Origin of the sequence: Aerococcus sanguinicola (genome assembly GCF_008726925.1) — a bacterium.
In the GTDB taxonomy this organism is placed as follows: domain Bacteria; phylum Bacillota; class Bacilli; order Lactobacillales; family Aerococcaceae; genus Aerococcus.
The window spans coordinates 57,672-115,342 of sequence record NZ_VYWO01000006.1; the positions used below are offsets into that span (position 1 = coordinate 57,672).

At 49.0% G+C, this 57,671-nt stretch carries 52 protein-coding genes, 1 pseudogene and 1 riboswitch (2 of these 54 cut by a window edge); of the genes and pseudogenes, 14 read left to right on the forward strand and 39 right to left on the reverse strand.

Features of this window, described 5'->3' with window-relative positions; translation table 11 throughout:
• The 7 genes in view from F6I03_RS08400 to F6I03_RS08430 are tightly spaced (at most 22 nt apart) and all read left to right on the forward strand, a layout consistent with a single transcriptional unit that may run on beyond the window.
• Nucleotides 1–316 carry the end of a 5-methyltetrahydropteroyltriglutamate--homocysteine S-methyltransferase gene (locus F6I03_RS08400; protein ID WP_070431632.1) on the forward strand. It extends 842 nt beyond the left edge of the window, so the window shows 316 of its 1,158 coding nt (coding positions 843–1,158); its start codon lies beyond the left edge, outside the window; its stop codon occupies nt 314–316.
• Nucleotides 317–333: 17 nt separating this feature from the next.
• The gene (locus F6I03_RS08405; protein WP_070431633.1) at nt 334–1,218 is read left to right on the forward strand and encodes a transporter substrate-binding domain-containing protein; all 885 of its coding nucleotides are present in this window, start codon (nt 334–336) and stop codon (nt 1,216–1,218) included.
• A 12-nt stretch (nt 1,219–1,230) separates the two neighbouring features.
• A complete protein-coding gene (locus F6I03_RS08410) occupies nt 1,231–1,695 on the forward strand; it encodes a GNAT family N-acetyltransferase (RefSeq protein WP_070431634.1) in 465 nt (154 codons plus the stop codon).
• The gene (locus F6I03_RS08415) at nt 1,688–2,647 is read left to right on the forward strand and encodes a glutathione S-transferase family protein (protein ID WP_070431635.1); all 960 of its coding nucleotides are present in this window, start codon (nt 1,688–1,690) and stop codon (nt 2,645–2,647) included. Before F6I03_RS08410 ends, F6I03_RS08415 begins: the two co-directional genes overlap by 8 nt.
• Nucleotides 2,648–2,658: 11 nt before the next feature.
• Nucleotides 2,659–3,603, forward strand: coding sequence for a glutathione S-transferase C-terminal domain-containing protein (locus F6I03_RS08420; RefSeq protein ID WP_070431636.1), 945 nt, complete (start codon nt 2,659–2,661; stop codon nt 3,601–3,603).
• Nucleotides 3,604–3,625: 22 nt separating this feature from the next.
• Complete coding sequence (locus tag F6I03_RS08425; RefSeq protein ID WP_141737884.1) at nt 3,626–4,354, forward strand: amino acid ABC transporter permease; 729 nt, start codon at nt 3,626–3,628, stop codon at nt 4,352–4,354.
• A gap of 3 nt (nt 4,355–4,357) precedes the next feature.
• Nucleotides 4,358–5,098, forward strand: coding sequence for an amino acid ABC transporter ATP-binding protein (locus F6I03_RS08430; protein WP_070431637.1), 741 nt, complete (start codon nt 4,358–4,360; stop codon nt 5,096–5,098).
• An 83-nt stretch (nt 5,099–5,181) separates the two neighbouring features.
• On the opposite strand, the gene F6I03_RS08435 is transcribed toward F6I03_RS08430, so the two are convergent.
• Both F6I03_RS08435 and F6I03_RS08440 read right to left on the reverse strand, forming a co-directional pair.
• A complete protein-coding gene (locus F6I03_RS08435; protein ID WP_070431638.1) occupies nt 5,182–6,348 on the reverse strand; it encodes a M20 family metallopeptidase in 1,167 nt (388 codons plus the stop codon).
• Nucleotides 6,349–6,363: 15 nt separating this feature from the next.
• Complete coding sequence (locus F6I03_RS08440) at nt 6,364–7,782, reverse strand: YfcC family protein (RefSeq protein ID WP_070626145.1); 1,419 nt, start codon at nt 7,780–7,782, stop codon at nt 6,364–6,366.
• A 639-nt stretch (nt 7,783–8,421) separates the two neighbouring features.
• Nucleotides 8,422–8,510: riboswitch (TPP riboswitch) on the forward strand.
• A gap of 107 nt (nt 8,511–8,617) precedes the next feature.
• Between F6I03_RS08440 and thiM the strand changes: the two genes are divergently transcribed.
• Genes thiM through thiD form a run of 3 tightly spaced genes read left to right on the forward strand, consistent with a single transcriptional unit; the run spans nt 8,618 to nt 10,954 of the window.
• A complete protein-coding gene (gene thiM, locus F6I03_RS08445) occupies nt 8,618–9,451 on the forward strand; it encodes a hydroxyethylthiazole kinase (RefSeq protein ID WP_141737885.1) in 834 nt (277 codons plus the stop codon).
• Complete coding sequence (locus F6I03_RS08450; protein ID WP_070431641.1) at nt 9,451–10,158, forward strand: thiamine phosphate synthase; 708 nt, start codon at nt 9,451–9,453, stop codon at nt 10,156–10,158. The genes thiM and F6I03_RS08450 overlap by 1 nt, the downstream gene beginning before the upstream one ends.
• A gap of 4 nt (nt 10,159–10,162) precedes the next feature.
• A complete protein-coding gene (gene thiD, locus F6I03_RS08455) occupies nt 10,163–10,954 on the forward strand; it encodes a bifunctional hydroxymethylpyrimidine kinase/phosphomethylpyrimidine kinase (RefSeq protein WP_070431642.1) in 792 nt (263 codons plus the stop codon).
• A 75-nt stretch (nt 10,955–11,029) separates the two neighbouring features.
• Here the strand turns inward: thiD and F6I03_RS08460 are convergent, their stop codons facing one another.
• Nucleotides 11,030–13,852 (reverse strand): metallophosphoesterase, encoded by a 2,823-nt coding sequence (locus F6I03_RS08460; RefSeq protein ID WP_070431643.1) that lies wholly within the window; start codon nt 13,850–13,852, stop codon nt 11,030–11,032.
• Nucleotides 13,853–13,996: 144 nt separating this feature from the next.
• Here F6I03_RS08460 and F6I03_RS08465 point away from each other — a divergent pair, with 144 nt between their 5' ends.
• Nucleotides 13,997–15,133, forward strand: coding sequence for a haloacid dehalogenase-like hydrolase (locus tag F6I03_RS08465; RefSeq protein ID WP_150983107.1), 1,137 nt, complete (start codon nt 13,997–13,999; stop codon nt 15,131–15,133).
• Between the two features lie 74 nt (nt 15,134–15,207).
• On the opposite strand, the pseudogene F6I03_RS08470 reads toward F6I03_RS08465, so the two are convergent.
• From F6I03_RS08470 to F6I03_RS08525, 12 genes and pseudogenes are all read right to left on the reverse strand, one after another.
• Nucleotides 15,208–16,597 (reverse strand): annotated as a pseudogene (locus F6I03_RS08470) (MFS transporter).
• A gap of 2 nt (nt 16,598–16,599) precedes the next feature.
• On the reverse strand, nt 16,600–18,072 hold the full coding sequence (locus F6I03_RS08475) for an alpha/beta hydrolase domain-containing protein (protein ID WP_070431646.1): 1,473 nt from the start codon (nt 18,070–18,072) through the stop codon (nt 16,600–16,602).
• On the reverse strand, nt 18,056–18,973 hold the full coding sequence (locus F6I03_RS08480; RefSeq protein ID WP_070431647.1) for a ChbG/HpnK family deacetylase: 918 nt from the start codon (nt 18,971–18,973) through the stop codon (nt 18,056–18,058). The genes F6I03_RS08475 and F6I03_RS08480 overlap by 17 nt, the downstream gene beginning before the upstream one ends.
• 88 nt (nt 18,974–19,061) lie before the next feature.
• The gene (locus tag F6I03_RS08485; protein WP_070431648.1) at nt 19,062–19,796 is read right to left on the reverse strand and encodes a helix-turn-helix transcriptional regulator; all 735 of its coding nucleotides are present in this window, start codon (nt 19,794–19,796) and stop codon (nt 19,062–19,064) included.
• 153 nt (nt 19,797–19,949) lie between these two features.
• On the reverse strand, nt 19,950–20,483 hold the full coding sequence (locus F6I03_RS08490; RefSeq protein WP_070431649.1) for a hypothetical protein: 534 nt from the start codon (nt 20,481–20,483) through the stop codon (nt 19,950–19,952).
• A 195-nt stretch (nt 20,484–20,678) separates the two neighbouring features.
• The gene (locus tag F6I03_RS08495) at nt 20,679–22,007 is read right to left on the reverse strand and encodes a GntP family permease (protein ID WP_070431650.1); all 1,329 of its coding nucleotides are present in this window, start codon (nt 22,005–22,007) and stop codon (nt 20,679–20,681) included.
• Nucleotides 22,008–22,364: 357 nt separating this feature from the next.
• Nucleotides 22,365–24,779, reverse strand: a complete 2,415-nt coding sequence (locus tag F6I03_RS08500; protein ID WP_070431651.1) for a flavocytochrome c — start codon at nt 24,777–24,779, stop codon at nt 22,365–22,367.
• 14 nt (nt 24,780–24,793) lie between these two features.
• Entirely contained in the window at nt 24,794–25,405 is a 612-nt protein-coding gene (locus tag F6I03_RS08505; protein WP_070620494.1) for an NADPH-dependent FMN reductase, read from the reverse strand.
• A gap of 338 nt (nt 25,406–25,743) precedes the next feature.
• Nucleotides 25,744–26,964 carry a dicarboxylate/amino acid:cation symporter gene (locus F6I03_RS08510; RefSeq protein WP_070431653.1) on the reverse strand — a complete coding sequence of 407 codons (1,221 nt, stop codon included), beginning with the start codon at nt 26,962–26,964 and terminating at the stop codon, nt 25,744–25,746.
• A 102-nt stretch (nt 26,965–27,066) separates the two neighbouring features.
• The gene (locus tag F6I03_RS08515) at nt 27,067–28,011 is read right to left on the reverse strand and encodes an L-threonine 3-dehydrogenase (protein WP_070431654.1); all 945 of its coding nucleotides are present in this window, start codon (nt 28,009–28,011) and stop codon (nt 27,067–27,069) included.
• 9 nt (nt 28,012–28,020) lie between these two features.
• Nucleotides 28,021–29,211 carry a glycine C-acetyltransferase gene (locus tag F6I03_RS08520; protein ID WP_070431655.1) on the reverse strand — a complete coding sequence of 397 codons (1,191 nt, stop codon included), beginning with the start codon at nt 29,209–29,211 and terminating at the stop codon, nt 28,021–28,023.
• Nucleotides 29,212–29,606: 395 nt separating this feature from the next.
• The gene (locus F6I03_RS08525) at nt 29,607–30,746 is read right to left on the reverse strand and encodes a glycerate kinase (RefSeq protein ID WP_070431656.1); all 1,140 of its coding nucleotides are present in this window, start codon (nt 30,744–30,746) and stop codon (nt 29,607–29,609) included.
• Nucleotides 30,747–30,839: 93 nt separating this feature from the next.
• Here F6I03_RS08525 and F6I03_RS08530 point away from each other — a divergent pair, with 93 nt between their 5' ends.
• On the forward strand, nt 30,840–32,141 hold the full coding sequence (locus tag F6I03_RS08530) for a GntP family permease (protein ID WP_070431657.1): 1,302 nt from the start codon (nt 30,840–30,842) through the stop codon (nt 32,139–32,141).
• Between the two features lie 81 nt (nt 32,142–32,222).
• On the opposite strand, the gene ftcD is transcribed toward F6I03_RS08530, so the two are convergent.
• The 10 genes from ftcD to F6I03_RS08580 form a co-directional block, all read right to left on the reverse strand.
• Nucleotides 32,223–33,134 carry a glutamate formimidoyltransferase gene (gene ftcD / locus F6I03_RS08535; protein ID WP_070698431.1) on the reverse strand — a complete coding sequence of 304 codons (912 nt, stop codon included), beginning with the start codon at nt 33,132–33,134 and terminating at the stop codon, nt 32,223–32,225.
• Between the two features lie 101 nt (nt 33,135–33,235).
• Nucleotides 33,236–33,652, reverse strand: coding sequence for a hypothetical protein (locus tag F6I03_RS08540; RefSeq protein WP_070431658.1), 417 nt, complete (start codon nt 33,650–33,652; stop codon nt 33,236–33,238).
• Nucleotides 33,649–34,578: a homocysteine S-methyltransferase gene (gene mmuM, locus F6I03_RS08545; protein ID WP_070431659.1), complete on the reverse strand. Its 930-nt coding sequence runs from the start codon at nt 34,576–34,578 to the stop codon at nt 33,649–33,651. The genes F6I03_RS08540 and mmuM overlap by 4 nt, the downstream gene beginning before the upstream one ends.
• Before the next feature lie 13 nt (nt 34,579–34,591).
• Nucleotides 34,592–35,035, reverse strand: a complete 444-nt coding sequence (locus F6I03_RS08550; protein WP_070431660.1) for a hypothetical protein — start codon at nt 35,033–35,035, stop codon at nt 34,592–34,594.
• A 15-nt stretch (nt 35,036–35,050) separates the two neighbouring features.
• Nucleotides 35,051–35,521 carry an OsmC family protein gene (locus F6I03_RS08555; protein WP_070431661.1) on the reverse strand — a complete coding sequence of 157 codons (471 nt, stop codon included), beginning with the start codon at nt 35,519–35,521 and terminating at the stop codon, nt 35,051–35,053.
• The gene (locus F6I03_RS08560) at nt 35,514–36,680 is read right to left on the reverse strand and encodes a cobalamin-independent methionine synthase II family protein (protein WP_070431662.1); all 1,167 of its coding nucleotides are present in this window, start codon (nt 36,678–36,680) and stop codon (nt 35,514–35,516) included. The genes F6I03_RS08555 and F6I03_RS08560 overlap by 8 nt, the downstream gene beginning before the upstream one ends.
• 72 nt (nt 36,681–36,752) lie before the next feature.
• Nucleotides 36,753–37,574: a phosphate/phosphite/phosphonate ABC transporter substrate-binding protein gene (locus tag F6I03_RS08565; protein WP_070431663.1), complete on the reverse strand. Its 822-nt coding sequence runs from the start codon at nt 37,572–37,574 to the stop codon at nt 36,753–36,755.
• 45 nt (nt 37,575–37,619) lie between these two features.
• The gene (locus F6I03_RS08570) at nt 37,620–38,753 is read right to left on the reverse strand and encodes an acyl-CoA dehydrogenase family protein (protein ID WP_070431664.1); all 1,134 of its coding nucleotides are present in this window, start codon (nt 38,751–38,753) and stop codon (nt 37,620–37,622) included.
• A gap of 538 nt (nt 38,754–39,291) precedes the next feature.
• A complete protein-coding gene (locus F6I03_RS08575; RefSeq protein ID WP_070431665.1) occupies nt 39,292–40,383 on the reverse strand; it encodes an anti-sigma factor domain-containing protein in 1,092 nt (363 codons plus the stop codon).
• 5 nt (nt 40,384–40,388) lie between these two features.
• Nucleotides 40,389–41,018, reverse strand: a complete 630-nt coding sequence (locus tag F6I03_RS08580; RefSeq protein ID WP_070431666.1) for a hypothetical protein — start codon at nt 41,016–41,018, stop codon at nt 40,389–40,391.
• 371 nt (nt 41,019–41,389) lie between these two features.
• On the opposite strand from F6I03_RS08580, the gene F6I03_RS09790 reads away from it, so the two are divergent.
• A complete protein-coding gene (locus F6I03_RS09790) occupies nt 41,390–42,736 on the forward strand; it encodes a CAP domain-containing protein (RefSeq protein ID WP_070626149.1) in 1,347 nt (448 codons plus the stop codon).
• Between the two features lie 75 nt (nt 42,737–42,811).
• On the forward strand, nt 42,812–43,621 hold the full coding sequence (locus tag F6I03_RS08590) for a hypothetical protein (protein WP_070431667.1): 810 nt from the start codon (nt 42,812–42,814) through the stop codon (nt 43,619–43,621).
• Between the two features lie 401 nt (nt 43,622–44,022).
• On the opposite strand, the gene F6I03_RS08595 is transcribed toward F6I03_RS08590, so the two are convergent.
• From F6I03_RS08595 to F6I03_RS08660, 14 genes are all read right to left on the reverse strand, one after another.
• Nucleotides 44,023–44,667, reverse strand: coding sequence for a V-type ATP synthase subunit D (locus tag F6I03_RS08595; protein WP_070431668.1), 645 nt, complete (start codon nt 44,665–44,667; stop codon nt 44,023–44,025).
• A gap of 6 nt (nt 44,668–44,673) precedes the next feature.
• Nucleotides 44,674–46,071, reverse strand: a complete 1,398-nt coding sequence (locus tag F6I03_RS08600) for a V-type ATP synthase subunit B (protein ID WP_070431669.1) — start codon at nt 46,069–46,071, stop codon at nt 44,674–44,676.
• Nucleotides 46,071–47,849 (reverse strand): V-type ATP synthase subunit A, encoded by a 1,779-nt coding sequence (locus F6I03_RS08605; protein WP_070431670.1) that lies wholly within the window; start codon nt 47,847–47,849, stop codon nt 46,071–46,073. The genes F6I03_RS08600 and F6I03_RS08605 overlap by 1 nt, the downstream gene beginning before the upstream one ends.
• A 44-nt stretch (nt 47,850–47,893) precedes the next feature.
• Nucleotides 47,894–48,205 (reverse strand): V-type ATP synthase subunit F, encoded by a 312-nt coding sequence (locus F6I03_RS08610; protein ID WP_067974159.1) that lies wholly within the window; start codon nt 48,203–48,205, stop codon nt 47,894–47,896.
• Nucleotides 48,195–49,196 carry a V-type ATPase subunit gene (locus F6I03_RS08615; protein WP_070431671.1) on the reverse strand — a complete coding sequence of 334 codons (1,002 nt, stop codon included), beginning with the start codon at nt 49,194–49,196 and terminating at the stop codon, nt 48,195–48,197. Before F6I03_RS08615 ends, F6I03_RS08610 begins: the two co-directional genes overlap by 11 nt.
• 15 nt (nt 49,197–49,211) lie before the next feature.
• The gene (locus F6I03_RS08620) at nt 49,212–49,793 is read right to left on the reverse strand and encodes a V-type ATP synthase subunit E (RefSeq protein ID WP_070431672.1); all 582 of its coding nucleotides are present in this window, start codon (nt 49,791–49,793) and stop codon (nt 49,212–49,214) included.
• A 213-nt stretch (nt 49,794–50,006) separates the two neighbouring features.
• On the reverse strand, nt 50,007–50,489 hold the full coding sequence (locus F6I03_RS08625) for a V-type ATP synthase subunit K (protein ID WP_070431673.1): 483 nt from the start codon (nt 50,487–50,489) through the stop codon (nt 50,007–50,009).
• A 28-nt stretch (nt 50,490–50,517) separates the two neighbouring features.
• Nucleotides 50,518–52,482 (reverse strand): V-type ATP synthase subunit I, encoded by a 1,965-nt coding sequence (locus tag F6I03_RS08630; protein WP_070431674.1) that lies wholly within the window; start codon nt 52,480–52,482, stop codon nt 50,518–50,520.
• A complete protein-coding gene (locus tag F6I03_RS08635) occupies nt 52,469–52,795 on the reverse strand; it encodes a hypothetical protein (protein ID WP_070431675.1) in 327 nt (108 codons plus the stop codon). The genes F6I03_RS08630 and F6I03_RS08635 overlap by 14 nt, the downstream gene beginning before the upstream one ends.
• A 90-nt stretch (nt 52,796–52,885) precedes the next feature.
• A complete protein-coding gene (gene tadA / locus F6I03_RS08640) occupies nt 52,886–53,386 on the reverse strand; it encodes a tRNA adenosine(34) deaminase TadA (RefSeq protein ID WP_256365980.1) in 501 nt (166 codons plus the stop codon).
• Between the two features lie 361 nt (nt 53,387–53,747).
• Nucleotides 53,748–54,965, reverse strand: coding sequence for a CapA family protein (locus F6I03_RS08645; RefSeq protein WP_150983108.1), 1,218 nt, complete (start codon nt 54,963–54,965; stop codon nt 53,748–53,750).
• A gap of 105 nt (nt 54,966–55,070) precedes the next feature.
• Nucleotides 55,071–56,069 (reverse strand): lactate/malate family dehydrogenase, encoded by a 999-nt coding sequence (locus F6I03_RS08650; RefSeq protein ID WP_070431677.1) that lies wholly within the window; start codon nt 56,067–56,069, stop codon nt 55,071–55,073.
• Nucleotides 56,070–56,402: 333 nt separating this feature from the next.
• Nucleotides 56,403–56,666, reverse strand: coding sequence for a hypothetical protein (locus F6I03_RS08655; RefSeq protein ID WP_070626153.1), 264 nt, complete (start codon nt 56,664–56,666; stop codon nt 56,403–56,405).
• Between the two features lie 461 nt (nt 56,667–57,127).
• Nucleotides 57,128–57,671, reverse strand: partial view of an ATP-dependent Clp protease ATP-binding subunit gene (locus tag F6I03_RS08660; protein WP_070626155.1) — the final stretch only. The gene runs 1,967 nt beyond the window's last position; only the last 544 of its 2,511 coding nucleotides appear in the window; its start codon lies beyond the right edge, outside the window; its stop codon occupies nt 57,128–57,130.

The window sequence follows — 57,671 nt, forward strand, 5'->3', positions numbered from 1 at the left end:
CCGTCAGTTCTTGGAATACGATACGGACCGGGCAGGAGGCTTCGAAGCGCTTCGTGAAGTACCTGACTCCGTTGATGTAGTCCTAGGTCTTATCACCTCCAAAGAAGCTGATCTCGAAGATCCGGATACCATTATCCAGCGCGTCGAGGAAGCTAGTCACTACCACCCCCTCGACAAGCTCTACCTCAGTCCCCAGTGCGGCTTTGCTTCAACGGAAGAAGGCAATCTGCTGACTGAAGCCGACCAGTGGCAGAAACTGGCCCATATCCGCGACATCGCCCGCCGTATTTGGTCCGACGCCGACCATGTCCACTAAGAAAGAAGGAAATTTGAATGAAAAAACTTACTAAACGTCTCAGCCTCAGCCTCCTCAGTCTCTTCTTCCTAGGTGCCTGCGCCCTATCAGATAGTGGGGCCAGCTCGACTGCCTCTTCATCGTCTAGCGACGCCGACTCAGCAACTGTCATCGCTGGGACAGGTGGGACGCCGGCCCCCTATGTCACTGTTGATGACCAGAATAATCTCACGGGTTATGACATTGATGTCATCAAGGAGGTTTTCAAACGCCTGCCTGATCGCGAGCTTAAATTAGAGCTCACCGATATCCCTTCAGTCCTCACCGGTGTTAATACTGGGAACTACGATATTGGAGTAAACAACTTTAGCTACAATGAAGAGCGAGCCCAAAATTACCTCTACTCTTACCCGTACAATAATGCCAACTACTGCTTCATCCACCATAAGGACCAAACCATTGAGAACCTTGATCAAGCTGCCGAAGCTGGCTTAACCTATGTGGGAGACCCTTCCACCAACAACACGGCAGCCGTCAAGAAATACAATGAAGACCACCCTGACAAGGCCATTCAGATCGAATACACAGATGCAGAAATTCCCGTCAAGTACCAACAGATTGAAGCAGATCCGAAGAAATTTGCCATCGATGACTATCCCATCTATAACCTCAACCAAGAGAACTACCACTATGACCAATTAGAAGCCCATCCGATGAGTGAACAGGATAATGATTATCTCACCACCTCTATCCTGGCCTACTTCCTCTTCGCTAAGAATGATAAAGGCCAAGCCCTGCGCGAAGAAGTCAACCAAGTGCTCAAGGAAATGGCTGAGGACGGGACCATTAAGAAATTGACTGAACAACACTTTGGCAAGGACCAAACCCCTGCCAAAGAGCACTATGAAAAGCCCTTGAACTAGGAGGCTGATCCTATGGAAATCCACCGCGTTCAAGGCCTAAGCTGGCAGCTGGCTGGCGTCCACTATGTGCGTATTGCGGCTTCTAACCCGGCCCCTCTCTCTGCTCCCTTGCCGCTCGAATTCGCCGATGACCAAGCGGATAGCCGTTATATCCTGGTCATGGAAGGCGACCAGCCTGTCGCTACTTGCCGGCTCCGCCAGCTTGACCAAGAGACTGGGCAGATTGAACGGGTGGCCACTGTTCCCTGGCAGGAAGGTCGTGGCTATGGCCGGGCAGGGGTACAAGCCGCTGAAGCCTGGTTGACCGAATCCGGTTGCCAGCGTTTCTTAATCAATTCTAGGACAGCTGTCCAGGCCTTCTATGAGAAGCAGGGCTACCAGGCCATCAGCCAAGAAGTCACCGGCCAGCCTCCTTTTGATTGTATTCTACTCGCTAAATCCCTCAAAACAAGTAAAGGAGACGATATTAATGACTAAAGACCATATTGCACGTCGCGAAGATGCCCACGAAATCAGTGAATCCGGAGCCTTTGTTCGCCAGAAGAACCGTTTCGATACGCCATTCGGTGATGGCGAGGGTGAATTACCGGTTGAAGCTGGCCGCTATCGCCTGCTCTGGGCGCCCATCTGTCCCTGGGCCCACCGGTCTGTAATTGCTCGTGAACTCTTGGGCCTCCAAGATGTGATTTCTCTGGGTACCGCTAAACCCGTCCGGACAGATGCCGGCTGGGACTTCTCAGAAGACCCTAACGGCGGTATCCTGCCAGGCTCCGACTACAAGTACCTGCCTGAAATTTATGCGGCAACAGATCCTGACTACCAAGGCCGGGCGACCGTGCCAACTGTTGTCGATACGAAAACGGGCAAGGTCGTCAACAATGACTACTTCAATCTGACCTATTACTGGGAAGAAGAATTCAAGCCCTTCCACAAAGAAGGGGCGCCCGACCTCTTCCCTAAGGCTCTTCAATCAGAGATCCGCGAATTTAACGACATGCTCTTTAATGAGGTCAACAATGCCGTCTACAAGTGCGGCTTCGCCCAAAGTCAAGAAGCCTATGAAGAGAACTATGACTTACTCTTCAACCGCTTAGACCAATTGGAAGAGCGCTTGAGTAAGCAGCGTTACCTCTTTGGAGACCAGATCACCGATAGTGATATTCGCTTCTATGTGACCCTAGCTCGCTTTGATGTGTCCTACTATCCTGAATTCAAGGCCAACCGGAACCGCATCATCGACTTCCCGAACATCTGGAACTATGCCAAGGACCTCTACCAAACGCCAGGCTTTGGTTCAACCACCGATTTCACCCAAATTAAGATGGGCTACTCCCTCGGTAATGTCGGCCATAACCCCTACCATATCCTAGCCAAGGGGCCCGATACCTCTATTTGGAATGAGCCCCATGACCGCGACCGCTTCAATTAAGGAGGTATGAGATGAGTAAACACCCAGTCTTCGCTAAAGAAATCCAATCTGATGGGTCTTTTGTCCAACAAGCCAATGCCCTAGCGACCCCTTTCTCCTATGAGGAAGGCGGTTTGCGACCAGAAGCCAACCGCTATCAACTGGTCTGGATGCCCGCCTGTCCTCACGCCCATAAGGTGGTCATTGCCATCCACTTATTGGGCTTAGACCAAGTCATTCCCATCAGCGCGACAGGCCCCTATCGGACAGACCAGGGCTGGGTCTTCTCTGACTATCCCGGTGGCCGCGACCCGCTGACAGGGGCCCGATCTACCCTAGAGCTCTACCAGCGAAGCCTTCCAGACTATGACCTCCGCCCTACTGTCCCACTCATGGTCGACCTTGCCAGCGGCCAGGCGGTCAACAATGACCATAAGACGTTAAGCCTTCAACTCGAAACGGTCTGGAAAGACTTCCACGCTGAAGGCGCCCCCAATCTCTATCCTGAAGCCTTACGCTCCGAGATCGACCGCCTAAACCGGCTCATCTATGAAGAAATTAATGTTGGCTTCTACAAGGTTGGCTTCGCGGAAAGCCAGTCTGCTTATGAGAAGGCTTATAACAACTTATTTGAAAACTTAGACTTTTTAGAAGATCGGCTGCGTCAGTCCCGCTATCTCTGTGGGGACCAGCTGACGGATGCCGACCTTAGACTCTATCCTTCCCTGGCCCGCTACGATGTGGTCTATTATGATGAGTTCCGCTGCCGTGAGCGCCGACTCAGGGATTATCCCAATCTCTGGCGCTATGCCCGAGACCTCTACCAGATCCCTGCTTTTGGCGAGACGACCGACTTTGACTTCATCAAGGAATCCTACTACCGGTCGCCCCACCTCAAGGCCCTCTTCGGTAACAGCCACAATATCCTGCCTAAGGGGCCCGACCTTGCGCCTTGGCAGCAGGTCCCGATCAACTAATTGCTAACAAAGGAGTGTTATCTTGGAGAAATTATTTGACTTTAATTACATGCTGGAGGCTATCCCCAAGCTACTTGCCCGCCTCCCTGTTACCCTCGAGCTAACTGCTCTAGCCATGGTCCTAGGACTGGTCTTGGGTATCGTCATCGCCCTCATCCGCCTGGAGAAAGTCCCCGTCCTCACCCCCTTGGCCCGGCTCTATGTCTCCTTCGTCCGCGGCACGCCGATTATCGTCCAACTTTATATTTCCTACTTTGGCCTGCCCCTCTTCTTAAAATACTTGAATGCACAATTTGGCTGGCAGCTCAACGTGAACGGAATTCCTGGTTATGTCTTTGCCATCTTAGCCATGGGGATCAACCAGTCGGCCTACTTATCCGAGATCTTCCGGGGTGCCTTCTTGTCGGTTGATAAGGGGCAAATCGAAGCCGCTTATTCTGTTGGGATGACCAAGGGCCAGTGCTTCAGACGGATCCTCTTCCCCGAAGCCCTAACCATCGCCATCCCGGGCCTAGGCAACTCCCTGATTTCTCTTGTTAAGGGAACCTCTCTAGCCTTCGTCACCAGTGTCGTCGAAATGACGGCCCAGGGTAAGATCATCGGCGGCCAGACCTACCGCTATTTCGAAGTCTATATTGCCCTCGCCCTTATCTATTGGCTAGTGACCATTCTCCTCGAATTCATCTTCTATTTGATTGAAAAACACCTCGAACTGCCTGACCAAGCACCCCAAGTAAAGGAGGGAGTTTAGGCCATGATCCATGTTAATGAATTGAGTAAATCTTTTGCGGATAAGACGGTTTTGGATAACTTATCCTTCGATATCCAAAAAGGCGAAGTGGTCGGGATTATCGGGCCATCCGGCACCGGAAAGTCCACCCTCCTCCGCTGCCTCAACCGTTTAGAAAGACCTGACCAGGGAGAGATTAAGTTTGATGACAAGGCTTATTCTCTCACCAGCCAACAGACGGATGAAATCACTGACATGCGCCGGCATACGGCCATGGTCTTCCAGCAATTCAACCTCTTTAAGCGGAAGACAGCCATTGAGAACGTGGCTGAGGCCCTTGTAACGGTCCAAGGTCTAGCTAGCGACCAGGCCCAAGCCAAGGCCAAGACAGAACTCCACCGGGTCGGCCTAGCAGGCTATGAGAACCACTACCCCCACCAACTCTCCGGTGGCCAGCAACAAAGGGTGGCGATCGCCCGAGCCATTGCGCTTGAGCCCCAACTCCTCCTCCTCGACGAACCCACCTCCGCCCTAGACCCTGAACTAGTGGGCGAGGTACTCAGTGTCATTAAGGAAATCGCCCAAGCTGGCTACACCATGCTCCTCGTCTCCCACGAAATGGCCTTCGTTCGTGAAGTCGCTGACCGGGTCTTCTTCCTCGACCAAGGACAAATTCTCGAAGCTGGTCCTGCTGACCAGGTCTTCGACCATCCCAAGAGCGACCGGGCCAAGCAATTCTTCTCCAAAGTCAAGGAAAGATACTAGCCATAAAATACCCCACAAGCAATAAGCAGGCAGCTGTTCCCTCCTAAGAATAGGAAGTTCAGCTGCCTGCTTATTTTAATGATTTATTCTGCTTTAAAATCTTTTTGAATCGCTTTTAGAAGTTCGGGATCCGTCAGCACATCATAACCAGTCCGTGCCAGGATTTCAATCGTCGCCATCATGGCCTGGTAGCCTGCCTCGGTCTTGGTGCAGTCGCGGAATTCTGGGGTATGTCCAGAAATCTTTTGGCCGTCTGTGATGCTGTAATAAGGATTGGTGGCGGGGACCACATGGCTAACATTGCCCATGTCCAAGGACCCGACGACTTCATTGGGGTCGGGATCGACCATGTCAATGCCTACCGCTTTGGCGTTGGCGTTGTAGGCATCATCTAGGGGGCGGTTAGTGACCATGTCGTCATAGGTCTTCTCATAGTTGCGGTATTTCATCGTGCAGCCAGCTGCTTGGGCGGCGCTCTCTGCCATCCGGATCATCATTTCGCGCAGGACTTGGACGTAGGCCTTGTCGCGCGCCCGAACGTAGAAGTGGGCCCGGGTGTAGTCCGGGATGACATTGGCGACCTCGCCCCCATCCTTAATGACCCCGTGGATGCGGGCAGTGGGTAGGATCTGCTGGCGTTGGGCATTGACCAGGTTGAAGAGGTTAATGACCGCATCCAGGGCATTGATCCCCTGCCAAGGGGCTGCCGCAGCGTGGGCATTCTTGCCAAAGAATTCAAATTCCAGAGCCTGCATGGCCAAGGAAGGCGCACTCTTGGTATTGGCGTCTGAGGGATGGGTACAGAGGGCCACGTCGATATCATCGAAGGTATCTGCAGCCGCCATGTCGACCTTGACGCCATTGGTTTCCTCAGCAGGCGTCCCTAAGACCACCAGGCGTCCACCAGTTTCTCCTAGGACTTTGGACAAAACGATGGCTGCCCCGGTATCCACGGTCCCCAGCATGTTGTGGCCACAGCCATGACCAATCTCAGGGAGGGCATCATATTCCGATAGGTAGGCCACGGTAGGTCCCGGCTTAGCGGAATCATAAGTCGCCCGAAAGGCGGTTTCGAAGCCTAGGTAAGGTTTTTCAACCTGGAAGCCATGTTTTTCCAGAAGATCCACATGGGCCTGAGAGGACTGGTCTTCTTCAAGGCCGAGCTCTGGGTGGTCATAGATATAATCACTCAAGGCTTGGAATTCTTCTCTTAAGTCTTTACAAATCGTCGTTAATTGTTCTTTTCCCATAAGTCAACCTTCTTTCTAGAATGGGCCGTAACCCATCACGTGCGCGCCAACAACAAAGACAAGACCAATCAAGAGCCAAATCAGCATCAGGGGCATGGCGAATTTGACCCACTTGCTATAAGGGACCTTGGCAATCGCCAGCTGGGCCATGAGGATGCCGGACATGGGCATGATGGAATCCAAGAAGCCGTTGCCTAGTTGATAGCAGAGGACAGCGGTCTGCAGGGTCACGCCCAGGGCATCTGCCAGAGGAACGATAATGGGCATGGTGACAGCTGCCTGGCCACTCCCCGATGAAATAAAGAAATTGATAATGATCTGAACCACGTAAATCCCTACTGCGCTCAGAACGCTCGGGAGGTTGGCGATAGCGTCTGACATGGCATGGATGAGGGTATCAATAATCATCCCGTCTTCCAGGATGACAATTAAACTCTGGGCTAGGCCTACAATCAAGGCTGCATAGACCATATCCTTGGCCCCTTCAATGAAGCCATCAGCGATTTGCCCCGCCTTCAAACCGCCCACCATGCCAGCTAAGATCCCGGCACCGATGAAAACCGCACCAATCTCTGTAATATACCAACCATAACCGATGACGCCGACCGCAATGACCACAAAACTCATGACAAAGATGGCTGCAATGACTTGTTGGCGGCGGCTAAAGGTCAAGGCCTCCGTCTTTTTTCCCTCAGCGGCTTCTTCGGCCTTGGCTGCCTGCTCCTCTTCATAGACAAGGGACTGGGTCGGATCTGCCTTGACCTTCTTGGCATAACGCATCAAGTAGATAGTTGTCGCTAGCCAAACGACCCCAAAGAGGACCAGACGCAAGCCAATGCCAGAGAAGAGGGGCAGGTCAGCAATGGACTGGGCCACGCCGACTGAAAAGGGATTCATAAAGCCTGACGTGAAGCCTAGACCGGCCCCTAGACCGATCATCCCCACGCCGACCAGGGCATCATAGCCCATGCCTCGCGCCAGGGTCACGCCCAAAGCAATGAAGAGAATGGTCTCTTCGCTCAGGCCAATCGTTGACCCTGCAATCCCCATGATCAAGAGAACAGAAGGAATCACCAGGGTCTCCTTGCCACGCAGGGCATGGACCAAACGACTCAGGGCCGCTTCAATGGCCCCTGTCTGGTTCATCACCCCAAAGGCTCCCCCTACGATAAAGAGGAAGTAGGAAATATGCTGGCTCCGTTCAAAACCCGCCGGCAGGGACTTCAAAATATCAAAGATACCCTGGGGCTGCTGGGCCACATATTTAAAGGAGTTCGGATCAATCACCTCCCGACCATCCACCATGGTTCGGGCAAACTCCCCCGCCGGCACAATCCAGGACATAAGGGCTGCAATTACAATAAAAGCAAACAACAACACATAGGTATGTGGGACCCGAAGCTCCCGCATATCCGACCACAATCTACTCACCATTCTCGCTCATTTCTATTTAGTGTATCCTGTCGTCACTGCCGGTCTTAAAACAAAAATGAAAGCGTTACCATAAAACACGCTAATCCAAGGCAGTGCACAACACAATCAGTTCAGATTCTACCATAAGTAGAGGGTGTGAACAAGAGCGCTTAGGCTTGAATGATTGGAGGCTCATCAAAAAAGGCTGACGCCAGTCAGACGTTTTGGTGAGCTGAAATCACTTCAAGTCTGCTCTTGTGAACCCGACTAAAGGGTGTGAACAAGAGTGTTTAGCTTTGGATGCTTGGAGTAAGTCAGAATAAGAGCAAGCCACGCTTGCGCGTTTCTGACTTGCGAAAGCACTCCAAAGCTGCTCTTGTGAACCCGACTAATCAGGGTGTAAAGGCTAGCGGGAGAAATAGTCCTCTGGAGGCAAAAACCAGAGAAGACTGAAAGTCTTCGGCGGATTTTGCTGAAGAGGAGCTATTTCTGCTAGCCTGAACCCGACTATAGGGTGTGAACAAGAGCGCTTAGCTTTGGATGCTTGGAGACCAAACGGAAAAAAAGCGGCTAATTGCCTTCGCCAGCACCCCAATGCAAATAGCAGGGCCAGCATCTGCCTTGACAAAAGACAAGCGATGTTTTAGAGTGGCTGTATACAAAGATAAATTGAGGTGCCAATTGGCTGAGATTAGACTCATTGAACCTGTCAAGGTAATGCTTGCGTAGGGAATATATTTTTTAGTGTGGCTGATTGGCAATCTCTGGTATAGGAGATTGTCTTTTTTGTTATATTATGCGCTATATATGCTGACATGGCTCAAAGGACACCGTCTCCACATAGGAGGAATAAATTATGGAAAAACACTTACATGATTCGATCTGTCAGACGGTCCAGGCCGTTAAGGAGGACCAACCCCTAGTGCCTTCCATCACCAATACCGTCACCATTAACCTGGTAGCGAATACCCAATTAGCCGCTGGTGGTTCGGCCGCTATGGTCTACCTGCCAGACGAGGGAGAAGCCATGGCCCAGGCGGGGGAAGCGCTCTATATCAACATGGGGACCATCTTCCCTATCTATGAAGAGACCCTGCCACGAACAGTTGCCAAGCTCAATGCGACCCAGACTCCCTGGGTCTTAGATCCGGTGGCAGTCGGCATGGGCACCAGCCGCAGCCAGCTCCTCCTCAAGATGCGGGAAGCCAAGCCTGCCGTTATCAAGGGCAATGCCAGTGAGATTATCGCCATGGCCCAGCTCTGGGAGCTCTTAGAAACAGACCAAGTGGTTGCCAGCAAGGGCGTCGATAGCCTCCATACCACCCAGGAAGCTCGCCAAGCTGCCCTCTCGCTCGCCCGTCATACCGGTGGCGCAGTGGTTGTCTCTGGGGAGACCGACCTTGTAACCGATGGGACACGACTAATTACGTCCACAGGTGGCTCCCAGCTCATGACCCATATCACCGGCGCAGGCTGTGCCTTGGGTGGGCTCATTGCCGTCTATGCCACCAAGGCTGACCCCCTAACCGCTGCCCTAACCGGTGTCAATGCCTTCAATTACGCCGGCTCAAAGGCAGAAAAGCAGGCGCAAGGCCCCGCCTCCTTCCAGGTCCACTTACTGGACGAACTCTACCAGGCCAGCCCAGACGACATCGCGGGCCTAGCCATCCAGATTGAGAAGGTTGACTAATGTCTACAGCACGCCAAAACTTTGACCTGTCAGCCTACCTGGTCATTGGACCAGAGAATACCCCCGATAGGTCCCCGCTTGAAGTTATCCGCCTAGCCCTTGAGGCAGGCTTCACCTTCATCCAGATCCGCTCTAAAATCCTCGACGCTAAAGATTGGATCGACCTGACCATCCAAGCCGCTGACCTCATCAAAAAAATGGGCCTGCAAGACAAGGTCTCCCTGGTCGTCAATGACCGCCTAGATGTGGCTCTAGCTGCCCGGGAAGCCGGGGCTAAGGTGGACGGCCTCCATGTCGGTCAGACCGACCTGCCCGTCGCCCTCTGCCGCAAGTATCTAGGTCCAGATGCCATCATCGGCCTATCTGCAACAGCCCTTGAGCTCATCGACTATGTTCAAAAAGAAGATGTGACCGCTATCGATTACTTCGGTGCTGGCCCCTTGCATGCTTCTACATCCAAACCTGAAGCGGGCCACTTCAACGGTGGTCAGTTGGTCACCCGGACCTATGCTGAACTCGAACGGCTAGCCCAGGTCAGCCCCATCCCCGTCACCATAGGAGGTGGGGTCACTTTAGAAGACCTGCCCCAACTGGCCCAAACCGGCGTTGATTCTTTCTTCGTCATTTCAGCTGTTACAGGTGCAGACGATCCCGGCCAAGCCGCTCAAGACCTCGTCTCCTGCTGGAAAGCCCATCGAAAGGAGTAGTTCTATGAAAACTGCCTTAAGCATCGCCGGCTCCGATTCTTCAGGAGGAGCCGGTATCCAAGCCGACCTCAAGACTTTTCAAGCGACGGGCACTTTTGGCATGTCAGCCATCACCGCGATCACAGCCCAGAATACCCTGGGTGTCCAAGAGAGTGCCATCGTCTCTCCCGAGCTCCTGGAAGCCCAGATTCGTAGTGTCTGTGAAGATATCCGACCCGATGCAGTCAAAATTGGCATGGTGGGGAATGCCGTATCCATCCGCTGCATCGCCCGCCTCATCCAAGCTTATCACTTGGAGAATGTCGTCCTCGATCCCGTCATGGTCGCCACGAGTGGGGCCAGACTCCTCGCCTCAGACCAAGTCCAAAGCCTGCAAGCAGACCTCATTCCCCTGGCTCGGCTCATCACCCCCAACCTGTCAGAAGCTAGCGTCCTCTATGGCCAAACAATCGAAACGGAAGCAGAGATGGCAGAAGCTGGTCAGGCACTGGCAGACCACTACCAAGTCGCCGTCCTCATCAAGGGGGGCCATCTCAGAGGCCAAGCGCGGGATGTCCTCGCTTTACCAGAAGGCAGAATCGAATGGTTTGATGCCAGCCGCATCGACAACCCCAACACCCACGGCACCGGCTGCACCCTATCGAGCGCCATCGCCTCCTACCTGGCCCAGGGCTACCCCCTCGAGGAAGCCATCCAAGCCGGCAAGACCTATTTAACAGGAGCCATTGCTGCTGGCCTGGACTTGGGCCAAGGGCATGGGCCCTTAGACCATGGCTATGGCTTGCATCGTGGGTAAAAGCAATCGCTCAAAAAAGAAGAAGCCCAGTGACTTTCCCGGTCACTGGGCTTTGTTTGGCTTTCGATTAACGATCTATTTCATTTTCCGTTCCTTCTTATTGAGGCTAAAGACCGTTCCTACACCAATTAGGGCAAGCGCTAATAAGCCTGAAGACTGCATCCCTGTTTGTGGAAGCTGACTTCCTTTAAAAGCTTTCGCTTGGCTATGGGCTGCAACAGCTTCAGACGGCTTCCCTTCTGAAACTCTGCTTACTGACCCTGATTTGACGGCTTGACTACTTGTCACTGGATCAGCTAGCTGCGCACTTGCCTGTGCAGGCTTCACGGTCGCTTGTACACTTTCTGTTCCACTTTGTTCTCCAGCTGGAGTCCCTGTTTGATGGCTTCCTTGCTCTGGAGTCACTTCCTCACTTTTTTCTTTTTGATCAACCGTCGTTGGAAGTATCTTTCCTTTTTGATGCTGACTTGGTTCTTCCTGTGTCTCCTGGCCAGGTTTCGTTTGGCCTTGGTCCTTGCCTGGTTGAATCGGATCGACTAAAGGTTCCTCTGCTAAAAGCTTCCCTTCATGGTCGAAGTACATCACGGTCACATCATCATATACCCGACGTTCCGTGCGGACTAGGTCGTAATTATCATCTAGAATAGGGAAGACATAGACAGGTTGGAAGATCATCTTGGCCCCATAAGGCATCTTCTCAATATCCATCTGCAAGTGACCATAGTGCAAGCCACCATCAATGAGGTGCTTCACACCTTGGTCATTAGTTTGCCAGAATTCTGGTTCATTGGCTGTTGCACTCCAAACTGAATGCGTATTATACTTCAGCGGAACATAATTGCCAGCTTCATTCTTAACCATCTTTTCACCGCGTAAACCATCCGCAGCGACCCCTACATCAAAGACTTGGAAACCTAGGCCATCTTGGTCACTATCGATCCAACTCCGTTCGAACATCTCATCGTGGCCAGCAATCACTGCAGCAACCCCATAAGCTTCAAACAAGGGGGAGTAGACCCGCATCGCAACCCCTGACTGGTTGTCTGCATATTCATGGTTTGGTGGGGTCCCGTGAACGCCTGCTGAATAAGGGGCATGGTGGAATTGAACTAAGATGATCTGGCCCTTACTGCGCGCATCATTCAACTGATCAACCACCCAATTCCACTGTTCCGTTCCTGGATTGAAGGTTGGAATATCGCTATCTTCTGGCTTAGCCCCAGGATAAAGCTGGGTAAAGCCCTTCTGATAGTCTTCTAAAGTAAAGCTACCTTGGGTATCTGTTGTCATATAAGGATCTTCTTGCTTAACCCACAAGTCAGGATTAAGCATGCGGTCGCTTTCACTATATTTCTTGCCCGTCGTATAGGCGCCTGCCTTCTCATCAGGAATCCCCTTTGTGGAATCGAGGGTTAATAAGGTCACTGGCCCAATATCTGTCCGGTAGTAAGAATCTTTATACTGGGGATTATTAGGGTCTCCAGGCGTCGTGAAGTAATCATGGTACTTGTTACGTGAAATGACAGCTGGTCTAGGATCTTCAGGCGTCCCATAGCCCCCATTAATCGCTGCATAGGTCTCCCAGTTACCTAAGGCCGTCAATAGAGGGGTTGAACTCGCAATATCCGTAAATTCCCCCGCAAAATGACGGAAGAATTCATCCCAGGCCGGTTGATAACCCGCTCCCTGGGTCAAGTCCCCAGCAATCAACAAGGCATCCGGTTGGGCCGCTTCAATATGCTTGAGGTTTTCATTGAGGGCTGTCTGCTGGCTGAGAGGGTAACGGACTAGGAATTGCCCGTTTCTCTTCTGTTGACCAAATTTTTGGTGGAAGGCAGATCCTTCACCTGGTCTCTCTTCAGAACCTGGGGCGTATGGTGTGATCGTGTGTAATTCCCACTCACGGTTTTCCAATTCTCCTAGGGGTTCTGTCTCTGTGTCAGAGAAGGCAATTAAGCGCAACTTATCCCAATTATTAGCGTCTGGGAAGGTTTTAAAAGACTGACGATAAGTGGAATCTCCCGATTTAACCACATAATCATAGCGGGTATTTGCTTGTAAATTATCGAACGCCACGTGGTTTAAATAGTTGGTATTCGAATTTAACCAAGACCCCTGAGGCAGGCTAAGCGTTTGCCCATTGCCTGGTTTAAAGCTGAGCTCTTGTTGAATTTCTTTAGCTGTATATTCAGCTAAGTCTAAATAAGTGACAGCAGCTTCCTTCTGGTCAACCAGTTTCCCATCGAGATATAATGCCGCATGTCCTGCTTGGGGAAATTCAGAAACCCAGTTCAAGCCGATGCTGTGACTTGAAGGTGATTGTAAGTAAGGTAAGACACGGAAATCTTGACTCGGTTCTGGCAAGGAAGCATAAAGTTCTTGCTCTTTAGCCGCAAGCTCTTCAGCTGTATAAGGTTTTTCTTGTAATTTAATACTAGCTGGATTAACTTTAACCGGTTGATCGGACTGGTTAAAGAGAAACAGATGGGTGTCGTTGGATGAATCCTTGGCGACTGATTCGCCTTGAACAAGTCCTTTATTTTCTGACTTAGGTGTCCCCTCTGCTGACCAGATTAGGTGGTTAGGATCTCCTGCATGCCCTACCCCAAATTTGACTTGGGCTGTCGCTGGCTGAGGAGCTTCAACTTGAGCTTCTGCTTCATAGCGATTGCCTGCTTGCACGCGGAAGTCATTCTTCCTATGATCATAGTAGGCTCCAGGTGCAAGCTCTGTGTAAGTCGTCTCTTCAACTGGACTTTCAGTCGATGAACTTGGATTCGTTTGACCATCTAACTCGGTATTCACTTCATTTGTACTCGCTTCAGCTGCTTTCACTTCTGTTGCAGCCAGGGAGACCAGTAAGGCCACACTCGCTGTAAGCATTAATTGTTTCTTCATCCATCTTCCTCCATGTATTCTTTTATTTATAATATACCAAAATTAAATTAACCCCTCGTAAATTTAATGTAAATTAATGGTAAATTCTGACTTCTCTCCCTCCCCCATCTGCTACAATACATAAAACGACGAAAGGAGCTTCCTATGTCAATCGACTTCCCTCAAGGACGCTTTGAAGCTGGACTTCACCAAAGGCTTCAAACCCTCTTACACGACTACAGCCAGGCCGATCACTATGCGGTCTTTGACTTTGACAATACCTCTGTCTTTAATGATATTGAGGATACCCTGATGATGGCTATGCTGGACCAATTCACTTACTTATTGTCTCCGGATGACTTCTACCAAACAATTAGCTCCGGACCCTTTGACTACCAAGAAACTTTCTTCAATCGTTCCGAGCTCAGTCTCGCCCACTTGGTCCAAGACCTGGCTAGCCTCTACCGCGAGCTTTACCATCAAAACGACCCAAAGAGCCAGCCGGCCTATCCAAGTTTTGCGGCTAAACTCCGACTCTTCTATAACCTGATCAATACCCACTTCGATAAAGTGGCGGGGCAGACCTGGCCCTCCTATCTCTTCAAGGGCTTCAGTCCAGCTGAATTCTGTCAGATTGGTCAGGATGCTCTCCAAGCCAATATGGATGCGCCCTTCGACCAAGTCCTCCTCCACTCGTCTGACCAGCGACCCGGCTTAACAGGTCCTGTCCAAGCGACCTTTGAATCGGGTCTAGCCTTCCCTGAAGACTTGCGCCAGCTCTTCGCTTGCTTGACCAAGCAGGGCATCCGTCCTTATATTGTCTCAGCCAGTCCTCGTCTTCTCGTGCAAGTGGCGGTTGAACTCGGCGATTATGCGATTGCGCCAGAGGATATTTTTGGCATGGAGATTGCCTGCGATGACCAGGGGCGACTGACAGACCAGGTCTTGGCTAAGAGTTATGTGACTAAGGGCCAGGGCAAGGTAGACTGCATCCAGAAGCTCATCCAGCCCCGCCACGGGGGCAAAGACCCTCTCATGGTCTTCGGGGATTCCATGGGAGACTATGCCCTGCTGACGGCTTTCAAAGGAACGCAAGCCCGGGGCCTCTTCAACCGCTACCAAAATAACGCGACCCAAGACCTGGTCCATGCTGCCCAAGAGCCGGATTCCAGCTACTTTGTCCAAGGGCGGGATGAGAATACCGGTCAACTCCGCCCTTCCCAACTCACCCTCCCCCTGGGCAGCCAGCAAGCCATCCTCTACGCCTCTGACTTCAAAGGCCAAGCTTCCCTCGCGGAATAATCAAACATACCAAGCAAAAAGGACCCAGCCAGAAATTTTCTGACGAGGTCCTTTTTTATTGATATTAGGAAATTTTACCGGTCACGATGTTCGGCTTGGAGTTCTTGGTAGATCGCGTCTGTTCGTTCCTTATTGAGGTTGAAAATAAGACCGATTCCGATCAATTCAAGGACTGTTGTGACAACTGGAACTGCCGTATACAATAAGCGAATATGCTCTGAAACTTCAGCCGTTTGTGCCGCAACACCGGAGACAAAGCCAATCCCTGCTAAAGCGTAGCTAGCCAAGGTCGAGGCTAAGGTTGATCCAATCTTACGCGAGAAGGTATAGATAGAATAGAGGGAACCATCACTGCGGTAGCCAAATTTAAATTGATGGTAGTCCAGGCAGTCTGAAACCAAGGCCCAGATCAGCATAGTAAAGCAAGTTTGGCCAATATTAGCGATGATAAATAGGGCGGCAAAGAGATAGGGGTTAGCAATAGGGACTAACATCAAGAAGAGAGAGGATGAAGTTAGCCGCTACAGCAAAGAGAATGGTCTTCTGCTTACCTAGGGCGTTGGCCATCCGAGGAACAGTTGGTAAGGCTACGAGCAGAACAAATAAAGAAGCAAAGTTCACATAGGCCAGGATATCGGGGCGGTTATAGTATTCCTTGAACATGATCTGCCCGAGCTGGCTGTTCCCTGTAATGTAGATTAAGGAGCCGACTGTGGCCACCATCACGCCGATAAGGGGGCGGTTGCGGAAGGCATCCTTGATAACCATCCCATAGTTAAAGTTTTCTTCTTTTTTCGGTGCTTCTGCAATCCGTTCGTGGGTCATATGCATCAAGGCGGTGTAACCCAGCAAGGAAAGAATAGCAAAGATCACTGCAATGATGAAGAAGGCCTTAGGAATCGGTGCATTATTCGCATCCCAAGCAAAGAGAGGGACAATCGACAAGGCCCCGAAGCCCACTACGGTCCCACCAATGGAACGTGCCCTGGATAGTTTGGTCCGTTCTTCTGGTTTATCCGTAATGACATTGGCCATGGCCCCAAAAGGCATGGAAGTTCCCGTATAGGAGACGCCGTAGAGGATATAGGCTAGGCTGACCCAGACGTGCATGGCAGTATCCCCAAAGCTCGACACATCTGTAAAGCAGAGGATATTAGCTAGGGCAAGCGGCCACATAGCAATCTTAATATACGGCTTGAATTTGTCTCCTTTCTTCCCTAAACGCCAACGGTCAGGGAAAGAGCCAATAATGGGGTCATTAATGGCATCAAAGAGCCGGGCAAAGAGGAAGAGGTTCCCCATGAAGATAGGGCTCACTCCTAGAACATAGGTACAAAAGGTAAGGTAAAAGGCATCAATAAATAAGTTCACGAAAGAACCTGCCATATCCCCAAAGATATAGCCTAGTTCATCCCGCCAGGAAAAAGGCGGTTTATTCGTCTTTTTGATTGTGTTCTCGGCCATGTCTAATCATCCTTCCATAATTTTTGGGCCATTTCTTGGGCCCAGCTGAGCATGCGTTCACCATCAGCCTGCGTTAAGTACTTAGCTTCGAGGGCTTTGTCAACCGCTTGATTAAACTGCTTCAAATAATCCGCTGCGTCCCGGTAGCGTTCAGCTAATTCTTCTGCTGTGAAGTAAGCCATCGACCCATTCACATTACCAACATTTTGGTCAATCTGAGAGGCATCCGCTTGTGCATTAGCGTGGTAGTGGGCAATAGGGACTTCCACATAAGGACTTCTCAAGCCGCCTTCAGCATTCCCATAAGCATCACGGCAAACTTGTCCCTTCTCATCGCGGGCAATCCGTTGACTGTCCGGTGCTGCTTGTCCCTCAACCGCCCAGTCGTGGAGCCATTCCATACACGTATTGACATAGTAGGCCAATTGAAGGTCATTGACCGTATAATTGTATTCGCCATCTAGGATCTTAGGTGGATTTTTGGTCTTAGCAATCTCTCGGTTATCTGGAATCAGGGGTGAAGCGGGATCCGTATGGGGAGAGCCAGCTAATTCGTAATGGCGGCTCATTGGATTCACTGTCTCTGTCTTAACTGTCGAAGGCTTCATCGGGCCGAAGAGGTTGATATCACCTTCTGAAGACAGGTAGATTACAGGAACTTGACTTGGTTTGAAATGCTGCTGACGGACAGCAAACATCTGCTCTTCGTCATCCTGTTGGTCTAAAGTCCGCATTACACCATAGCCCACCACACTGAGATAGCCATCAAAGAGCGGCTGGTCAAAGCCTTGGCTGATCAAATCTTCAAAGTAATAGAGATAGGTGTTTAAATACATGGCAGACTGGGATTGGCCAGTCAAGTAGAGCTCATCAACTGCCAAGTCGTCCAGGAAGGGGGCCTGGCCCGTTCGGATAGCCCAGGCTAATTGGCTTAACATGTCCCAAATGAGACCCTCTTCAGTCCCAGGGATGGACATCTGATGGTTAACCGTGGCTGGCTGAGCTGCCGCTTGGCTAGCCGCCCAATTAATCTTGGCATAGCGCTCATAGTCAAAATTCTTTAGGGAAAGGGCATTGATGGGCTTGGAGCTAATCCCGATATAGATATGGCCATTCTCCAAGATATGTTGATAACTTCGTCGCCAAATGTCTTCGATGTCATAGCCATTGGATGCATTATAGATATCCAGGTAAATTCTGCCCGAAAATTGACTGGCCTGGGCTGGCTTGCGCACAAGGATGCGGGTACAGTAAGGCAAGGCGTCTTCCTTGAGGCTTAACCCCTCCCCCAAGTCTTGGTAGACATTAGCTTGCCCTGACTGCAAGTATTCTTCTTCAACATAGCCATAGTCTGACAGGTCTAAGGGTTCCCGGGCATAGGCCATGGAAGAGAAGGGGTGGCTTTCCTCTGTGACGGCTAACGGCCCCTCAAATTCAAGCGGTCGCTGGACGGCTGCTTTAATCTTTGCTTGCATGGTCTTCTTCTCCTTTCACAGCTTCTAGAATTTCGCGGTAAGAGACGAGGCGGATGCCTTCATCTGCCATAAATTGTTTCATTTCGGGACGGCTAAAGACTAGGTAGTCCCCGATCCGACCGCCTTCATAGCGGTTGAGCGCACGGGCTTCCGGCGTATCGCGCATAGGATGGAAGGCAAAGTGGGTCAATTGACCAGGTTCAATGGCTTTTAGGATCTTTTGAGCTAGCTTGAAGCGCTCATCTGGATCATAAGTATGTTCGACTGGCATACCCGAGATGGCGTCCATTAGAGGGAAGCCTTCTGCTTGCCAGGTCTTGAGCTTATTTTCTGGGTAATTAGCCGGGCCGATCATTTCTTCTAGGATGGGATTGTCCTCCCGGTGCCGGCAAATAACAGGCAAGATGCCGTGACGGCCATAGACTTCCTGGTAGGCGTCAATGTATTTCTTATTCCACAGGGTCCCCGTATGGGTATCCACATGGGAGATGGTCAAGCCCATAGCCTGGGCTAAGCCTATTTGGGCTTCGATTTCCTGGGCGATGGCCCCTGGATCTGCGGTTTCTTGGACCTTGTGCTTGCCTTGGACGAAGTAACCCAGATCATCGACAAAGCCCGACGCAGGGTCTGAAGTCGATAAGGGCCGCCACTTGTAGCCACTGTATTCGGCATTAAAGGCCAGGTGGAGACCGAGGTCCCATTCAGGGTGTTGGCTGGCTCGCTGAACGACTTCGGGGAACCAGGAACAGGGCACCATAGCTGAACCTGATGAGATGGTCCCCAAGTCCATTAAGTCTTCATAAGCATCAATTGACGCTTGGGTAATCCCCACATCATCCGCATGGACCACCACCACCCTTTCGTCTGAACTGTAGCCTAATTGTTCAATGATTGGATTCATCTTGACCGCTCCTTCTTAAAACGCTTACATTTCTTATCAAAGTCAGTTTATCATGGTTGAGAAGGCTTTCACATGGTTAGCTGTGACATTATTGTGGACTTTTGTGACATTCTTCTCGGTACTTAGTCGGTGCACAGCCCACTTTTTCTTTGAAGATCCGGCTAAAATATTGGCCATTCTGGTAGCCAATCAAGGTCGCGACTTCTGCGATGGATAGCTTGGAGAAGCGCAGGAGCTGCTTGGCTTCATTCAAGCGTTTGTCCTGGAGGTATTGGGAGGGAGACTGGCCCATCTCCTCTTGGAAGGACCGTGACAAGTATTCCCGGCTGCTATAGAGGTGCTGGGCCAGGCCCTGGATGCTGATTGCTTGGCTGTAATAACGGTCGATGAAGTTAACCGCCGCTTCTACGAGTGGCGACAGTTCCCTGCCCTTCACACGCCGCAAGTCTGACCGCGCATACTCCATGGCCATCTCATCGTGCAAGCGGATAAGGTCTTCTTCCTCACTGGCTTTCTCAATGATGACGGCGAACTTCTCGGTCAGGTGGTGGGATAGGGCCGCATCGAGGCCTGCCCGCTCGGCTTCAAGGGCCATCATGGAATTGTGGGAGAGCATAAGATTCTTGAGCGAGCGCAAAGAAGACCCCTGGACGCGGTCTAAGAGGCCTAAGCGCCGGTTATAGAAGAGCGGCCGCATCTCCTTGAGTAGGTCGGCCAGCTTGTCTTGGTCCGCTTGGTGGATAGCTTCAAAGAAGACTTCCCTTAGCCGATGGGTCTTGCGGATGAAGGCATCTTGGGCCAGTAATTCTTGGTCTTTTGACATAGTAAAACCCCCTTCACTCGCCCAGTATAAAGCAAAAATGTCACAAAATGAACGCTTAAGTCCTCGAATGACCGAGTCGCTAGTTTTTCAGCTATCGAAGTTGAGCCTAAAAAAACTGCTCCAAGGCGAGGTCTTGGAACAGTTCATTTAGGGCTAAACACGGTCTCCTAAAGAGGAAGCTAGGAATAAGAGGCAGGCAGTCACCAGGGACCACAAGCCGGGTTGGAGCCGGCTAACCGCACCGACCTTGGGAAGCTCAGCCTGGGAGGTCGTCGGCCTTTGCTCTGCTTGACTGGAAGGGCCAGGAGCTGGGGAGCCTTCTTCCTTTGGCAGGCCTTGGTCAGCAGGCCGGGACCAGATCTCCGACCGTCTGAGGCCAAGCGGCGCCTTGTTAGGTTGGGCCAATTCTAAGTCATCCGCCGGTCCTCCTGATTCAATTGCTTGATTGTCGTCCTGGGAGGAAGCCTGTCCCTGGTCTGAAGAAGGCTCTTCTTCGCTCTTCTCCTCCTCTTGCGGGACAAAGCCTGCCTCTTCTTCCATAGAGGGCCGATCGATATCGAGGCTAGGGAAGTCTTCCGGCCGTCCCTGGCTTTCAGAAATTTCATCTGTTTCTGCTGCAAAGCTGGGGACAAGAGTCGTCCAAGCAGCCAATACGAGGGTCAATAGGGCACGTTTTATCGCTGACATCCTGTCACTCCCTTTCTTGTCCCTACTATAGCAAATGCACTTTAACAGGAGGTAAAGGACAGTTGACAGTTTCATTAATAAAAGGCTTTCTTTGTTACTCGCCTGTCATCTATGAGACATGGCTGTTAAATAAAAAGCAGAAATTTTCGCTATTTAAGGAAAATTTCTGCTTTTAGATATCTAGTTAATTTGCGATTAGTAGAGAACTCCGGCAAGGATCAGGGTAACGATCAAGGCGAGGAGGAAACCCCCGTTGCTGACGATGAAGGCTTGTTTGAAGCCGTGCTTGAAGTCCAAGCCTGAGATACTATTGAAGGCAATGACCGCACCAGATTGGGGAACGACGGTCAGAACGCCCCCGCCGATAACAACTACCCGGTGGATAACAGCCGCTGGAATCCCCATCTCTAAGTAAGGTTGGGCGAATTGAGAAACTACCGTACCGATCGCACCAGAAGCTGCCATTACCCCAGAGAGTAAGGCGGTAATCACACCTAGGGTTACGAGAGCAGGTCCAGGCATATTGACGAGCGCCTCTTGGACCACCGCAAAAGTTGGTGCACTGGTTAAGACCGCCCCGAAGGCAACTGCTGAAGCCGCCCCAAAGGAAGAACCGACTGCCCCAGATGCCCCCTTGTTCAGGACATCTTTTTGGTCCGGCAGATAGTTGCGGAAGAGGAAGGCACAGCAGAGGATAGCTACCGTTAAGGCAATCAGGATAATATTGGCTAGCTTACTGAAGACCAGGATGAGGATAATCAAGAGTAATAGAGGCAAGATACTCACCATAAAGCCTGGTTTCTCTTGGTCACTTGCTTGGAGCTGGTCTTCTTGGGGAACAGGCTTACCGTCAAGATAGGTGTAGAAGTTTTCCCCCTTCTTCATGCTTTTATCCAGTTCATACTTCATATACCAGAGGCCAAAAATCAGAATGGTAATGGTTGCCGCAATCCCTAAGAGAGGGGCTGCTGTCAAGGTCGTTCCTAACTCTGTGGTTGGGATTGCATTCTGAACGGAGGGTGTCCCTGGAATCATAGACATGGTGTAGGTCCCTGCTCCTAGGAAGAGTGGAATCGAGACCAATTCCCAGTTAATATCGAGTTCCTTAAAGATAGGTCGCGCCAGAGGAATGAGGGTAAAGAAAACCACAAAGATTGAAATCCCTCCGAAAGTGAGAACACTACCGATTACTGTTAAAGCAATTAAGACGCGGAAGGGACTATCCGTCCCAATCTTCTCTAAGAGGACTTCCGCAATCCGCTGGGTTGCCCCTGACCGGTCCATATATTGACCGAGCATAGCTCCCAGTAAAAAGATGGCAAAGTTTTTGATTAAGAAGCCGGCCAGGCCTGCCATATAGGAATTCTCCGCTCCGGTTAGGGCTTCAAAGAAGTTCATCTGATTGCAGACAATCACGATGATAGCTGCTAGGGGTGCAGCGACAACAATATTGAGTCCCTTAAAGGAGAGGTAAATGATCGCCATAATGGCCAGGGCTAGGCCCAAAATACCAACGATTTCCATTATTCATCTTCCTTCTATTCTTTAGAATGTCATTAGTGCTAAATAAATACCAGCAGACCGGGATATCCCGGTCGCTGCTGGATAAATTTGAGGGTGAGAGAGGTCTCAGACCCTTTTAGTTGGGCTCGACTTGGCAGGCTTGGAGTGATTTCACAAGTCCGAAACGAGCGAATGCTTCGCTCTTATTCTGACTTGCTCCAATCATCCAAGCCTAAGCGCCAAGTCTCACACCCTTTATAGTTGGGTTCGCAGTTGCAGGCTTGAAGTGACTTCACCCAATCGGAACGATCGGCTTGCAGCCGCTCTTTTCCGTTTGGGCTCCAGTCATTCAAGCCTAAACGCAACTGCTCACACCCTTTAGTCTGCTGCGTTTTCTCCGGCGAGTTTGCCGAAGACGAAGATGTCGGCTAATGCGTTACCGCCTAGGCGGTTACCGGCATGGACGCCGCCTGCGACTTCTCCTGCGGCATAGAGGCCTTGGATGGCTTGGCCTTCTGTGTTGAGGACGCGTGTTTGCGCGTCGATCTTGAGCCCGCCCATGGTGTGGTGAGTTGCGGGGCTTCTTGGGGTGGCATAGAATGGTGGCACAATGACTTTGTGGTTGAAGGCACCTTTTTGGAATTCTTCATCATAGCCTTGGTCCACATAGGAGTTGTAGTCTTCAATGGTCTTCACGAAGACTTCAGGATCGATGTCGAGTTGCTTAGCCAAGTCTTCCAGGGTATCTGCCTTGAAGCAAGCCCCTTTCTTAACGTCATTGGCTAATTGTTCATCGGTTGAGTTGAAACGTGTCTTGGCAATCTCTGCGTCTGAGATATTATAGATCACGCCACCTTGGTCAAAGAGGGCCTTGGCGAGGACATCACGTGAGGCGTATTCATCAACGAAACGCTTCCCTTCTTTGTTCACGAAGATGAAGTCTGAAGGTGGGCAGTCAATCCCGCTGAAGATATTCCCGGTGATTGGGTCAGCTGATGGCATTAATTGGACAAAGCCCATGCCGACAACATCTGCTCCCACACCTTGTCCCATTTCAATCCCATCACCAGTGAGGGCTGGGGAGTTAGTCGTTGGGATGCTTTCTGGGAGGTTGCCCCAATAGTTATCGTATTTCTTGATCATTTCGATATTGGCACCAAAACCACCTGTCGCAATCACGATCCCCTTGTTGACATGGATGGTTACTTTTTGGTCATAACGGCCTGTCGCTTGGATACCAACAATCTTGCCATCTTCGACAATCAATTGGTCGGCCTTGGTGTCGGTCATGATCTCGCCACCATGTTCTTCAATATAGGTCGTTAGGGGGTCGATGTAGCCGAAGCCTTCAGATGCCTGAGGCTCCCGAGCCCGACGCCAGAGTGCGCCAACAGGTTCAGCAACCATGTGTTCATCGAAAGAAACGCCTTTTTCTTTGAGCCAATCGATAGTTGGCAGGGCATTCTTAGTCAGATAGTGGATCAATTCAATATCAGAATGGATTTCATTCCCGTCTAGGTCCATCCGTTTCCCACCGATATAAGTTTGGATAGTATGGAGGTGGATGGAGTCAAAGAGATAGCTCTTGCCTTCATCAAGGTCCTTGAAGTATTGGTCAAGCTCTTCCTTGAGGGCTCGGAAGTCTTCCCGGTATTCTTCTGCAATCTCTTCTTCAGGCGTGTTATAGATCTTCTCTAGGGTCGCGCGTTCACCGTGGATGGCCTTGAATTGGTGTTGCCATTCAGGGTCTGCCGCATTAATTTGCCCCCCTGTCCGAACGGTATTCCCACCGATCACCGGGAATTTCTCAAGAACTAAGGCAGAGGCCCCCTTGTCTAAGGCAGCTACTGCTGCTGCTAGGCCGGCACCACCCGAACCGATAACAGCCACGTCGACAGTCTTTTCGATAGGATCGAGTTGCATGCTTTCGCTCACTTTAGGGCGTTTTTTCAAGATTTCTGGGTCAGAGCCAGCTTGGTAAACCGCATCAGCTACCCCATCAACCACGCCATTAGAGGTCACTGAGGCCCCGGATACGACGTCCACATTCAAGGTTTGCCCATCGATAATTTCTTCTGGTAGACGGGTGAAGACCAGGTCGGCGATCCCTTCTGTTTCACCTTCTGTGTCAATATCGATAGCTTCAATCCGGTCCTCTGAGAAGGTCACCACCATAGGCAAGTCCCCATTGTGACCGACTGCTGAGACATGGTAGTCCCCTGGCTTGAAGTTCACTTCTTCAGGTTGGTTTAAAATTTCAGCCACTTCAGTGAAACGTTTGAACTTGCGGAAGCAAGAAGACAAGAATTGAACCGTACGTTTGTCTTTTAACTTCCCGTCTTCATCGAAGGCTTCGTGGGCCCGCCCCAGTAAGAATTCATTCCCTGGCATAACAATCGCATTTACCCCAGGTGCATCTAAGATCTGGCGGAGGTGCAATTGTGAACGCGAAGACCCTTGCACGCTGTAGGAAGCCCCGACGATCATAACAGGCTTGCCATCTAAGGGGTGGATCTTATAGGACAACCATTCAATCACGCTCTTCAAGGCTGAAGGGATAGAGTGGTTGTGCTCAGGGGTGGCGATAATCACCCCGTCTGCCGCTTCAATCTTCTCTTTGAGTTCTTGGATAGGCGCGGCATCGGTCTGGTCCTTGGTCTCATTAAACATTGGCACCCGGTCGATATCCAAGACCTCGATCGTATCTTCTTCATAGTAGTCGGCCATGAATTCGAGCAACATCCGGTTATAGGAGAACTCGGCATTGGTCCCGACAATTCCAACAAATTTCATTGCTTATCTCCTCCCTAGTCTACAATATCTTTCCAAGAAAAGCTTTCTTTCTTAGCCCGACGTGTCTTCTGTTCACTCGTTAACTTCTGGGTAATATCCACAAAGTGTAGGAATTCTTCGAAGACATCTTCTAATTCTGTCACTTTGTCTTCATAGACTAGCTTTCCTTCACTGTCAAAAGCATCCCCAGAACGTCCCAGCAAGAATTCTGAACTAGGCATCACGCGCGCCTGGATTTCTGGCGCATCCAAGATTTGGCGTAGGTGGGCTTGGGCCCGGGAAGAACCAAGCGAGCCGAGTGAAGCGCCGGTAATCATAACAGGCTTGTCAATTAAGGGTTGGACGCTGTAAGAGAACCACTCTAAGACACTCTTCAAGGCTGCGGTAATTGAGTGGTCATACTCAGGCGTTGAAATAATCACCCCGTCTGCTGCCTCAATCTTATCCGCTAAGTCTTGGATAGGGGCAGGCGCCGTCTTATCCTTAGGCTCGTTAAAGGCAGGACAGTCGGCAATTTCTAGAACCTCAATTTCAGCTTGGTCACTGAAATGCTTGGCCATAAACTGTAACAACTTTCGATTTGTGGACCGGTCGGAATTGGTCCCTACAATCGCTGCAAGCTTCATTCGAATAACCTCCATTTTTAGTCATAGATTCTTCTAGAGACTACCATTAATAAGATCCTATGTGAAAAATTAAGCAATGATCCAAGCCGGACTTTTCTCTTCATTTTCTCATTCCTCAAGCGTGAAAGGCCTAGCAATTCTCACTTCCCCATCAAGTTTTCTATAAATTTCACTTTTTACTAAGCAAAAAGTTTGTGAAAAGGCTATTATATCAACTCTTCATTTCTGAGCGCTCCATGATAAAATTTTTATTTACTCGAAAAGGCTTCTAGTCTTTAATATACAACATTTGTATCTAAAAAGAGGCTAGAAGCAAAACTTCTAACCTCGACTATTTATCACTCTTCAACACTAGAAGGTGGTGATTTAATTTTTTGACTGTGCATCCGATCAACAATTACTGCAATCGCATTATCCCCCGACACATTAGCAGCTGTACCAAAGCTATCTTGTGTGATATAGAGTGAAATCATCAATTGCTGCATGGTATCTGAGACGATGCCAACCATTGGAAGGAAGGGCAGGGCTGACATAATGGCGCCACCTGGTGCTCCAGGTGCTGCAACCATAGCTACTCCTAACATCATGATGAAGCCAAGCATCATAGTAAATGGATGTGGCATATCATACATTAGCAGGAGCGTCATCGAGCAACAAGTAATTGTAATCATTGATCCTGCTAAATGAATCGTCGCACATAGCGGAACAACAAAGTTCCGGATATCTTCAGATACTCCATTGTTTTTCGCTGCCTCTACATTAACAGGAATCGTAGCAGCAGACGACTGGGTCCCGACAGCTGTTACATAGCCGGGTATCTGATTTTTAATAAGGGTAATTGGATTTTTCCCAGCATATAGACCAGCAACTACAAACATCGCGCTCACATACAGTAAATGGAGAACTAAGACGACGATAAAGACCTTCCAGAAGACATTGAGGATGGTAAAGACAGAGCCTGTATAGGATAAGTTAGCGAAATTGCCGAAGATATAAAGCGGCAATAAGGGAATAATCAACTTAGCTAAAACCTGCATGATGATGTCACCAAAGTCACTGAAGCCTTCATAAAGTACCTGTCCCCGTCCTTTAGACTTTAGCCAAGAAATTCCTAATCCCATCATAAAGGCAAAGATAATAGCGCCCGTCACATCAAAAAACGGCTCTAAAGGTATCTCAAAAATCGGGGTCAGCCCCTCACCGGCCTCCGTTAATTTTTCGACTAGATCTGATGTAATAAAATAAGGGAATATTGTAATCGAAACTAGATAAGCTAAACTCCCCGCTATAAGCGTTGAGCCATAAGAAATCAATGCCGTCAAGCCTAATAGTTTTCCTGCCCCTTCACTTAAATCGGCAATTCCTTTAATCACTAAACCCAAAATCATAAAAGGAATAATGAAATTTAAAAAACTTGAGAAGATGGCTGAAAAAGTCACAAAAGCACGTAAGGCCCATTCTGGCACAAAATTTAGTTGACCGAAAATTACCCCCAATACGATAGCAATCAACAGTTTGGGAACGAGTCCTAATTTTCTTTTTTTGTTTTGTTCAGTCATAAGTCTTCCTCCAACCTTATAGAAAGCGTTTACATTACTTTTGATAAATCAAGGGAATGGGCAAAGGCTCATCCCCTCATCACTACTTCCCACTCTAGACGACTACTCAACTGATAATTTTTCCAACATATCTTTGGTCATTGCTGCTAAATCATAGTCTGGGCTAAAGTCCCATTCTTCCTGAGCAGCGCTCACATCTAAAGCGTTGGGCCAACTTTCAGCAATGCCTTGTCGAACGGGATCGACCTGATAATCTATCTTGAAGTCAGGAATATGTTTTCTAATTTCTGCTGCAATTTCCTCTGGTTCAAAGCTCATCGCACTGACATTAAAGGCATTGCGATGAACTAAGTTTTCAGCTGGTGCTTCCATTAATTTAATAATACAGTTAATGGCATCAGGCATGTACATCATATCCATATAGGTGCCTTTATCGATAAAGCTAGTATAAGACTTATTCTTAAGTGCTTCATAGAAAATTTCTACTGCATAGTCTGTGGTTCCTCCGCCTGGTAGGGCCTCATAGCTAATTAAACCGGGGAAACGTACCCCTCGTGTATCAACACCAAATTTAGTGAAATAATAATCACAAAGAATTTCCCCGCTCACCTTTGTCACGCCATACATCGTTGTTGGCCTTTGCAAAGTATCCTGAGGGGTTTGGTCCTTAGGTGTTTCTGGTCCAAAAGAACCAATGGAGCTTGGAGTAAAGAAGTGTAGGTCATATTGCCGAGCCACTTCTAAAGCATTGACTAGACCTCCCATATTTAAATCCCAGGCTAAGTTTGGCTTTTCTTCTGCGACTGCAGATAGCAGTGCTGCTAAATGAATCAGGCTATCAATCTCATATTTTTCAACTAAAGCACTCATCGCTTCACGGTCCATGACATCGAGTTCTTCAAACTGTCCCTCTTGGCAAACTGGAGACTGGTCATCACGACGAATATCGCTCGCTAACACATTATCTGTCCCATAGACTTCACGTAGTCTTAGCGTGAGGGCTGTTCCAATTTGACCCAAGGCACCTGTAATCAATATTCTCTTCATAGTAACCTCCTAAATGACACCAAGTTCTTTACCAACTTTTTCGTAAATACTTAAGACTTGATCGAGTTCTTCTTTCGTATGGGCGGCGGTTGGCATATTACGCACCCGCCCCGTCCCCCGTGGAACTGTTGGGAAGACGATGGATTTGGCATAAACGCCTTCTTCGATTAAGGCCGAGGAGAACTTCTGCGTGAGTTTCTCTTCCCCAATAATACATGGTGTGATTGGGGTCTCTGAATGACCAATATCGAAACCTAAATCCTTCAAGCCTTGTTTGAGGTAATTGCCGTTATCCCAAAGTTTATTTACGGCTTCATTAGACTCTGTCATGATATCAAAAGCTTTGATGCAGGCATTTGCCGCAGAAGGGGTAAGTGAAGTCGAGAAGAGGAAAGGCCGTGCCCTAACCTTAAGCCAATCAATAAGGTCTTTAGTTCCCGCAACATAGCCCCCAACAACACCAATGGCCTTGGACAAGGTCCCAATTTGAAAGTCAATTCGATCTTCTAAACCAAACTGTTTCACCGTCCCATGACCGTCGCCTGTCACACCTGAACCATGAGCATCATCGACATAGGTAATTAGATCGAACTCTTCAGCGATCTCTATACTTTCATCTAACTTCGCAATATCGCCATCCATGGAGAAAACACCGTCAGTGATGTACATAATCTTATCGTATTGTCCACTGTCTACAGCTTCTTTAGCCTTGGTCCGTAAGTCTTCCATATCTTGGTGTTTCACACGGATAATTTTGGCTCCAGATAAACGACAGCCATCAATGATTGACGCGTGGTTCAATTCATCAGACAATATGGCATCTTTCTTGCCCATAACAGCAGAAATTGCTCCCATATTACAATTAAAGCCCGACTGGAAGGCAATTGCTGCTTCAGTTCCTTTAAAGGAAGCGATTCTTTCCTCTAATTGGTTATGGATGGTCTGGGTACCATTAATTGTTCGAACGGCACCAGCCCCCACGCCATATTGCTTGGTCGCCTCAATAGCTGCTGCTTTTAAGCGGTCATCATTGGCGAAACCAAGATAATTATTCGAAGACATATTAATCAAAGTCTTCCCATTAATCTGAATCTCAGCACCATTGGGACCTTGGACTGTATCAATTTCGTTATATAGACCCTTTTCCCTTAAGTCTTGCAAATTCTCTTCGAGAAAATTTTCTAATACTTTACTTGTCATCTGATAACCAACCTTTCTATAAAAGCGCTTACATTTATCTTTTCGACACCAGTATACCAATTTTTATATAATATTCAATCTTATTCATAGCTATAACCAATAAATTATATTGCCTTATTCCTCTATGTGAATGAGATAACAAGTTTTATTTATCATAATTGTAAGCGTTTTCTATATTGACTTGTATTTATTTATGTGAAAATAATAAAAAGGTGCCAGCGCTAGCTTACTTTGAGAAAACTTTAACAAAACAAAAATTGTATTTCCACAAAATAGCAGCGCTGCACACTGATATAAAGAAAGTGACCAGACCATGACAGAACTATCAGGTGGCTTTGATTCTTTTTGGTTCCTTTATCGCCTTGATTAATCCTAAAATTTAAAATCGACTCGCACTAAGCCGTCACAAGCAAACGCATAATGTTCTCACAGCTCATTTCAAGATTTTTAGCGGTTTCAGCCAGGGCGGTCTCCAGAGATGTCGGTTCTCGCCCAATAGCAAAGAGGGCCTGGACGCCTTCGTCATAGAGGGCCTGAGCTCCGGGTCCTAATCGGCCAGCTAGGGCAATCACAGGGATTCCCGCTGCGCGTCCAATTCGGGCCACGCCCTGGGGTGTCTTGCCAAAAACGCTCTGACCATCTAGAGATCCTTCCCCCGTCAAAATATAGTCCGCATCTTGGCAATGCTGGGCGAGCTGGCTCTCGGCAATGACCAGGTCAATGCCGGGTTGGAGCTGGGCTCCGAGGAAGGCCATTAAGCCGGCCCCCAAGCCTCCAGCCGCGCCGCCTCCTGGGTAGTGGGCCAGGTCCCAATCGAGGGCGAGACCCCGCATGGCACAGGTAGCGACTTGGTTCAGATTACGGTCAAGGGCCTCCACCATGGCAGGATCTGCTCCCTTCTGCGGGCCAAAAATGGCCGCTGCCCCCTGGTCCCCTACTAAGGGATTGGTCACATCGGAAGCGACCAGAATCTCTGTCTGCTTGAGCCGGGGGTCTAGCTGGCTGAGGTCAATCTGAGCGAGGTCAGCTAAGGCCCCACCGCCCCATCCAAGCGACTGCCCCTGGTCATCGAGGAAGCGGGCACCCAGGGCCATGGCCATCCCCACGCCACCATCATTGGTCGCACTGCCGCCAATTCCTAGGATGACTTTGCGACAGCCTGCATCCAGGGCTGCTTGGATCAATTCACCAGTGCCATAGGTCGTGGTGTCCCAGGGATTACGCTCAGCCCGGTCTAGCAATTCCAGACCTGAAGCGGCGGCCATTTCAATCACAGCGGTCTCACCATCCGCCAGGCGCCCCCAGCTTGCCTGAAGCTTTTGCCTAGCCAGTGGGCCGGTTACCCAGGACTTCTCCAAGCTCCCTTCGCGAGCGGCTAAGAGGGCCTGGACGGTCCCTTCGCCCCCATCCGCCATGGGCAGGGAGAGAATCTCTGCTTGAGGACAGACCCGGCGGATGCCAGCCGCCATCGCCCGGCAGACTTCTTGGGCGGTTAAGGCCTCCTTAAAAGAATCGGGTGCAAGAACAATTTTCATATGATTACCTCCTCTAGTCAGTCTATGGTATCCTAATTATAAAAGCCCTTACACTATATTTCGAGTCCTAAGACCTAGAACGGAGGCTTCCCCATGTTTATCTCTAGCTTCGGCGCCCTAGCTGCCCTCTTCATTGCCCTTCTGCTCATCCTCAAAAAACTTCCCGCCCCCTATGCCCTCATGGTCGGGGCCTTAATTGGTGCCCTCTTAGGAGGTGCTAGTCTCAGCCAGGCCATAACGACTATGGTCGATGGAGCAGCCTCTATGATGAGCGCCATCCTCCGCATCCTGGCCTCTGGTGTCCTGGTAGGCTGCCTCGTTCAAACTGGAGCGGCCCGTCGGATTGCCCAGGCCATCGTCCAAGGGCTCGGTCAAAAGCGTGCTCTAGCTGCCCTGATCCTCGCTAGCCTCTTAATTTGTAGCATCGGCGTCTTTATTGACATCACCATAATTACTGTGGCCCCCATTGCCTTAGCCATCTGCCAACAGAGCCAGACCAGCAAGCAAGCCGCTCTCCTGGCCATGATTGGTGGGGCCAAGGCTGGAAATTTGATCTCACCGAACCCCAATACCCTAGCCGTTGCGTCTAGCTTCGGCCTGGAGCTCAGCCAGCTCATCCTCCAAAATCTCATCCCTGCCCTAGTGGCTGGTCTCGTGACCCTCCTCCTAGCCCAAAGCCTCAACCGCAAGCTAGAAAAAGCAAACCTTCCGACTGAGCAAGTTGCTCAATCAGAAAGCTCGACTAGCCAGACCGATCAATTATTAGAAGAAGCCCAGACAGACCAGGGACCGAGCTTACTAGCTGCCCTCCTCGGTCCTCTCACAGTGGTGGTCTTACTGGCCCTCCGCCCCCTAGTGGGCTTCAGTATTGATCCGATCCTGGCCCTGCCTCTGGGTGGGCTAGTCACTTTACTCGCCTGCCGAGAAGGTCAGCAGCTTATCTCCTACTGCCAATTTGGCCTGGACCAGGTCAAAGAAGTATGCCTGCTCTTGATTGGGACAGGGACAGTCGCCGGAATTATCAGCGCTTCCCAGCTCCAAGCTGATCTCAGCCAGCTCCTCCAATTCCTCCAACTCCCTCCCTTTCTTCTCGCCCCCTTATCTGGTCTCTTCATGGGAGCAGCCACAGCCTCAACCACGGCAGGGGCTAGCATCGCCAGTCAGAGCTTTGCCCCTAGTCTGATAGCCGCCCAAGTCCCTCCTCTACCAGCTGGTGGCATGCTCCACGCTGGGGCTACTGTCCTGGACTCTCTCCCCCACGGTTCCTTCTTCCATGCGACAGCCGGGAGCGTCCATTTGAACTTCCGCCAACGGATGGCCCTTATCCGCTATGAAGCCACTATCGGAGCCAGTGCCACATTGCTTGCTGTCCTAGCCTATCTCATAACCGCCTAAAAATAAAAAGCTATCCCGACTTTCTCCTCAGCTAAGCAAGTGCTCCTGAGCTTTCCAGAAAGAAAGGGATAGCTTTTTAAGTTAATTGATTAAGCCTTGTCTAAGTTTCTCCTCAAGAACCTGGTCCTTAGGGTCGAAGTCAGCTAATTGTAGGTAATAACTAGCCGCATCATAGAGGGCTTGGGCAGGGGCTAAGCCAATCAGCTCGGTCTCCAAGACAGGAACCCCATAGCGGGCCGCTTCCATGCGAACCATCTCTAAGATCCTGTAGAGGGGCAGACTATCCAGGTCTAGGATATTCATTGAGACTTGGACCAAATCACGGTCAGCCAAGCGCATCCCCAGTGCCTGGCAAGCAGGTAAGCCCCCACTCGATCCGCGCACTTTCTTAGCAATCGCCTGAGCGATCTCTAAGCGCTGGGTCGCCAGATTCACATTGAAAGCGACCATGGCTGGCCGCGCACCTACAGCTGCCATTCCAGCGCTCGGATGGGGAGCTTGGGGCCCATAATCCACCGGCCAGTCTGGCCCAGCTAATTTCTCCTCTAGCCCCTCATATTCCCCCCGGCGTATATCCGCTACACGGCGATGGGACGGTCGGCTGGCTGCCTCGCCATAGAGCATAACTGGCAGGTCAAAATCTCCTGCCAAGCGCTCAGCCAAGACTCTTGCCGTTCGACAAGCCAGGTCCATCTGCCCTTGACTAAGGGGAACAAAGGGACAGACATCCAAGGCCCCCATGCGCGGATGTTCCCCTTGGTGCTGGTTCATGTCAATCGCCTCAATAGCTAGGCCTGTCATGGCGAGCAGAGCCTTAATTAGCGATGCCGGCTCGCCTAAGAGAGAAAAGACTGACCGGTTATGGTCCACATCCGCTGAATAATCGAGCAAGGTCACGCCCGGCACCGACCGTCCAGCCTGGGCCAGGGCTTCTACAAGTTCTTGATCGCGCCCTTCAGAAAAATTTGGAACAGCTTCTAAGACATACACCATCATTGCCACCCTTTCTTGTGATTTCCCTCACTCTAACATAAATGAATGGAAAAAGTTACTTTTTAGCTAATTAGACCGCTAACTGTTGATAGTACGCCTAGCTATTCTGACATGGTCCGAGTTAATTTTAACGTATAAACATCCGCAAAATTAAAGGTAACAATAAAGAGCATACAGAAACTGACATTGAACATCGCATCAAATAATAAACGTTGCCAATTTCCCGTTGGATTCTGGAGGAGAAGGTCACACATGACTTGAAAGCCTATTACCACAAAACTCCCAAGCCCTAAATAGAGAATCCCTGCCTTTTTGCGAACGATGGCCTTACTCTTGACCATTATATAGATATCCGTTAGCACAATAAAAAGTGAGGTCATTACAGGAAAGAAGTAACCCATCCAAGTTGCCTTCAGAACATTTATTTGATGGAGATAGCTAAGAGCACACGCCAGCGCAGCCAGTATAAAGAGCACGGAAGTGATGGCTAAGGCTCGCTTTAAATCATTCGTCTTCACTTGGCGCCCTCCCCATGGAAGATTTCAGCCAGTCGCTTAATGTCTGAGGCATCGCTCCCACAGCAGCCGCCAATTAATCGGCAGCCTAAGTGACGCCAAGTTTCAGCTTCCTTAGTGAAAAGCTCTTTAAAATCAACCATGTCTCCTGTGAATTCTTTCTTCACGGGATCATAAGCCCCGAAACCATTCGGGTAAGCTAGCAGCGCTTTGGTTGCCTTTTGACCGACTTTTTCGAGGAAGGGACGGATCACTTGGGGTTTCACACAATTCGCCCCATAGGCAAGGATTTGGGGGTGGGCTTCCAATCTTGCTTGCAGGTCAGCATAGGGGTGCCCGTCACCTAGGTGGTCTGGATCGGACAAGGTGCTCGAAAAGTATGCCTTCATGTTCGGATATTCTTTCAATAAGTCGAGTAAGACGAAGGATTCCCGATAATTTGGAATCGTCTCAATCGCTAGGAGGTCAACTTCCTCTTCAGCGAATATATCAAAGCGTTCTTTATGGTGGGCATAATATTCTTCATCCGCTTGGTCATAGGCTCCTGTATATTCCGATAGATTCGAATACTGGACGCCATAGCAGGAAACACCTCCGGCAATAAATTTCTCCTGGTCAGCAGAGGAGTCTTGGCGGGCTTCTCTGGCTAAGCGACAAGCTAAACGGAGATAATCCTTACTTTCTTCGACAGTAAAGCCCATATTTTTAAAGATCCATGATGAGCAGAAATAAGTATCCGTTACAACCAGATTCGCCCCCGCATCAAAAAACTTACGGTGTGCCCTGCGCACCAAATCAGGGGCAGCCACTAAGCCAATCGCATTCCATATCGGATTGGACATGGTCAGGCCTTCCTCTTCTAGGGCTGTCGACATCCCGCCATCCAAAATCACGACATCTTCTTGGTCTAAAAATTCTTCAAAGTTCATTGGCTAATCCTCCTCAATAACGATCACGGATTTGGGCAAAGAGATCGATTAAATATAGCCCAGATATTTTAAAAGCGACGATAAACAAGGCGCAGAAGCTCAGATTGTACATGGCATCAAAGAAAATAAAATGCCCAACCGAAATGGTCAGCGTCAGCATCATGTCATAGAAGACTTGGAAACTTAGCACAAATAAGCCTGAAATGACCAGATAGAGCAAACCGGCTGATCGCACCTTGATATGGTTCATGTGGATCATAATTTGATAGTCTGTCCATAAGACAAAAGCTGTCATCACTAAAGCGAGTAAATTAAACAACCATAGATTAGCTAAGGCAGCCTCTGCTCCCCGAAAGAAGATAATGATAAAGGTCAGTAAACTCAACACATAGGGGAAGCTCGTTTGGATTAGAGCCGGTCTTAGCCAGCTATGATCGAAATCATGCGTTCGCTTCATCGGGTACCTCCTTTCTTATAGGACCCATTCCACGTCTAAATGAATGGGACTGGCTTGGTCGACTAAACGGTAGATGGGATTATAGGCTTGAGCTTGACGGATTTTTTGATTAATGACTTCAGGCTCGCCATCGGCATAATAGAAAAGTTTGATGGTAATAGCGGTTAAATCACTTGGCTCTTGGTAGCCCCGTACAGGAATTAGCCTTAAGGGATTGGTCAATTGCGCGTGGACCAAGCCTTCAATTTCATCCAATTCAATGCCGTCTGCTTTCAATTCACGAATTGTCGTTAGAATCACGGATGACAACAAACTCGATAAGAAATAAGAGACGCTTGAAAAACCTTCGAATTCATTATCGAAAGAAACAATTTGTTCGGCTTCTAAGGCCTTGCGATCCGTATATAACTTGACTTCCTTCAAGTCAGGGCAGGTGCCGCGCATACTTAATTCAAAAATTCTTGATTCATCCACTCTTTTAGCCATCGTACTCAGCTCGCAATTCATCTCTTACTTCTTTAAGCCGAGCCAGTTTGGCTTCAATATGACTGAAATCATTGACCGGCTTCTTAGCAAAGGTCGCAAAGCCACAGTCTGGATTGAGCGCAATCTGGTCTGCCGCCAGGTATTGTCTGACTTCAGCAACTCTTTGTTTGATCGCTTCCTTATCCTCCAAGACATCTTGGCGCGGATTCATGACGCCTAGGCCTAGGGTCGCCTCTTGGAAAATAGCGGGGTCGGCAAACAATGAGTCAATCTGACCCGCCCGATCAGTCGAATACTCCAGATAATAAATATCAGCCTGGACGGTCTTAAATAAATCTAAGAGCGGTGTATAAGATCCTGAAAGCAGGATACTCTCATCCCGGCTCCAATTCCCTCGGCAAACATGGAGGCCGATGCGGGATTGCTTGCGATCCACCGTTTCAAAGACACGACTTAAGAGCATCTTAGCGAATGCCAACTCCTCTGTTGGATCCTTCTTCTCCGATAATGAGGCACACATAAAGGTTCGCGTATGGCCAGGAGAGAAAACGACTTCTGTCAAGACGGGTTCATCGAATTGAATCACATCAACCCCCATCTTCTGGAGCTCAGCAATCTCTTCTGCGAAGACTTGGATGACATCTTCTGCTAAATCTTCCTTACTGGCGTAAGAACGGTCGGACAGCCCCTTCAACCACATCGACCGTGTCACCAGATAAGGACCTGGCAGGGTAATCTTCTTCTTACGGTCAGTTAAGCGATGGAGTGCCTCCAATTCTGGGCCAACGAGGCTACGTTTGCGTTGGACCTTGCCGACGCAAATGGCATTCTTAATGCTATTACTTGGAACATCCAAGACTTCTAGCATGTCTTCATAAGCCTTCTTATCCTCAATATAGGGGAGCATATCACTCATAGAGAGCATCTCAACGCCAACTAAGGCATCCGCAATAAAGGACACGTAATTGTCGCGTCCGAGTTCTCCGCTAGTGATATAGTCCACATCATAGGCTTCTTGTAAGGCAACAACTTTTGCTGTCTCCTGCTGAATTAACTCTTGGTAGTCTGCTTGTGACATCCTATCCTTGGCCAAATCCCGCCAAGCTTTTAGGATTTCCTTAGAGCGGGGCATCGACCCCATTAAAGAAATGTCGTACATCCACGCACCCTTCCTTTCTAATAAAAAAGGCTCAGGCCCTACTGCCTAAGCCTCTTTACATCTGCTTACCTTTTACTTATCAAAGAAGTTCATATAATCAACAGCCTGACGAATTTCTTCAAAATTATTGGTACGGCCTGGTAGCCATTCTTTGAGCCCTTCTAAGTCAAGGATTTCCTTATCTCTTTCCTTGCTATAGTCCATCGTTGCCAGAACATCAGAGAAGGCTTTGAGGTCTTCATCAGCTACATCTTGGTGGGCTGTAAAAATACAGTGGTCAAAAGAATTGGTCTTCCCTACCACTTCAAGTTGGCTACCATCCACTGTGCCATCCTTAACCCAAGCTTCGAAGTTAGGTTCAATGGCGAAGCCTGCAATATTTTCTCCAGCTTCCACCGATTTAATAGCGTCTAATTCGCCGCCTGTATGGTCGCCATCAAGGCCTACGCCAATATCATAGCGGACTTCTTCATAGTCCTGACCAAATTCCAAGCCGTTCTCTCTTAGGTATTGGATCGGAATTAAACGGGCTTGGGGGGAGTCAATCGCACCGAAGGCTACTTTTTTCCCTTTTAAGTCAGCAGGTGATTGGATGCCAGAGCCCTTCTTAGTCACTAATACCGTATGAAGATCGCGGTCTGTATCCCGCATGAGGCCATACTTGACCTGCCCGTCTGTCCGCAATTCCGCTTCCCGGTTGGCCAGAGGTGAATTCCAAGCTACATCAATTTCCTTATTCACTAAGGCATCAATTTGGTGACGGTAATCATCATAGAAAACCGGCTCAATCAATATCCCTTGGTCCTTATCTTCAATAAACTGGCGAATCATGTCCCAAATCACTGTAATCTTAGGATCATAAATTACGGCACCTACTTTTAATGTTTTTGTCATGTTATCTCCCTCCATATACTTAACGTTATATCATGTGTTCTAGCTTTAAGGAATATCTTGCCCCGTTAAGACGCTACCAATCCATTGGTGAAGGATATCCACACTTGGCGCCATCACTTGGCCGGCTAAGGCATCTGCTAAGTAGCGTGAGAAATTACGGAATTGGCTATAGGCACGGCCGCCACCAATTAGCATCCCTAAGCGTCCAGATTCAATCACGTTTTCGATTGCAATCACCCGAGCGGAAAGAATCTTAGCTAGAGCATCCTCATCCCCGTTGCGGGCTGCCAGTCCGGCCATTTGGCAAGCACTCACCCCTGCATTGGCATAGTTGTAAATCCGAGAAATATGCCGCTTAATGGTATCAACTTCAGATAAGTGAGAGCCATCAGGGAAGGTCCGATCCGTCGCATGCATGATGGCTTCATTAGAGATTGCCACATTCAAACCAGAATACACGGCAGCTAGCCCTTCAATAAACAAAGGTGCTACTAAGGTTAGAATCTGTTCCATCCCAGAACCTTCTTCACCTGTTCGATAATCGTCGCTTAGACGCACATTATCATAGTTCATTGGGCAGGACACGTTGGCTTTCAAACCAATACCATTCCAATAATCCATCTTGAAAGAAACCCCATCTGCGTCAAGAGGCACAATAAAGTTATCGGTATCTGCTTTACCTTCACCGGTCTTAGCGATCACCATATAGTAAGAAGCATAGGTAGCTGAAGTGACCATACTCTTACCACCATTGATCACCCAGTCTTCACCATCTTTTTGGGCACGCGTCTTGTCAGGGTAATAGAAATTAACCCCCGAACCCGATTCCGAATAGGCTAGGGCGAGAACTTTCCCTTCTTCTAATACTTCTTTGACAATTTTTTCCTTCATGCTATCCTTGGCCGCATTTAATACAATATTCAAGGCCACATTATGCATCATGTAAGTCAAGCCAATCGTTGCCGACTCTGTCGAAAATGCTCGAATAATTTCAGCATGGTCATAGATATCGCCACCCCAGCCTCCAAGTTCTTCGGGGATGATAAGCTTCAAGTAGCCGGCTTCAATCAAGTGGTCATAGACCTGGCTTGGGAATTCTCTTTTGCCTTCAATTTCATCGGCGTATGGTGCAATATGTTCTTCTGCAAATGCGAGTGCTTTCTTGTAATAATCTGTCATCATTTTGCCTTCTTTCTATTCATCGATTTCTTACATCGTTTACAGTTAGAGAAGAAGACTGAGTGGATTAGCTTGCTTGTCTGGACACGCCAAAAAAGCCCATCCTTGAGATGCGCCTGAGTGCCCTTGTCTCTTATTTAATTCTCCTGAGCTTTAGTCAATGGCTGACTATCCTCTGTCGCGCAGCGCTGTAGCTAGCCACTGGTTAAAACCCAGGAAAGCTTAAATAAGCCTTGCTTGAACCAAGCAATGACTTGATACACTCAGCGCTTCAATTGTCCATCTTGTAATCGCATGTAAACTACCATCCTTCCAACTTTATGAGACATCTAAAATCCTCTGAATCCCCCCTTTATCCCTATTGTTAGCGCTATTATAACACTCGTCACTCCTTTGTTCAATTTTACACAGGCTCCCAAAAAACAAAAGCTTATGATAGGAGCTTTCTTCACTCTAGCCCTTGCATAAAGCAAACAAATATTGTTCACATAATAAAAGCTCCCTGGCAGAAGGGAGCTTCTATCATGCATGGATTCACTTAATCATCATCGTCGTCCCAGTCGTCGTCATCCCAATCGTCATCGTCCCAGTCGTCATCATCATAATAAGGCTGGGGGGCTGGCGCAGGTGCCCGGTAAGAAGGCGCTGGGGCAGGTTGAGGCGCGGGCCTCGATGGAGCCGGAGCCGCTGGTTGTTGGGGCTGGTTAGCAGGTTGCCTTGGACTCGCTTCTGGCTGAGAAGATGGAGCGGAATTGCCGGATTGGTCTTCCTTAGCGTCCGAGGCTTGCTTGGCCTCTTCTTCTTTCTTTTGCTTCTCTTCTTTCTTCTTTTCCTCCTCTTCCTTGCGTTTGGCTTCTTCCTCTTTTTGCCGCTGGTCTTCATTGACAACATGGACATAATCACCATGTCCCTTCAAGCGGTCTTTCTTCTCTTGGTCTGACAGGTCGCGGCTTTCTTCGCGGCTCCAAATATCCAAGTCATAGTGGTCAATCAGATAGTCAGCCAAGGACTTGCCCTGGTCTTTGGCAGCTTGGTACTCACTATTCTCACCTTGGAGGAAGATGACGTCCCCATCATAACCGGATGCTTCATAGTAGTCACGAATTTGTTGGCGCACTTTGTCAGCCTGGTCTTCGGCTAGGCCTGTACTGGCGACCACCACATTCTGGTCATCCCCTAGACTTACTTCCTCTAGAATCGCCTTGATCTCTTCGTTTAGAGGCTGGCCGATATACTTGGCAGCGGCCTGGTCTTTACCCGAAGCATCTGCCAGGGATTGGATGGTCCCCTTGCTGTCTACTTCCACCTGGATACTTGGATTTCGGCCTAAACTGACGACTTCATCTTCCTGGTACCAGTTACTAGCTACTGTCGCCACGCCGACCACTAAGAGGGCCATGGCTGCCACTAGTACACCTGTTAACCAAGAGACTTGCTTGCGCTTACGCTTGGCCTTCAGCGGGACAGGCGCCGGCTTGGCTGCTTTTTGATAGCGGTCTTCCTCTGTAATATAGACCTGCTGGCCTACTGCCAGGCCATCTTTCAACCGGATACGGAGAACTTCCCCGGACCGTGACATGGCCAGGGCATAGTCGCTCCCCACTTCCAAAATAACAACTTCTTCAAACATTCCGCTCACCCCCTAATCCAATCCAAGATCGTGCGGTATTCCTTCACAAATACAACAATTACCGAAATAATAAAGGTCTTCGACCCCTTAATCACCTTCTCTGTCACATCAAAGGCCTGGCTCATCTTCCGAATGGGCAGGCGTTTCTTCGTGAAGAGGTGGTCGGTAATGCCCCGCCGCTTGCTGGAAGCTTCCGAAATATCAATGGCCCGTTCCCGCGTATCCTGGTGCTTGGGTGATTCGTCGGCTAATTTTTCTAAAGTAATTTCAAAATCAGCCAGGGCTTCCTTCCAAGCCTCGATCTCTAGCTTCATATCAGTTTGGGAGACCGGGCGTTCATCCTCCGGGTCAAAGCCCAATTCCTGCAAGTCATCCAGGGAAACTTCGGCTTGGCCCTTGTTTTCTCCCTGAAGATGGGTCAACACCCGACTCTTGATAACTAACTTGCAGAAAGCCAAAAAATGCCCCCGGTCTTCATCATAGCGGGAGATGGCCTCATCAAAAGCCATCAAGGCCACACTCAACGCATCATCATTGCCTACTTCAACATAACGTCCTGTTAATTCAGATACCGTCTTAATAATAAAACCAAAATGTTCTTGAATGAGCGCATTTCGTTCCTCTCGCGTCTCCATCACTTATCCCCTCATTCCTCCATAATCAGAGCCTCCGCCCTTAAGATAATATACAAATGCCCAAGAAAATTTAGGGCCTATTTTGTCCCACTATAGCAAAAAACTTCCCAATAAGCGATTGATAAGGCATTCTGCCATCTTATTTTGAACACCACTATTTTTTTAAAAAAAGGCCCTAAATTTTTGACCTGCCTCGTATTATATAGCAAGAAGGCCGAACTAAGTGCTCAATCCCGCTAAAAATCAAGTAAAAGAAAAATCTTTTTTAAAAAGGGCCCTAAATTTTGGGCCTAGCTTGTATTGTATAGCGAGAGGGCCAGAAGAAGCCTTCACACCAACTAAGAAATGAAACAAAGAAAGGAAATGATCACATGAAATTGGATAAAAAATTACTTATTGCCTTAGGACTTATTGGAGCAGGGAGCCTGGGAGTCAGCGAAACCGTCCAAGCGGATGACTTCGATGATGATTTCGATGATTACGAAGCTTATGAAAGCGACGATGATTGGGACGATTACGACGCCTATGACGACGATGATGACGACTATGACGATGACTGGGACGATTACGACAGCTATGATGACGATTATGACGACTACGATGATGACTGGGACGACGATGACGATGTTTATAGTGAAGCTTCTAACGCTTATGACGTCAATTTCGTCGCTTATGACAACGCTAGCGCTTCCGATGACGTTTATGATGAGGATTGGGACGATGATGCCTATGCAGCTAATGACGAAAGCTACGCCATCCCTGCTGACTGGGAGGACGATGATTTCAACGACTTGGATGACGACCAAGACGACGATGACGACGATTTTGACGACTTGGACGACGATCAAGACGACGATGATGACGATTTCGACGACTTAGATGACGATCAGGACGACGATGATGACGACGATTTCGACGACTTGGACGATGATCAAGACGATGATGACGACGATTTTGACGACTTGGATGACGATCAAGACGATAATGACGACGATCAGGACGACGATGATGACGATTTTGACGACTTAGATGACGACCAAGACGATGATGACGACGATTTCGACGACTTGGACGACGATCAAGACGACCAATTGAAGTCTAGTCGCCCTATTCCCGTTGAAAAGCCGATCGCTCTTCCAAGCGACCAAACAGTAGATCCCACTCAATTAAAGGCCAAGGAATCCTTGATTCCAACTGCTGAAGCTGCAAGCCAAAAAACAGACGCCAAGCGTCCAGAAGCCAAGCAAGAACAGCCAGGCAAGCCAAGTGCTGATGGGGTTACCCTAGCTAACCAAAGCACCACATCTTTAAGCCAGGCGATCAGCAAGCATTTCCATGACTTGGTCAACCAGGAACGGGCTCAACAAGGTCTCGCCCCTCTAGCTTACCAGGATAGTTATCAATTAGCGGCCGATACCCGGACCCAAGAGATTATTGATAGCTTCTCCCACACCCGTCCAAATGGCCAAGCCTTCTATACGGCCAATGGTTTTGAAGCGACTGGTGGCTATGTCGGCGAGAATATCCAACAGACTTATGCCAGCCCAGGCACTTCACCCGAAGCCATTGCCCAAGAACTCTTTAACAATTGGAAGAACAGCCCCGGCCACTATGCTAATATGATCGATGCGAATTACAAGGGCCAGTCACTCGGCTTAGAATTCATTGATAATGGGGACCATACCCTCATCTATTCTGCACAAATTCTCGGCCAATAATCCTTAGCGGCTGCTTTCTGGCGGGCTTTCATTTATAATAAGGCTAAGACTAGCGATAAAGGGAGGCCAGCGAGTGTGACTCAAACTAATCAGAAGAGCCAGGCTGCTAAGATTGACAAGGTAAAAAAACGAGCGCTAGAAGCCATGCGCCAGCCTTTTCATCAGAAGTCAGCCGAAGAAATTAAAGTGGAGATGCGACGCCAAGCCCACTATGGACTAGAAGTCTATGTCAGCCAATGGGGCGACACCCTGTCCCAACTGGCCCTGGCTTCTGGCCGGGATGTCGTCGACCTCGTCCACGATAATAACCTATCCTACCAAGACCGTCTGGACACAGCCAGCCTGGTTAAGGGGATTTTGGATGACCTGTCTGATGACAAGCCATCGGCCAAAAGCCAGGCTAGCGAGGGAGACCAGGTGGAGGCGAACGACCAAACTAAGTCTGACCCTAAACAAGAGACAGGTCTCCCAAGTATCCGCCTGAGCCCAGAACCAGCCCAGGGCATCGCGCCTGGTAGAAATGAGGACAAGACAAGCATGTTAACTCCATTATTCGACTTAATTAACCAAGAGCGGCAACGTTTAGGCCTCCATACCTTAAAAGAAACAAATGACCAGGGCGGCTTTATCCGGGCCCTGAATGACCAAGCCCTCCTCTACAGCTATCAAAATGCTGACCAAGACTTACTGACAGAAATCAAGCTTCAACTAGCGGATGGGGAAAGGGAGGATGACCAAATGGCAGAATCAGCCTGGTCTACCCTCAAAGACCAGCCCCTACTCTACCAACAAGTTACCCAAGCCCTCTACCGCAGCCACTATGCCAGCCTCCAAGCTAACCGCGATGGCTACGAACTGGTCTATGGCTTAAAAACATCTGAATAAAAAGGAAAGCACAGCTGATCGAAAGTTCAGCTGTGTTTTTTTGTTGAGATTGATCGAAGAGGTCTAGATTCATGTGTGTTGGAGATTGGTGGACGGCAGCAACTTGCGGATGGAGAGGGTGCTTTGCAAGTTGCAGGATATCAACTTGCAAACAGACCGGAGATTCACAAGTAGCTCAACGCCAACTCGCAAAGGAACCGGGAATTCGCAAGTTACGCATGGCCAAATCGCAAAGAAGGCCTCCATTCGCAAGTTAACTCGAAGCTACTTGCTAACGAAGGCTTCCTCTGCAAGTTCACTAATCACCGCTTAAATTCAATAGCGAAACGTCTGCTCACTAGCATCATCCCCAAATTTAAAATAAAAACCACCTGCCTCTTTCGCAGGTGGTTTTAACATGACTAGGCCTTCTCGCCCATATCTTTAACTTTGATCATCCGGGTCTTGGTTGACCGTTCGTCTTCTTCGAGCTTGGCTTCGATGTAGTCGATGGTTTCCTGGGTGTCAGGAATCATCCGGTACTCGAGGGCGTTTACCCGACGACGGGTACTTTCGATTTCATCTGCCATGAGCTGGCAGGTTTTTTCGATTTCACTGAGTTCGAGTAGGCGCGGCATCACTTGAGTCATGGTTTCAATAGCTTCGTCCAATTCGCTTGAGGTATTCAAGTAACCATAGGCAAATTTTTCATTTTCACTTTCTTGCTCTTCGGAATAGTGGAACTGCATCTTAGGGACGTCAACGCTCATGATGTTTTCCTTGTGCATTTCCAAAGAGACTTCTTTGGTTGGAATTGCGACGAGTTCATCGATGAAGGCTTGGTTCATCAATGACGACGCAAGGACAAAATTTTGAAGGGCGCCGGAGAGTTGGGCTTCAACTTCCTCGCGCAATTCGTTATTTTGGCGGATTAAATCGATAAATTGACGCATAAGTTCGTCTTGCTTATCTTTGAGTAATTTATGTCCGCGTGTCGCTACGTCTAAACTTTTCTTCAGGTTGCGCAATTCCATCCGCGTCGGTTTGACATTTAACGCGTTGGCCATTTAGCATCACGCTCCTTCAGATTCAGTTTCAGCGTCTTCTGGATAGTATTTCTCAATCAGTTTGTCGTTGATCCGAGTCAATTCAGATTTCGGCAAGATCGCGAGGAGTTCCCAAGCTAGGTCGAGGGTTTCGAAGATGTCACGGTTGGTGTTGAAACCTTGGTTAACATATTCTTCTTCGAAGCGTTCGGTAAACTTGAGGTAGAGCTTGTCGGTGTCAGAAAGAGCAGAGTCCCCGAGTACAACCGCCAATTCCTTAGCTTCCTTACCCTTGGCATAAGCTGAGAATAACTGGTTCATGGTGTTAGCGTGGTCTTCACGTGTCTTACCTTCCCCAGTCCCCTTGTCTTTCAGACGGGAGAGGGATGGCAGAACGTTAATTGGTGGGCGAACCCCATTGTTGTAGAGTTCGTGGTCTAAGATAATCTGACCTTCTGTGATATACCCCGTCAAGTCAGGAATTGGGTGGGTAATATCATCTTCTGGCATGGTCAAGATTGGAATCTGAGTCACTGAACCCTTAGCGCCACGGATTCGTCCGGCACGCTCATAAAGGGTTGATAGGTTGGTATAGAGATAACCTGGATAACCCCGACGACCAGGAACTTCACGACGGGCAGCGGATACTTCACGCAGGGCCTCGCAGTAGTTGGTCATGTCGGTCATGATAACCAGGACGTGCATGTCCTTCTCATAAGCCAGGTATTCCGCAGCGGTTAAGGCAATCTTAGGGGTTGCCAAACGTTCGATGGCGGGGTCATTGGCTAAGTTGATGAACATGACAGAACGGTCAATCGCTCCGGTTTCACGGAAGGAGTTTTCGAAGAATTTCGCTTCCTCGAAGGTAACCCCCATCGCAGCGAAAACTACCGCAAACTGTTCATTGTCATTTAGCACGCTGGCTTGACGAGCAATCTGAGCCGCTAATTCTTGGTGGGGGAGACCAGAACCTGAGAAGATCGGCAACTTTTGCCCACGGACCAAGGTATTCATGTGGTCAATGGTCGAGATACCCGTTTGGATAAATTCATCCGGATAGTCACGGGCCATTGGGTTAATGGCTGTCCCGTTAATATCACGCATTTCATCCGGGATAATCGCAGGACCTCCATCATTGATATTGCCCAGACCGTCAAAGGCCCGACCAATCATGTCTTCGGATACGCCGAATTCAAGTGGGCGCCCCTTGAAGCGAACCTTGGTATCGCGTAAGTTAACGCCAGCACCGCCCCCATAAATTTGGACAACGGCACGGTCTTCTTGGATTTCTAGGACTTGGCCTACCCGGCTTTCGCCAGTCTGCATTTGGATTTCAACCAATTCATCGTAGCCGACTCCCTCAACATCATCAACAATCATCAGAGGGCCGTAGACATCTGTTACGGATTTATATTCTTTTAACATTATTCAGCCCCTCCCTTTTGTACAAGATCACGCATGGCAGGATTAATCTCGTCCTTCAATTGGTCTAATTGATCGAGGTCATCTTCATGGGTATATTTCATCCGTGAGATGCGCTCGCGAATGTTTTGCGTCCCCTTCATGATTTCGTCATAGTAAGCACCGAGCTCCATTGCTTCACGCGCTTCCTGTTCGAAGGTTAAGATAATGTCTAACATCTTGAATTGCTTGTCAAAAGATGTCGTCGCATCGACATCATCGAAGGAGTTCTGTTGCAAGTAAGCTTCACGAATCATAGCTGCTACAGCTAAGGTTAAGCGGTCACGTTCAGACAAGGAGTCAATCCCGACTAAACGAACAATTTCTTGCAAGCCGTCTTCTTCTTGAAGTGTCGACATGGCGCTGCTGACCATTTTTTGCCAATTGGTGTCTGTGGCTTCTGAGATTCCTTGGGTCACATCGTCAAGATAGAGTGAGTAGGACTCTAACCAGTTAATGGCTGGGAAGTGGCGTTGTTGGGACAAGCTAGAATCCAGACCCCAGTATACCTTCACGACGCGGAGGGTATTTTGGGTAACTGGTTCAGAGGTATCCCCGCCTGGAGGTGAAACCGCACCAATCGCTGTAACGGCACCGGTCCGGCCTTCGCTCCCTTGAACTTCAACAATACCGGCACGTTCATAGTATTCGGCAATCCGTGAACCCAAGTAGGCAGGATAACCTTCGTCCCCTGGCATTTCTTCCAGACGACCAGACATTTCACGGAGCGCTTCGGCCCAACGTGAGGTAGAGTCTGCCATGATAGCGACTGAGTAGCCCATGTCGCGGAAGTATTCCGCAATGGTAATCCCGGTATAGATTGAGGCTTCACGCGCCGCAACCGGCATATTGGAGGTATTGGCAATCAATACGGTCCGCTCCATGATGGACTTGCCCGTATTCGGGTCGATCAATTCTGGGAATTCGTTAACAACGTCCGTCATCTCATTCCCACGTTCCCCACAGCCCACATAAACCACAACATCCGCATCTGCGAATTTAGCGATTTGGTGTTGGAGAACTGTCTTACCTGCACCGAATGGCCCTGGGATAGCAGCGGCACCCCCCTTGGTGATCGGGAAGAAGGTATCAACTACCCGCTGGCCGGTGGTCATAATACTATCTGGTAATAATTTCTTCTTGAATGGGCGTCCAATACGAACAGGCCATCTTTGAGAGAGGCCATAGCCCTTCTCTTCACCGTGTTCATCGCGGATGACATAGACCGTATCATCTAAGTCATAGTCGCCAGAAGCAATCTTAGCAATCGTTCCTTTGACCCCATTTTGAACCATGATCCGGTGTTCAATGACTTCACCTTCTTGGACGGTCCCGACGATGTCACCAGCTTCAACGCTGTCACCTTCTTGGACAGTGGCTTCGAAATGCCATTTCTTCTCACGGTCAAGTGGGTCAACATGGGCCCCGCGTACCAAGTAATTGGAGCCTGTTTCTTCCATAAAGTCTTCGAGTGGGCGTTGGATCCCATCGAACATACGTGTCAAAAGTCCTGGACCGAGTTCTACTGATAAGAGCTCCCCGGTTGGGCGCACTTCTTCTCCTGGGGTTAGCCCAGAAGTTTCTTCATAAACCTGGATAGACGCTACATCACCGTGCATTTCGATGATTTCGCCCATGAGGTTCAAGTCGCCGACGTAGCAGATTTCCTGAACGGCAGCGTCTTCCATACCGGAAGCTTTAATCAGTGGACCAGAAACTTCTACTATTTTCCCTGATTTCAAATCTTTTCCTCCCTCTAATGGTTGTTTCACTGAGATGGCTGGACTTAGAGGATATTCTGTCCGACAGCCTTCTCAACATTATCTTGGACACGCTTCTTCCCAATGCCGAGACTTCCCTTGTGAGAAGGGATTAAAATCACAGCAGGTACGACTTGGGTGTCGTAGTGGGAGATGGTGTCTGGTATCTGTTCAGCGATCGTTTCGGTAAGATAGATGATACCGTATTCGTTCTTTGCTAATTCATCGACTTGCTTACGGGCTTCCTGGCCGTCATTAACGGGGAAGGCGTCGAAGCCGATTAATTGAAAAGGAATCACGACATCTTTTTCACCGACGACTGCAATTTTATGAGCCATAGATAGGTCGCATCCTTTCCTTGATTGCTTGTTCGTCTAAGTCATTGGCCTTGCCGACTAAGATCAAGCGGATATTGGTAATTTCATTCTCTTTGAAATACAAGTAAGCTAGGGCTGGTAGGGGGCCGAATGCCTCCAATTGGGCCAGCTTCATTTCTTCTGCTTCCGTTTCTTCAATCCGACCTTCTAATTCCACCACATTGGTAGTGCCATCTTCATGCAAGGCATTGCCGAGGTTGCCCCCGTAAATTAGGGACTTGTAGGCCTGGGAAATCGCCGCATGGTTGTGAGAAACGGCATAGTCGATAATTTCATCGCTATCTAGGGTTCCCTTGTCACTCAATACGGCCCGCATAAAGCCCTTAGACCGGCCTTGTTGGATCGCACGGATGAGCATGGACAGGTTGGCAAAGTCAATCGTCATATCGGCCACCCGGTCCACACCTGGATCATCGATTTCATCCGCTAATTCCCGCATATTATCGAGATAGGCAGAGTCTAAGATGATCGAGATGGCATCGTAAGAATGGTAGTTCTCAAAATTCTCGCGCACATCGCGGATGCCTTGGATCATGGATTGGTCGAAACCTTCACCATCTCCGGTACGCACGGCCCGGCGCAAGCTTTCAATGCTGTGGCGGCCGATGGGCAGGTAGATATCCGAGAAGTCACGCTCTGCATACCACTCCTTGAAGAGCACCTTCAAATTATGGTATTCGTAACGCAAGGCGTAGAAGTCAACTACCCGTGGATCTGGTGTACTTGCATAGAGGTCATTATAGGCCCGACGCAAGTCCGCCATCAGGAAAGCATCGAAATCTCTTGTCTCTTCAATGTCTTCTGGCAAGTGGTAGTCTGTCTTCCGTAAGACATTGAGGGCCTCACTTAAAGAAGTTGCCTGTAACATGGCGTTGTAGTCCGACGCTTGCAAAAGACTGGTCTCTTGGACGCGGACGGAAACATTCAACCCAGCATATGCTGTATTTTCCATTTCGACAACTCCTTTCTAATTAAATGCGCGTTTGGAAATTTCGGCAGAAAGAGCTTCCTCTTGTTCCTCAATGATTTGGTCAAAAGTAAAGTTGTAATCCATCCCCTCTTGGGAGAGAATGAAGCCGCCTTGACCGCGCAAGCTTTGGTCAGCGCCTTGCAATTGTGGGAATTCACTCTGCAATGCGGCTAAACCTTGCTCGGTCAATTGTTTTTCTGATTGGGATCCAAGCTGTAAAACAGTGGCTTGGTCTGAATTTAATTGTGATAGAGCACCTTTGACAAATTCGATAAACTCATTCTCTGGAAGTTCAGTCAGTCTTGTCACAGCTTCTGTATAAACGTCCTGGATTAAGTCTTGCTTCTTAGCTAAGACTTGGTTACGCATTTGGTTATTATAACCTTGCTTCTTCCGGTCCAGGTTACGTGCCGCTTGGTCTTCAAGAGATGCCTTCTTATCTTCGGCATCTTTTTGGATGCGTTTTTCACGAGCTGCGGTCTCTTGTTCAAGCTTTTCCTTGCCTGATTTGAACTTCGCATCTTCTTCCTGGCTAATCTTAGCGAGGACATCCTGAGTTAGATTTTGAATGGTTGCCATACAGTGCCTCCTTTCCTCTATAGATTGTCTGCTCAATGGTAATGGGCTGGAAAATATTTTCCAGCTTGCTTTAGGCTGTGAGCCTTTTTTAAAACCTGTTCCAAAAGTCAGCCCTGACCTCCACTTCACAAACTACGTCCGATTGTTTTCCAAAAATCTGCCGTAGTTTGCTCCAGTGATTCAGGGCTAAACGACTTTTGTCACACTCTATTTCTAGCCTTGGATTTGTAGGACTAAGAGTAGAGACATAACGAAAGCCAAGATTGCGTAAGTTTCTACCATTACGGCATAAACAATAGCGTTTGATACGTTTTCTGGACGTTTCGCTAAGATTTGCATACCTGCTGCTGCGGTTTGACCTTGGTATTTAGCTGAGATCCAACCAACAATCCCAATAGGAAGGGCTGCCATTAAGTAGAGGAAACCTTGTTGTAAGGATAAGTCATTCCCTAATTGTAAGTAGATCATGAAACCAACCACGAAGCCGTATAAACCTTGGGTACCAGGTAAGAGCTGTAAGATCAGTGATTGGGCGAATTTTTCAGGTTGGTCCTTAACGAGGGCGGCAGCGGACTGACCGGCTTCACCAACACCGCGGGCAGAACCCATACCTGAGAACATTACGGCAACTGCTACGCCTAGCATAGCGAAGATTGCCCCACCATTTTCAACAAAAAAGCTTAACCAATTTTCCATTAGAATACCTCCGTATTATATATTGTGTCTATCTGTCAGAGTCGTTCAAACGTACATATTTCTCTAGGGTATTGATTGGGCTGAAGGCCCGGCCGTCCCCTTCATAGAACTTACCGAAGAATTCCACGAAGATCAAACGCAAACCGTGAACATAACCACTCAGAACTGAGAGGAATAAGTTGAAGGATTGCAAGGCGATAATCAATACGATCCCAATCGTAAAGCGGATTGGGGCTGGGAAGAAGCCGACAAGCATGTTGAAGGCCATGGCAATGGACCCACCAGAGATCCCGAGCGCCATCAGACGCGTGTAGGAGACCAGGTCCCCAACATAGCCTGAGATCCCGTAGATATTGTAGAGACCTAGACCAGCTGCCAAGAGTTTCTTATCTTGGAAGATAACTGGGACAATGATCATGCCGGCAAAGCCGATAATGGATACCCATTTACCAATAGTTCCAACTTCTGGCATCCCAGCCATGGCTCCGATGCCCCAGGCACCAAGCCCGAGTAAGATCAGGATCCAACCTAAACCATCACTATAAGCCGATTCCATATTGCCCCGGCGCACTTCGAGGTAGATCTTAATGCAGAGGGCAACTAAGATATGGATCAAACCGATAACAACAGAGGCTGCCATAATCAAGATCGCATCGCCTGTTGGATCGACAATCCCGGTTGGAATCGATTCCCCGAAGAAGGAACCATAGAGCAGACCCACAAGCATGGTTGGATAAGACAGGTAATGGCCGAACTTGACCATGTTCCCTGCACTACCATGCAGGTCCATCACTTTCATAGCAACTAGGGTACCTAACCAAAGCACGATACCATAGCCGAGGTCCCCCATCATCATTCCGAAGAAGAGTAAGTAGAAGGGGGTAATGAATGGTGTCGGGTCAATCTCCCGATAGTTTGGTACCCCGTACATTTCGGTAATCATTTCAAAGGGCGCGTTCAGCGCATTATTCTTAAGTTTTGTAGGGACTTCGTTATTGTCGATCGCTTCTTCTGTAATCTCTTCTTCTACGACCACAAAGTTATCTGCCCCAATATTGGCTTCCAGTTTCTGGATGAGTGCGTCATAGTCCTCTTCGTCAGTCCAACCACTCAGTAAGATTAAATAATCATTATCATAGGTCAATTGGACAGCTAAGGCACGTTGGGAGCGGTTATAGGTCTCTTCAGCGACTTGTTCCACTAAAGGAATCTTAGCTTCTAAGTTCTGGAGCGCCTGCACCACGTCTTCCTCTTCCTTAATGAGTGACTTACGCTTGTCTTCCAAGTTTTGGAAGGCAGTTTCTGGACCTTCTTCATAAGGGTAATCGAAAGGTTGGAAGTGGTATTGGGCCAGTCTCCCTTGGAAGTCTTCAGCTTGAGACTTACGGGTGACAGCCACCACCCCAATTTCATCCTCATTGGAGAAGGCTTCTAATAAGGAAATATCCTCATCTTTTGTATCTTCCTTCAGGGCATGCCACTGACTGCTTGAGCTGTCATTAGGAACAGTCCCCAAGGAAACGGCAAAGTAGTCCAGTTGGTAGAGTTCGGCTGGGTTGACATCCAAGCCCCGCCAGTTGGAAACAGCGGTCTGTTCGTCTTCCACGCTCTCCCGGGTCGAAATGATATTCTCCCGTTGGTTGTAGAGCTCCTCCACCTCTTCAACTAAAGCTTGACCCTGGTCGAGGTCCACTTCTTGGTGGAGTCCTTCCAGACTAAAGACGGGACGCTTATGGGTGAGCTTCTCCATCATGGACCGATCCTTAGCATAGCGGGATAAGATCACTAATGCCCGCTCTGCTCTCTGGTAGAGATCATCATATTGGACATAGTCTTCAGATTTCACTTGTGCCGCATCAACCGCTTCTTCAGCATCTTCCCTCGGCAGGGCGGATACTTCCACACTCTGCAAGGCCTGTAAATTTCGCACCAGGTCTTCCTTTAGTGTCGGTTTCGATACAATCGACAACTTCTTCATTTTAGCTATTGCCATATGATTTTCTCACCTCCTCAACAACATATGCGACCAAATCCTCTTTGTTCTCGTCAAATTTTTGACTGAGGCCTTGAATTTGGCCTTGGTTTTCTTCATCTGCTTGTGTTTGGTATGCCGCATAGGCCTGGTCAACTTCGGCTTCCTTGTTAGCTTTGAAATCAGCTAGTTCAGCTTCTTTTTCTTCTGTTAGCGCTTTTAATTTAGCCCGGTATTCATGCCGTAATTGCTCTAACTTCGCTTCGAAATCTGCCTTAATGTCTTTAGCCTTTGTTTCTGCATCCACTACCTGCTGAATCGTTTGGTTCGCCAATCGCTCCACCCCCCTTTATAAGTTATATTATACCTTATCTTCTAGCCATAAGCATAGCGCGACAAAAACGATACGCCTTTTTAAGAATAATTAGTGCAAGTTGTGCTCTTCTTTTCGAGGCTTCCGTGACGCCCGCTTACGTTGCTTACGCAATCTTCTAAAGAAAGACGTCAACATCTCGCTACAGGCTGTCTCCAAGAGGCCATCCGTCACATCAACTTGGTGGTTAAAGCGCTCATCGGTGACTAGGTTCATCAAGGAACCTACCGTACCTCCCTTGGGATCATAAGCCCCGAAATAAAGATGTCGAATCCGCGATAGAATAATTGCCCCGCTACACATTGGACAAGGTTCTAAAGTGACATACATATCACAATCCATAAGCCGCCAATTATCCAAATAAGTATTTGCTTGGCGGATGGCCTGCATCTCCGCATGACTTGTCGCATCATTGGAGTGCTCGCGTAAGTTATAACCGCGACCAATCACCTGGCCATCCTTGACTAGGACTGCGCCAATAGGCACTTCGCCTAAAGCCTCCGCCTTCCTAGCTTCTGCTATAGCCAAACGCATAAAGTCTTCATGCTCCAAACAACCACCTCAAATTCGGAATAATCAGGCCGAGAAAGCCAAAATATTAGCTACTTAGAAGGGCCTATTCGCCCTCCACGGATTTCTAAAGATATGTTCCCACAATTATTACTTTACGATAATCTAAGCCATTGGTCAAATTATTTATTTCTCAAAAAACGATATTTTAACGCTTTTAAAGCCCTTTCATAGAATCAATTTAGCCTCTGAGCAAAAGTTCAGAGGCCGTTATATAATAGGAAGTCTTCGCCCAGTCGACTGCAGGCAAATGGGACTTTTTTGCTCTAACTAAGACTTTAAGTCTTAAATATTTTTTACTTTTCATTTCAAAAAAACTAATTTTTGTATTTATGAATTGCTTTTAATCGTCAATACCTGGACTCGCTTGATAGGTCCGCTTGGCTCGGGGCCAGTCCAAGCCCACATGTTGGTTAACCGCGGTATAGGCCTGGTCAATCCGGTCGCGATAAGCTGGATCGAGTCGGTCACGATAGGCTCCCCCTTCGATAAAATCATCGAGGACATAGGTCTGGTAGAGGTACTGCTTGCAGTTAAAAGCTTGCGAATAAGTGCCTCGGTCTTCACGAGCTACCCAGGTCGGCCGGGCTTGGGCCGCTTTAATCCGCGTCCGGTCTCCCTTCTTTTCCACAGTCAGATCCACCAAGAGGCCGCGCTCGGTCCAAGTATTTCCCTCCATGGTTTCTGCCCTTTGGTTGGAGAGGAAGTTGCCCATGGAATAAATAATTAACTTCTTATCTCCCTCATGGTCAATCACCTCAGCGGGCTCAATCACATGGGGGTGGCCACCCAGAACCACGTCTGCACCCCAGGCTACCATCTGGTGATAACAATCGATTTGTTCCTGGGTCGGTTCCAGGGCATACTCGACTCCCATCTGGGGCATGACAATTGTCAGGTCTGCCTCTTCTTCTGCCCGCTCAATCTCTCGACGCATCTGATCTGGGTCGAGGTCGGATAAATGTGCCGCATAATCATCCGGAGTCAATTCAGCTTCCAAGCCATTGAAACCATAAGCATAGGCCAGGAGGGCAATCTTGATCCCATTCACTTCCTTTATCAATAAGTCCGCATACTGGCGGGACTTGTCGGGATAAACTCCTAGTGGGGCCATGCCACGCTGGCTAAAGCTAGCTGCCGTTGACTGAAGCCCCTCCAATCCTGAATCTAAGATATGGTTATGGGCGAGATCGACCACGTCATAACCGGTATCCGCCATGGCATCGGCCACCTCTTCGGGCGCGTTGAAGCGCGGATAACCGACTAGGGGCTTAGTGGGATCAATGGTTCCCTCAAAATCCGCCAAGCTAAGATCAGCCTGCTGGATCCAGGGCTTCACATAGGAAAAGTTCGGGTGGAAGTCAAAACTTCCATCTGCTTGGGCAGCACTGGCAAAAATCGGATCGTGATAAAGTAAGTCCCCATGGGCCATGATCCGCGCCTCATGCACCGTCTCGACTTCGGGCTTAGCCGCTGAGCTCGTCAAGCCTTGACAGCCCGTTAAAGCCAATGAAGCTAAAGCCAGGCCAGCTTTAAATATCTTGCTATGAATTGTCTCCATCTTCTTCTCCTTTAAACCTTCCCCTCAATGCAGCCTGAAGCAAAGAAAGAGCCGCAAGCACGCATTCAAGCGAGCTTTTCTACGGCTCTTTCCCTATGGCTTGTGTTAGGCTTCTTTATTTTTACGGTATTCTTGTAGCCTCTCCCGTCCAAAGCGGATGGACTGGTCGATAACAGCCACACTCTGTGCTAATTTTTTCTTCTCCCAATCGTTTAAAGGAATCTGGAAGGTCCGCACGACCCCTTGGCGGCCGATTTGGCTAGGCAGACTGAAGGTCACCGCTTGGTCCAAGTCATAAATCCCCTGGCCGAAGAAGGTCCCGACAGGCAAGATCGTATCTTGGTCTAGGACAATGGTCGTTAAGAGTTCGACTGCTACCCGGGCAATAGCGGCATCCGTTACCCCTGTCTTATTGGTAAAGACATCATAGGCCGACTGCACAACTTCCTCAGTCAATTGGTCTACATCCAGTGGACTAACCCCTTCAAAATAATCGCTCAGGTGGTCAAAGGGAATGCCTTGAACATTCAGCTGGCTGCAGGCTGCAAAGGAAGACATGCCGTGCTCCCCTAGCATGTAACCCGTCACTGACTTGGGATCAATGCCATAATGGTCAGCCACAGCATAGCGCAAACGAGCGGAATCCAGCATGGTACCGGTCGATAGCACCCGTTCTTGGGGGTAGTTATATTCCGTCACTGCCAAGTGGGCTAAGGTATCGACAGGGTTCGAAATAAAGATCAGGATGGCTTCCCGGGTGTGCTGGCTAATCCCCGTCATCACATCATCGAGGACTGGAATATTATCCACCAAAAGATCCTGGCGTTCAGCCGGAATCTCATCCTTATAGATATGGGTAGCTGCTACCACAATCACATCGGCATCTGCCAGATCGCTATAGTTACCGGCATAGACCTTCACATGCTGGGTCGACCCGAGGCCCATGGCATGGCGCTCATCTAAGGCTTCCCCCGCTGCCTTCTCTTTTCTCTCATCGATTAGGACAATCTCAGAGAAGAGATTTGCCGCCAAAACATTGGATAAAACTTTGGCTCCGACAAAACCCACTCCGACAATGCCTAGTTTTTGGCCATAAATTGCCATCAGCAGTCACTCCTTTATGTCATTAATAGGTCAATTATAGCACAGTTTAAGAGGATGATGAGAAAGATTTAATTTTACTTGGACTCGGGCTGGAATAGTCGAATTCGAGCGAGCGACCCACACTTGAGCCTTCTGTTTGAGGATTAGATAGCGTCAACCCACACTTGACCACTCTGATTGAAGGTTAGAGAGTCGTTCGAATCAAATCGGGCGTCCTTCCACCCTGTATAGTCGGGTTCGGGCTAGCAGAAATAGCTCCTCTTCATCAAAATCCGTCGAAGGCTCGCTGCCTGTATATAAAAAAGGATTGCCTGCCAGCAATCCTTAACATTTTTAGTCATCCGAACGGAAATGGTCCACCAGTTGGTAAAGGTCCGTTGCCCGGTCCTTCCATTTACTGTATGAGGAATCCTCAGAGAGGAAAGGCAACTTATCGACCAAGTCTTGACCATGGGCCTTGCCTTTCTTACCCACCGTATCGAGCAAATTACTAAAGGTCGATTCATTATCTTCCTCAAACAAGGCAACAGCAACGACCGCTGTAACCGCTGCGAGAGAACCTAGGGCGAGGAGCCCCGCCTTTGTCTTCTTATCCATACCATCCACCTCACTTCTTCTATTTCTTAGCATTATACCATAAGGACTTGCTTGCTGAAAAGTTTGCCCTAGGAAAAGCGTGCAGGGAGAAGGCGAGCGACCGAAAAAGCAGGTCAATCGCAACTTAGGACCGCTGACCTATTCCTAACTTGCTCATCCCTACTCGCCAATAGTGGCTCCATTCGTAGGTGGTAAGCAAGTACTTGAAAATATGAAATAAGACTGACTCTTAATTACCAACCATCGCGGCACATAAAAAGAGGCTGAGACAGATGTCCCAACCCCTTGACATGATATAAATTGTAGAAAGCGAGGTGACTTGCTCCAGCGAAAGGAAGCTAACCGTGCGCCCTCGCACCCTGTGTAGTCGGGTTCGCAAGAGCAGCTTTGGCCTGCTTTCGCAAGTTGGGAACGTGCAAGCGCGGCTTGCCCTTATCCCAACTTACTCCAAGCATCCAAAGCTAAACGCTCTTGCTCACACCCTGTACTTTTGCTAGGGTTTCTTTGTCTTCGCTGCCATCTTCGTGTTGGATGCGGATATAAAGTTTGCCTTGGCGCGATCCGATGGTTAGGCGGTCGCCTTCGCCAACCCGTTGGGAAAGGATTAAATCACTCAGCGGGTCTTCAATCTGGCTTTGGATTTCTCGGCGAACAGGACGGGCCCCATATTCTGGGCTAAAGCCTTTTTCAGCCAAGAGTTTGGTTGCGCCGTGGGTAAGGCGGAGATCGATGCCTTGTTGGGCGACTTGTTCGGCCATGGCATCGGTAAACTTGCTGACGATCTCGGCCACTTGATCTTGGTTCAAGGCGTGGAAGACAATGATTTCATCCACCCGGTTAAGGAATTCGGGACGGAACTGTTGCTTCAGCTCTTCGCGGATGCGTTGGCTCATGCGGTCATAGTCATGGCTGACAGCTTCCTGGCCAAAGCCAACCGTCTTCTCATCACGCAGGGTGGTCGCACCGAGGTTAGAGGTCATGATAATGATAGTATTGCGGAAGTCC

Bases quoted from the DNA above. Each gene is read 5' to 3' on its own strand.
- F6I03_RS08405 (WP_070431633.1), top strand. From the start codon at position 334: ATGAAAAAACTTACTAAACGTCTCAGCCTCAGCCTCCTCAGTCTCTTC.
- F6I03_RS08410 (WP_070431634.1), top strand. From the start codon at position 1,231: ATGGAAATCCACCGCGTTCAAGGCCTAAGCTGGCAGCTGGCTGGCGTC.
- F6I03_RS08415 (WP_070431635.1), top strand. From the start codon at position 1,688: ATGACTAAAGACCATATTGCACGTCGCGAAGATGCCCACGAAATCAGT.
- F6I03_RS08420 (WP_070431636.1), top strand. From the start codon at position 2,659: ATGAGTAAACACCCAGTCTTCGCTAAAGAAATCCAATCTGATGGGTCT.
- F6I03_RS08430 (WP_070431637.1), top strand. From the start codon at position 4,358: ATGATCCATGTTAATGAATTGAGTAAATCTTTTGCGGATAAGACGGTT.
- F6I03_RS08435 (WP_070431638.1), bottom strand. From the start codon at position 6,348: ATGGGAAAAGAACAATTAACGACGATTTGTAAAGACTTAAGAGAAGAA.
- F6I03_RS08440 (WP_070626145.1), bottom strand. From the start codon at position 7,782: ATGGTGAGTAGATTGTGGTCGGATATGCGGGAGCTTCGGGTCCCACAT.
- thiM (WP_141737885.1), top strand. From the start codon at position 8,618: ATGGAAAAACACTTACATGATTCGATCTGTCAGACGGTCCAGGCCGTT.
- F6I03_RS08450 (WP_070431641.1), top strand. From the start codon at position 9,451: ATGTCTACAGCACGCCAAAACTTTGACCTGTCAGCCTACCTGGTCATT.
- thiD (WP_070431642.1), top strand. From the start codon at position 10,163: ATGAAAACTGCCTTAAGCATCGCCGGCTCCGATTCTTCAGGAGGAGCC.
- F6I03_RS08460 (WP_070431643.1), bottom strand. From the start codon at position 13,852: ATGAAGAAACAATTAATGCTTACAGCGAGTGTGGCCTTACTGGTCTCC.
- F6I03_RS08465 (WP_150983107.1), top strand. From the start codon at position 13,997: ATGTCAATCGACTTCCCTCAAGGACGCTTTGAAGCTGGACTTCACCAA.
- F6I03_RS08475 (WP_070431646.1), bottom strand. From the start codon at position 18,072: ATGCAAGCAAAGATTAAAGCAGCCGTCCAGCGACCGCTTGAATTTGAG.
- F6I03_RS08480 (WP_070431647.1), bottom strand. From the start codon at position 18,973: ATGAATCCAATCATTGAACAATTAGGCTACAGTTCAGACGAAAGGGTG.
- F6I03_RS08485 (WP_070431648.1), bottom strand. From the start codon at position 19,796: ATGTCAAAAGACCAAGAATTACTGGCCCAAGATGCCTTCATCCGCAAG.
- F6I03_RS08490 (WP_070431649.1), bottom strand. From the start codon at position 20,483: ATGTCAGCGATAAAACGTGCCCTATTGACCCTCGTATTGGCTGCTTGG.
- F6I03_RS08495 (WP_070431650.1), bottom strand. From the start codon at position 22,007: ATGGAAATCGTTGGTATTTTGGGCCTAGCCCTGGCCATTATGGCGATC.
- F6I03_RS08500 (WP_070431651.1), bottom strand. From the start codon at position 24,779: ATGAAATTTGTTGGAATTGTCGGGACCAATGCCGAGTTCTCCTATAAC.
- F6I03_RS08505 (WP_070620494.1), bottom strand. From the start codon at position 25,405: ATGAAGCTTGCAGCGATTGTAGGGACCAATTCCGACCGGTCCACAAAT.
- F6I03_RS08510 (WP_070431653.1), bottom strand. From the start codon at position 26,964: ATGACTGAACAAAACAAAAAAAGAAAATTAGGACTCGTTCCCAAACTG.
- F6I03_RS08515 (WP_070431654.1), bottom strand. From the start codon at position 28,011: ATGAAGAGAATATTGATTACAGGTGCCTTGGGTCAAATTGGAACAGCC.
- F6I03_RS08520 (WP_070431655.1), bottom strand. From the start codon at position 29,211: ATGACAAGTAAAGTATTAGAAAATTTTCTCGAAGAGAATTTGCAAGAC.
- F6I03_RS08525 (WP_070431656.1), bottom strand. From the start codon at position 30,746: ATGAAAATTGTTCTTGCACCCGATTCTTTTAAGGAGGCCTTAACCGCC.
- F6I03_RS08530 (WP_070431657.1), top strand. From the start codon at position 30,840: ATGTTTATCTCTAGCTTCGGCGCCCTAGCTGCCCTCTTCATTGCCCTT.
- ftcD (WP_070698431.1), bottom strand. From the start codon at position 33,134: ATGGTGTATGTCTTAGAAGCTGTTCCAAATTTTTCTGAAGGGCGCGAT.
- mmuM (WP_070431659.1), bottom strand. From the start codon at position 34,578: ATGAACTTTGAAGAATTTTTAGACCAAGAAGATGTCGTGATTTTGGAT.
- F6I03_RS08550 (WP_070431660.1), bottom strand. From the start codon at position 35,035: ATGAAGCGAACGCATGATTTCGATCATAGCTGGCTAAGACCGGCTCTA.
- F6I03_RS08555 (WP_070431661.1), bottom strand. From the start codon at position 35,521: ATGGCTAAAAGAGTGGATGAATCAAGAATTTTTGAATTAAGTATGCGC.
- F6I03_RS08560 (WP_070431662.1), bottom strand. From the start codon at position 36,680: ATGTACGACATTTCTTTAATGGGGTCGATGCCCCGCTCTAAGGAAATC.
- F6I03_RS08565 (WP_070431663.1), bottom strand. From the start codon at position 37,574: ATGACAAAAACATTAAAAGTAGGTGCCGTAATTTATGATCCTAAGATT.
- F6I03_RS08570 (WP_070431664.1), bottom strand. From the start codon at position 38,753: ATGACAGATTATTACAAGAAAGCACTCGCATTTGCAGAAGAACATATT.
- F6I03_RS08575 (WP_070431665.1), bottom strand. From the start codon at position 40,383: ATGTTTGAAGAAGTTGTTATTTTGGAAGTGGGGAGCGACTATGCCCTG.
- F6I03_RS08580 (WP_070431666.1), bottom strand. From the start codon at position 41,018: ATGGAGACGCGAGAGGAACGAAATGCGCTCATTCAAGAACATTTTGGT.
- F6I03_RS09790 (WP_070626149.1), top strand. From the start codon at position 41,390: ATGAAATTGGATAAAAAATTACTTATTGCCTTAGGACTTATTGGAGCA.
- F6I03_RS08595 (WP_070431668.1), bottom strand. From the start codon at position 44,667: ATGGCCAACGCGTTAAATGTCAAACCGACGCGGATGGAATTGCGCAAC.
- F6I03_RS08600 (WP_070431669.1), bottom strand. From the start codon at position 46,071: ATGTTAAAAGAATATAAATCCGTAACAGATGTCTACGGCCCTCTGATG.
- F6I03_RS08610 (WP_067974159.1), bottom strand. From the start codon at position 48,205: ATGGCTCATAAAATTGCAGTCGTCGGTGAAAAAGATGTCGTGATTCCT.
- F6I03_RS08615 (WP_070431671.1), bottom strand. From the start codon at position 49,196: ATGGAAAATACAGCATATGCTGGGTTGAATGTTTCCGTCCGCGTCCAA.
- F6I03_RS08620 (WP_070431672.1), bottom strand. From the start codon at position 49,793: ATGGCAACCATTCAAAATCTAACTCAGGATGTCCTCGCTAAGATTAGC.
- F6I03_RS08625 (WP_070431673.1), bottom strand. From the start codon at position 50,489: ATGGAAAATTGGTTAAGCTTTTTTGTTGAAAATGGTGGGGCAATCTTC.
- F6I03_RS08630 (WP_070431674.1), bottom strand. From the start codon at position 52,482: ATGGCAATAGCTAAAATGAAGAAGTTGTCGATTGTATCGAAACCGACA.
- F6I03_RS08645 (WP_150983108.1), bottom strand. From the start codon at position 54,965: ATGGAGACAATTCATAGCAAGATATTTAAAGCTGGCCTGGCTTTAGCT.
- F6I03_RS08650 (WP_070431677.1), bottom strand. From the start codon at position 56,069: ATGGCAATTTATGGCCAAAAACTAGGCATTGTCGGAGTGGGTTTTGTC.
- F6I03_RS08655 (WP_070626153.1), bottom strand. From the start codon at position 56,666: ATGGATAAGAAGACAAAGGCGGGGCTCCTCGCCCTAGGTTCTCTCGCA.